We start from the raw sequence: 55185 nt of genomic DNA on the forward strand, positions 1-55185 counted from the left end.
GGGCGACGACCGCCGGGTCGGTGCTGCCGGTGAGGGCGCAGGCCTGGAGCGCGGTGAGGTGCGGCAGGTCGAGGTGGTCGACGGCGCGGGCGGTGCTGGCACGGGTGCTCGCCCGGGCGGCCAGTGCCGTCAGGTCGGCCGGCTGCGGCCGGGCCAGGTCCGGGCGCAGCTCCAGCAGGGCCACGAGCTCCTCGTCGGAGCGGTGGCGGATGTCCTCGGCGAGGGAGCGCACCGACACAACGGTAGTTCAGCCGACGGACGACCCGGTCGGCGAGGCCGTCCGGGCCACGCCGTTGACCTCGGGGCTGATGAGCCGTTCGAGCCGCAGCATGACCCAGCCGGTGAGCACGAGGCCGGCGACGATGGTCCCGATGAAGGCGCCGCCGAGGTCGCGGTCGAGCAGGAAGCCCGCGGCGAGCGGGCCGAGCACGCCACCGGTCATGAAGGCCGTCGACTGCGCCGCGTTGACCCGACCGCGCAGGTGGTCGGGTGCCATGTCGTTGGTGATCGCCGGCAGGGTCGGCTGGAGGAGGGTCTCGCCGAGGCCGAAGAGGGCGCCGAAGAGGACGACGAGGACGGCGGCCGCGAGCGTGGACGGCAGCAGCCCGCTCAGGCCCATCGCGCCCCAGGCGCCGAGCCAGATGACGAGCATGACGAGGCCGACGCGGGTGCGGCGGTGGCCCTCGATGCGGTGCAGCACCCAGAACTGCAGGAGCACGATGACGGCCGTGTTGGCGGCGAAGAGGACGCCGATCGTCTCTGTGCCGACCTGCGAGACGGTGCGCGCGAAGGCCGGGACGCCCGCCTCGAACTGCCCGTAGCCGACGAAGCTCGAGACGACCGCGAGCAGGAGCACCCAGCGCATGCCCGGCAGCCGCAGGACCGTGGCGTAGCTGGGCCGCGGGCCGTCGTCGTCGGGCGCCTCGGCCCGCGCGTGCACGTGGCGCAGGGGACCGAGCAGCCAGGCTCCCGGGATGAGGACGAGCACCGCGTCGACCAGGAAGATCGCCTCGAAGGTCACCGGCCGCGTGACGTCGACGAAGGCCCCGGCGACGAGACCGCCGACGCCGATGCCGAGGTTGAGCAGCGCGAAGTTGACGCCGAAGTACCGCTGCCGCAGCGGTCCCCGCACGAGCGCGGAGATGAAGGTGTTGGCGGCGGACCAGCCGATGCTCGCCGACAGCCCCATGAGGGCCGCGCCCAGGACGGCGACGGGGACGGTGACGGCGAAGGCCATCGCGATCGCCCCGAGGCTCTGGCAGACGCCCGCGACGATGAGCATCCACCTCGCGCCGAGGCGGTCGGTGAGGCTGCCCATGGGCGCGGCCGCCAGCGCCGCGACGAGGGCGAGCAGCGCCATGATCGAACCCGCCGTGTCGAGGGCGACATGGCGCACCTCGTGCAGGTAGATGACCGTGAAGGGCAGCGTCATGCCCCGCCCGAGGTGCTGGAGGGCGACCGTGGAGAGGAGGAACCTCCCTTCGCGCGGCAGCGCCCGCCAGAAGCCGGGAAGGCCGCTGCCGATCTCGGAGGTGGGGACGTCCTTGGGCAGCGCGGTCACGAGGGGCCATCCTGCCCCCGGCCACCGACAGCCGACCACCGGATTTCGGCTCCCACGCGTTAGCCTTGCGGTTGGCGCACATCCGTGCGCCCATCCAGACGCAGGACGAGCAAGAGGTGCACGGTGCCCACTGGCAAGGTCAAGTGGTACGACGCGGAGAAGGGCTTCGGCTTCATCTCCGGGGACGACGGCGAGGACATCTTCCTGCACGCCAACGCCCTGCCCGAGGGTCTGACGACCCTCAAGGGCGGCACCCGTGTCGACTACGGCATCGTCGAAGGCCGCCGCGGCGCCCAGGCGCTGTCCGTCAAGGTCCTCGACGCCCCGCCGAGCGTCAGCTCCAACATCCGCCAGCGCGACCGCAAGCCGGCCGAGGACATGGCCGCGATCGTCGAGGACGTCATCAAGCTCCTCGACGACGTGGGCAACGCCCTGCGCCGCGGCCGATACCCCGACAGGGGCCACGGCGCCAAGGTCGCCCAGGTCCTGCGTCGCATCGCCGACGACCTGGAGGGCTGACATGACCGAGAGCGCCACGCAGCCCCGTACCCGGGCCAAGGCCCGGGCCAAGGCCGACGCCGTCCTGGCTGCAGCCGTCGAGCCCGCGCGCCGCGAGCTGCTCGAGGCGACGAAGGGGGAGGGCGTCGGCGAGCACGTCGGCTTCACCCTCGACGCCGAGCGCCTCGGCACCCACTGGTTCGCCGCGACCCTGCCGGGCTACGGCGGCTGGGCCTGGGCCGTCACCGTCACCCGCGCGCCGCGCTCCAAGAGCGCGACGGTCTGCGAGTCCCAGCTGCTCCCGGGCGACGACGCCGTCCTCTCGCCCGAGTGGCTGCCCTGGGCCGAGCGCCTCGCGCCCGGTGACGTCGGCCCCGGTGACGTCACCCCCAGGATCGACGACGACCCCAACCTCGTGGCCGGCTTCGAGGCGACCGGCGAGGAGGACGTCGACGCCGTCGCGCTGTGGGAGCTCGGGCTCGGTCGTCCCCGCGTGCTCTCCGCCGAGGGCCGGGACACCGCCGCCCAGCGCTGGTACGACGGCGCGCACGGCCCGACGGCCGAGGTGGCGGTCAAGGCCCCCGCGGCGTGCGAGAGCTGCGGCTACTTCCTCCCGATGGCCGGCGAGCTGCGCCGCGTCTTCGGCGTCTGCGCCAACGAGTGGAGCCCGAGCGACGGCGGCGTCGTGAGCCGCGACCACGGCTGCGGTGCGCACTCCGAGATCGACATGGGCGCCCCCGAGCCGGAAAAGGTCGGGACCCCGATCCTCGACGACGAGGTGCTCGAGACCCTCTGATCGCAGGGTCGCGCGATGGTGGACAGGCCCGGCGCAGCGTGTGACACTTTGACCGACAAGTGTCACATCCGATGAGTGCTGAGGTGCCCGTGCCTGCTATTGTCCCACTCCCGCTCGGCGACCTGCCAGACCCCCTTCGCCGTGAGATCGATGGACGACTCGCGGCGGGTACGTTGAGCACCTCCTTGCCAGTCCAGATCTGGGGCCGGCGTCCCGAGGCAGCCACCGCATGGGTCCAGCTCCTCGGAGCCCTCCAGGAGCAGCAGGCCCTGCTCGAGCCGCGGCTTCGCGAGTTGGTGCGTCTGCGCATCGCGTCCTTCACCCAGTGTCGGACGTGTCAGGCGGCCCGCAAGAGTGATGCCGTCACCGAGGAGGACATCGCCTGCCTCGCCCCGGACGACGACCGCTTCTCTGCCCGGGAGCAGGCCGCCCTCGCGTATGCCGACGACTTCGTCAACGACTGGTTCGCCATCGACGACGACACGTACGCGGCGCTGGGCAGGCACTTCACGACCGACGAGGTCGTCGAGCTGCAGATGTTCTGCGCGATGATGCTCGCTGGTGGTCGTCTCGCCCTCGTGCAGCGCGCCTGGGCCGAGGACTCCGACCCTGCTGGCGAGCGGGTCAGCCGGGAGTGAGATCGAGGGGCCCGTCCGAGACGGTCGCCCCGACGACGCCCAGGTCGACGCCGAGCTCGTCGGCGACGGCCCGGGCCATCCGCACATCCTTGGTCAGGTAGGGCGTGACGGTCGCAAACATGGTCTCGGCGTCCGGGTAGCCGCCCAGCTTGGTGATGAAGGCGCTGGACCCGCTGCTCGCCGCGACGGCCTCGAGCAGCGTGGCCCGGTCGAGGTCCAAGGCGTCGCCGATCCGGAGGACGTGAGCGGTGAGCTGTGCGTGGGCGGCGAAGAGCAGGTTGTTGACCAGCTTGACGGACAGAGCTGATCCAAGGGGCCCGGTGCGGACGACCGTGCTGGCGTAGGCGCGGAGGAAGGGGGTGATCCGCTCCTGCGTGGTGTCGTCACCGCCGAGCATGATCGTCAGGCATCCGGCGAGCACGTCCTTGCATGTGCCGCTGAAGGGGGCATCGATGACGTCCACGCCTCTTGCACTCGCTGCTTCCGCCAGCTCGGCCAAGGTCGAGGGGAGCCCGGTCGTATGACTCACCAGCAGCCCGCCGCGGGGCATGGCGGCGAACGCGCCGTCCGGTCCCAGGCAGACCTCGCGGAGCTGGGAGTCGTCGTAGAGGCACACGAGGACGACCGAGCGCCCGGTGACGGCCCGGGTGACCGAGTCGTGGATCACGGCGCCTGCGGCGGCCAGGTCGTCGCGCACATCGCGGCGCCGGGCGTGGACATGGACTTCGACCCCGTCGGCGAGCAGTCTGCGGACCATGGGGCCGCCGATCTGGCCGGGGCCGATGAAGGCGACGGGTGGACGCTCGTCGGCGACCGAGGTGTGGTCAACCGAGCGCATCGACGAGCCCCCAGCGCAGGGCGGTGCGGGCGTCGATGGGCTCGCCGGACAGGGCAAGCCACGCGGTGCGATGACGACCGATCCGGCGCTGGAGGCTGACTGTGCCGCCGGCTCCGGGGACCAGCCCCATGCTCAGCTCGGGGAGTCTCATGGTGGTTCCGGGGTCGGCGATGACGTGCCCGGCAAAGGCCGCGAGCTCGATGCCGGCCCCGATGCACGCCCCGTGGATGCGGACGGTCAGTCGCGGGGCGATGCGGTGCGCGCTGGCGCCCGGGTGCCGGGTGGCCCGGACAGCGACCGAGGTTGCCGGGTCGCCGACCTGCCCGAACTCGCTGAGGTCGCCGCCTGCGCAGAAGCTCGCTCCGCGTCCGCTCAGTTCGACGCCAAGTGCCGGGTCCGACTCGGCCAGGCCCAGAGCCTCGACGAGGGCATCACGCAGTGCCGTGTCCACCGCGTTGTGCACGCCCGGCCGGTTGAGCTCGACGCACAGCACATCGCCGGAGCGGCTCAGGAGCACGGGTTCGTCGGCCACGTGGTGCTCGGCATCGGTGGCAGCGCGCCACGTCGCGAAGGCTGCGCTGCCCAGCAGCGCGGCATAGGTGGCTGCCTCGGCGGCGATCGCCACGGAGACCTCGAGGGCGGGGGTGGCCCGGAGGAGGCGTACGAGCGCCAGGGCGGCCAGCGGCTGGGCCTTGACGGCATCGGCGCAGGCGCTCGGGTCGGAGCTCACCCACGGCGACGGGGGGTCGGGGTGGGTGGTGACGCAGGCGTCGGCCACGTCGACGAGCCAGGGTGGGGCGACGAAGGGATCGCCGACCGCGAGCACCGGAGCGGCCACCTCGCGCAGCACGGATCCGGGCGACCCGGCGGCGGGTGCCGCCACGGCTGCTGCGTCCGCTGCATCGATGATGACGGGGGAGCCCGTGAGCAGCACGCTCAGGGACTCACGTACTGCCGCGGCAGCGCCGGGTGCCACGAGCGATGAGACGTCGAAGCGATCCACGTGGCTCACACTACGGTGAGATCATGCACGCCACACCCCACGCGATGACACCGTCGGAGGATGATCGCGCGTGGGCCAGATCCGGTGCGATGAGCCTCACCGGCCATGCCGGTGGTGCCCCCCTCTGCCCGCCGACACGCGCGGCAACCCTCGTCGACGAGCTCGCGGCCCCCTTCGGCCTCGACTCCGGGCTCCTCGCGGAGAGGGCCGCACTCACCGGCTGGGAGCGTGACGGTCGCGTGACGCTCGGGGGTGCCGGGCGTCTGCTGCGGGCACGGGACGGATGGGTCGCGCTGTCGCTGCCCCGCCCGGAGGACGTCGAGCTCATCCCCGCCCTGCTCGGCCTCGAGTCGCCCGCCGCCGACGAGCCGTGGCCTGTCGTGGAGTCCGCGATCGCCTCCCGTCCGGGCGCAGCGGTCGTCGAGCGTGCTCGGCTGCTCGGGCTGGCCGCGGCCGTCGTCGGAGGCGCGCGGGCCCACCCCTCGCCGTGGTGGTGGCCCCACGCGAAGGGGGCCGAGCGAGATCTCGACGGGGCGGTCGTCGTCGACCTGTCGGCGCTCTGGGCCGGCCCGCTGTGCGGGGCACTCCTGCTGCGTGCCGGAGCGCGGGTGATCAAGGTCGAGTCGTCGCCCCGACCGGATGGCGCGCGGCGGGGCAACTCCGACTTCTACGACCTGCTCAACGTCGGAAAGGAGTCGGTCGCGCTGGACCTCACCACGACGGCAGGGCGCGCCGACCTCGGGCTCTTGGTCGCTCGGGCCGATGTCGTCATCACCGCCGCACGGTCGCGAGCCATCGCCGGCCTCGGGCTGGACCCGGGAGCCATGACGGGCCGCACCCAGGCCTGGGTGGCGATCACCGCGCGAGGGCGGGACGATGACTCGGTGGGGTTCGGCGACGACGTCGCAGCAGGGGCCGGGTTGGTCGCCTGGGACGAGGCGGGAGAGCCCTGCTTTGCCGGTGATGCCATCGCCGACCCGCTGTGCGGGGTGGTTGCCGCCGCAGCGGTCCTGCAGGGCGCCGCAGGCGTCGTCGACATCTCGATGGAGCAGGTCGCCTCCCTCGTGGTGGCCGAGCCGGGTGCGAGGGCCGCCGTTGCCCGGCGCTGCCCGCAGGGGGGAGCGTCGGTGGAGCAGTGGTGCCTAGGCGACGAGCCGGTGGCCCGGCCGCGCCTTCGAAGGGCGGCCGGCAGCGCTGCCACGCTCGGTGCGGACACCTCGCACGTGCTGGCCCGGGTCGCGCGATGAGCGTCGACCGCACGCTGCGCAACGCGTCGATCTCCGGTCGTCTCCGTGACCTCCACATCGTGGGGGGACTCCTGGCGGACCGCGGTGCGGCGGGTGCAGCCGAGGTGGATCTCGAGGGCGCGCGGCTGATCCCCGGCTTGCACGACCACCACATCCACCTGGCGGCCGCCGCCGCGGCCGTCGACTCGGTGTCCTTGACTCCCGATGAGCTGGTCGCCGGGGGTGGGCTGGGCGCGCTGCTCCGGGCGGCGCGACAGCGTCAGCCCGAGGGATGGCTGAGGGGTATCGGTTATGACCTCACCCAGTCGGGATGGCTCGACCGCCGTGACCTGGACGAGGTCGCGGTCGGACCGGTGCGGATCCAGGACCGCACCGGCAGCAGGTGGGTGCTCGACTCGACCGGGCTCGCGGAGGTGCTGGGGGACAGAGCTGATGGATCACCGCAGCCTGACGGGGTGGAGCGCGACGCAGCAGGACGACCCACGGGTCATCTCGTCCGCCTGGACGCGTGGATGCGAGAGCGTCTCCCCCCGCACCAGCCGGACTGGCTGCGGCTCGGACAGCGGCTGGCGGCCCATGGTGTCACGTCGGTCACTGACGCTGGGCACCTCAACGACCTCGCCGCGTTGGCGATGCTCGCGAGCGCTAATCTGCCCCAGCGGATCTGGGCGATGACGAAGGGGTCGGTCACGTCCTTCGCCATGCCGGAGCCAACCGGTCGGGTCGTCGTGGACGCCGTCAAGATCGTGCTCGACGACGACGCCCTGCCGCGCCTCGACGTGCTCGCTCAGCAGGTCGAGGCGGCACATGCCGTCGATCGCGGCGTCGCCGTGCACTGCGTCACCGACGTCCAGCTGGCGCTGGCTCTCAGCGCGGGGCTGGGCCCGGGCGATCGGGTCGAGCACGCCAACGTCGTTCCCGAGGGTTATGCCGAGCTGATCGCCCGGGCCGGGGTCGCGGTGTGCGTCCAGCCCGGGTTGATCGCCACGCGCGGTGATCGCTATCTCGACGAGGTGGAACCCGATCGTCACCACGAGCTCTTCCGGCTTCGCTCTCTCGCCGCCGCGGGCGTCCCCCTCCTCGGTGGGAGCGATGCGCCCCTGGGCCCGATCAGCCCGTGGCGCGGCATCGAGGCGGCGACGACCCGGCGGACCGGGAGCGGGGCAGTGCTCGGCGCCGACGAGGGCCTGGGCCCGGTGACCGCCGCGAAGATGTACCAGCGCAGCGCCGGTCGTGGTTGGCCGGTCAGGGTCCTGGCCCCGGGAGACCCGGCGGACCTGCTCGTCCTGGGTGACGACGCCCCCTCCGGCCCGGAGGTCGTGGCGACCCTCGTCGAAGGGGTCGTCGTCCACGGCTCGCTGTGAGCACCCGAGGGAGTGGTCCCCGGGCGAGTCGGGCTACTCGCCGAAGAACTCGCGCTCGTTGACGTGGTCACGCTGGGCCTGCCCGTGTCGCTCCACGCCATCCCGCAGCTGCTGGATGCGCTCTCGCAGCGCGGTGGCCTGCTCGGAGTCCTCGCCGTGGTTGGCGATCACCGCGGTCAGCTCCTGCCCGTCCATGACGATCTGGTCCCGCAAGCGGTCCGTGGCGATCGAGTAGGTGAGCAGGTCGTGGTCGTCCTCGTCGGGTGCCGAGGGAGCGCCGGCCGCCTGGGCCGTCCCGTCGAGGTCGTCAGGGGCTTCGAAGTTTTCGAGGTTGTCGGTCATCGGCCAGTCCTTTGTCGGTCGGGTTGGTCTCCGCAATGAACATGATATACGATAAGTGTACTATTAATCTATCGAGGAGGATGGACGTGCCGCTCCAGGACAACATGCAGATCGTCTCCGTCGACGACCACGTGATCGAGCACCCGCGGGTGTGGGCTGATCGCCTCCCGGAGCGGTACCAGGCTTCCGGTCCGCAGATCATCACCACGGCGGAGGGCAACCACACCTGGAAGTACGAGGGTCAGCTCTTCCCCTACATCGGCATCAACGCGGTCGCGGGCCGTGAGCCCAAGGACTTCGGCGCAGAGCCGGTCCGCTACGAGGACATGATCCCCGGTTGCTACGAGCCCAAGGCCCGCATCGAGGACATGGACATCGACGGCGTCCAGGCCGCGCTCAGCTTCCCGTCCTTCCCGGGCTTCGGCGGCGGCGTCTTCCACCGCGCCAAGGACAAGGAGCTCGCCGAGCTCTGCATCAAGGCGTGGAACGACTGGCAGGTCGACGAGTGGTGCGCATACGCGCCCGACCGGCTCATCCCCATGGCGCTGCTCCCGGTGTGGGACGTCGACGCTGCGGTCAAGGAGGTCGAGCGCATGGCCGCCAAGGGCGCCAGGACGATCTCGTTCCCCGACAACCCGATCCCGCTCGGCCTGCCGGGCTTCACCAACGACTACTGGACGCCGTTGTGGGACGTCTGCGAGGAGACCGAGATGCCGGTCAGCCTCCACTTCGGATCCGGCGGCTTCGTCCCGGGGTTCCCCTTCAGCGTGGCGACCGGCACCATGGGCCGCTCTGCGGAGGCCATGGCCGAGTCGCCCGTGCCCTACGCGATCCCGACGGCGCTCTTCGCGAGCAACCTCATGTGGTCCTCGGTCGAGCTGCTCTTCTCCGGCCAGCTGCAGAAGCACCCCAAGCTACAGTTCATCCTCGCCGAGGGTGGTATCGGCTGGTTCCCCTACATCCTCGAGCGCGCCGACTACACGTGGGAGCGGCACCGCTGGTACCAGAACATCGACAAGGCGGCCAAGCCGTCCGAGCTCTTCCAGAAGCACTTCTGGGGATGCTTCATCGACGACGTGCACGGTCTGGCCAACCTCGGTGACGGCTACATCAGTGCCGACCGGGTGATGCTCGAGGTCGACTATCCTCACTCCGACTCCAACTGGCCCAACAGCCGCAAGCGCGCCGCCGAGATCCTCGCCGACGTCTCCGACGAGGACTGCCACAAGATCACCGAGCTCAACGCGCGCAAGATCCTGCGCTTCGATCGCTGAGCACTCGCGTCCGACCGGGATGAAGGGCGGGTAGCGTGCGAGCTGCGCCGGGGCGCCGCGCGCTCTTCATCACCTTGGTCATGCTGTCGGCGTCGACGGCGCTCATCAGCAGTCTCGGCGCACCGCTCGTCACGGCCGTCGCGCTCCAGGAGCAGGTGCCCCTGGTCTGGGCCCAGTGGGTGCAGACCGCGCCTCTGCTCGTCGGCGCCGTCATCTCACCGATCGTCGGTCGACTGGGCGGTGGGACACGCCGGCGCCCGGTGCTGCTGGCCTGCTTGGGCCTGGTTGCGCTCGGCTGCCTGCTGTCCGCGCTGCCGCTCGGGTTCGCCGGGCTGGTCGTGGGACGGGTCCTCCAGGGATTTGGCATCGGCGTCCTCCCTCTGGCGATGGCTGCCGCTCGGGATGCGGCCCCGCCGGAGCGCCTGCCCCAGCTCCTGGGGGTGCTGTCCGTCAGCAACCTGACGTTCGCCGGGCTCGGGTATCCGACGACCTCCCTCCTCGCGACCCTCTGGGGGGTGCGGGGTGCCTTCTGGTTCGGTCTCGCGCTCACCGCGGTCGCCCTGGTCCTCGCGGTACGCACCCTGCCGGCGAGCTCCCACCCGGACCAGCAGGTCGACTGGTTGGACGGCGTCGTCCTGGCGGCCGGCACGCTCGCGCTCATGCTGGCCATCAGCCAGGCCTCTCGCTGGGGCTGGACCTCCACCCCCTTCGTCGTCCTGGCACTGGCGGGCCTTGTGCTGCTCGGGCTGTGGGCCGTCAGGGCCTGGGGTCTGCCGGACCCGATGGTCGATCTGCAGCAGGCGGTGCGCAGGGGTGCCCTCGGGGCCAACCTCGTGGCACTGCTCGTCGGTGCCGGCGTCTACGTCCTCATCACGCTCATGGTCCAGTTGGTCCAGGCGCCGCGGGAGTCCGGCGGGTTGGCGAGCTCGCCGCTCTTCGCCGGCCTCATGCTGGTGCCCTACGCCATCTGTGGTTTCGGGGGCAACCGGGTTGCCCGTCGGATCGCCGACAGGTGGGGGCCGGAGCGGGTGCTGCCGCTGGGGTCGCTCGCCTACCTGGGTGCGATCCTCGTCTTCGCCGTCGACCGGGACGGTTGGCTGCAGATCGCGGTGGCGATGGGGATCGCGGGCCTCGGGGCAGGGGGGACCTTCGCGATGATCCCCGTGGTCGTCGTCCGGCACGTCCCCGCACACGACACCAGCAGCGCATTGAGCGCCAACCAGGTGGTCCGGTTCTTCGGGTTCGCTGCCGGCAGCGCGCTGGCGGCCACGGTCCTCGATGCCCTCTCGCCGGGCGAGACCCTCGCTCCGCGCGCGTTCACCATGGCGGCGCTGGTCGGTGCGGGGCTGGCGCTCGCCTCGGCCGTGTGCGCCGTGATCACCCTGCCGCGCCGCAGCCCCGACCCCGGTGTGGGTGTCAGCGCGCAGCCAGGGCCATCACTTGACACTGCGTGAGCATCGGTGCCAAGGCTCGGGCGCACTCGTCGAGCAGGTCGGTGAGTGACTCGGACCCGTCCAGGGCGGCCCAGTAGGACATCGTCGTCGAGCGGGCGGTGATCGTCACGGCCCCCGCCAGCTGGATCGGTTGCACCGCTGGGTCGACGCCGATCATCCGGCCGAAGAGGTCGCACAGGGTCTGCACGTCCTCCTCGCGGCCGCGGGCCATCGCCGTCCGCAGGCCTGCGTCGAGGTGGATCGTCTTGAGGCGGGTGTGCAGGCTGACGTCGTAGCTCTCGACCGCGGCGGCGTACCTCGAGAAGAGGCTGGCCACCGCCCGTGGCATGTCGTAGGTGACATCGATCCGGTCCACGAGGGAGCCGTAACGCTCGGGTGAGAGCCAGCGCCTGGTGATCACGTCGTCCTTGCCGGAGAAGTGGCGATAGAAGGTGGCGACCGAGATGCCCGCTCCCGCAGCGATGTCCTCGACCGTCACCTCGTCATATCCGCGCTCGTTGACGAGCTGCCAGGCCGTGGCGTGGACGTTGTGGCGCAGCCGGGTCCGGTTCTGCTCGCGGCGGCCGGAGCCCGCGCCCGCCGGCGTTCCCGCACTCTCGACCGCAGGCGCAGCGGTCTGGGCAGCTGTTCCTGACTGCACCATCAGACCGAGTGCAGCCAGCGACGGCTGCGGTGGTCGGAGGCCGACGGACGATGAGTGGCACGGACGTCGCCCCCACCGACGACAGCGGCGACCGGCACGGCCTGGACGCTGTGTCGGCGGCACCGACCCTCGCACGAGAGCGCCGGGTGGCTCTCGAACCACTCCATGACCTCTCCCTCGTCCCACGTGATGGCGCGGCGCGACGCGACCGGGGCAGGTGCGAACAGGTGCCCCCCCGGGGCCACGGTCGCCCGGCAGCCCGCCGCCGCGTCCTGGATGGTCCGCCAGTCACCGAGCGACATCCCGACGATGGTGGCGCAGTGCCGGGCGGCGACGAGGTGGCCGGTGTTGCCCCGGGAGGGCGCGCCGTAGCGCAGCCAGGTCGACATGGTGCGTCGGTCACTGCCCACCAGGCGCGTGAGCTGTGCCGGCGTCATGCCCCGGTTGATGGCGAGGCAGTGGCTGGTGACCCGCTGCAGCAAACGGACCTCGCTCACCGAGGGCTGGTCCGCGGCCGGCATCAACGCGACCTGGGCGACGAGCTCGAGCAGCGAGACGCCGCACACCGAGGTCCACGCCGCTGCGAGGCGCTCGGCCCCGAGGTTCGACGCCAGTACCTCCTCGGCTGCGACGGCGCCCTCTGCGTAGACCTCGCCGGACGAGGTGGTGGACGAGGTCGCCCGCAGCCAGCCGGCCATCGTCGTCGAGTCGAAGACCTGGTCGGCGGGTGAGCTGGAGAGCCGGGAACCGTGGGGCTGGGCGTCGGGGCCGTGCAGATCGGCCCGTGCCACGACGGCCATCAGGACCGCGAGGAGCGTCCGGGCATCATGGCGACCCCCGAAGATCTGGTCCGCCCGGGCCATCGCCATCGCCGAGCGGGTCTCGGCGGCCTGCCAATAGCTGGCATCGGCGCGCAGGGCTGCGCGGTCCGCCGCCGCGGCGCGAGCGTGGTGCAGGAGTTCGGCCAGGGCCGAGTCGCCCTGACGGGTCAGGTGAGGGCGCAGGGGGAGTGGGCGAACGGTCATCTGCTGTTCCTAGCCAGGCGCAATTTTGAGAGGCGCCTCTCACTTCGATGGGAGATGGCCATTGTGTGGCGCGCAGCACGTCGCGTCAAGGGCTGCGCGACGGGCGGTCGGATTCTCGCGGGCCCATTGACTTGGATTGAGCAGTCTGTGCAGAATATGTCTTACGTGTACGGGGTGGGCGACGCGACGACGGGGTCGCGACCGACGCCACCCGGCAAAGGAGCCAGCGTGGGACTGCTTGATGGGAAGGTTGCGCTCGTCACGGGCGCCGCAGGGGTGATCGGTGCAGATAGCGCCCGAGCCCTGGCCGAGGAGGGCGCCCGCGTGGTGCTGACCGATGTCAACAGCGAGGGCCTCGAGGCTGCGACTGCCGCACTCGCCACCGCGGGTCACGAGGTCCGGGGGCACGTCTGCGACCTGACGGACGAGGCGAGTATCAAAGAACTGGTCGCGGCGGCCGCATCGGCCTTCGGCGGCGTCGACATCCTCGACAACAACGCCGGCGCCACCCACCTCTCGGGTCAGGACTCCGACCTGCTGAGCATCTCGCCCGAGCTCTGGGCCCAGTCGACGGCGATCAACCTGACCGGCCCCATGCTCATGTGCCGCAACGTCATCCCGCTGATGATCGAGCGGGGCGGTGGCGCCATCGTCAACATCTCCTCGGGTCAGTCCCTCGGTGGCGACGACCGCAACACCGCCTACGCCGCGGGCAAGGGGGGGCTCAACTCGCTGACCCGCCACCTCGCCGTCCAGTACGGCCCCAAGGGCGTGCGCGTCAACGCCATCGCGCCCGGACTGATCGTCAGCGAGGAGAACCAGGCGAAGTTCCCCGGCGCCTACCGCGACATGTTCGTCGGCAACCTCTCGGTGCAGCGCCTCGGCAAGCCCGAGGACATCTCCAACGCCGTCGTCTTCCTCGCCTCCGACCGTTCGTCCTACATCAACGGCCAGATCCTCTCGATCGACGGCGGGTTCTCGACCCAGCTCGGTTATGTCGGGTCGAGCCGCCAGCTGAACCTCGCCGCCATCAACACCAAAGGATGATTGCTGATGACCACTGACACCGCGACAGCCACCCACGAGGAGCGTCAGCCGACGGCGGCCGATCTCATGGTGGAGATCAGCGAGGCCTTCGGAGCCAACTCCGTCGAGACCCCCTACCCGACCTTTGCCAAGTACCGCGAGACCCAGCCCGTGATGAAGGGGGACGTACTCGCCGAGTTCGGCACCCCTTCCATGGCAGCGGGATTCAACGGCGAGCGCGAGGTGTACTCGATCTTCAAGTTCGAGGACTGCCTCACCGCGCTCAAGGACTTCGAGTCGTTCGGCAGCGAGGCGGTGGCCGCAGCCTTCCGCCCGCTCATGGGCAACGTGATGACGGGCCTCGACGGTGAGGAGCACTCTCGCCTGCGCAAGCTCTTCATGCCGGGGCTCGGTCGCGAGAACTTCGAGCTGTGGGGCGACACGATCGTGACGCCCGTCATCAACAAGATGGTTGGCGAGCTCAAGGCGAAGGGGGACCGCCTCAATCTCACCGAGTTCGCAGTCGACTTCCCCGTCCGCATCGTCTACGAGATCATCGGCTTCCACGGTGAGGACGACGCGTCCTTCGACGACTTCCAGACGAAGGCGTTGACCATCCTCCTCGGCTTCGGCAGCACCGACCCCAACAAGCGCGAGCAGGCCAAGATCAACCAGGGCCGGGCCATCGCGGCGGTCAAGGCGCTCTACGACGACATCCTTCCGGTGGTCCAACGCCGTCGCGCGGAGGGTGCCACCGGCAACAACCTCATCTCACACCTGCTGCGCACCGAGGTCGACGGGGAGCGGCTCACCGACGACGAGGTCGTGGTCTTCACTCGCTCGCTGCTCCCGGCTGCCGCCGAGACCACGACGCGAAGTTTCGGCAACGCACTCGTGCTGCTCCTGACCAGGCCCGATCTACTCGCCGAGGTCAAGGCCGACCGCAGCCTCGTGCCAAAGGCGATCACGGAGGCGACCCGATTCGAGCCCGTCTCGATCACGGCGGCCCGGACCGCTTCGAAAGACGTCGAGATCCGTGGCGTCAAGATCCCCGAGGGGGCGGGGGTCACGATCGTCAAGGGTGCCGGCCTGCGCGACCCCGACGCCTGGCCCGACCCGGACACCTACGACATCCACCGCCGGATGAACAAGCCCAACATCGCCTTCGGATTCGGGCCGCACACCTGTCTGGGTATGAACCTCGCCAAGCTTGAGATGTCGACTGCACTCAACGTCCTCCTCGACGAGCTCCCGAATCTGCGAGCCGACGAGGATGCCGAGCCGATGATGATCCGTGGCGCCCACATGCGTCAGCCCACCTCTGTCCCCGTCCGCTGGGGCTGACCCACTTCCTCCCCCGATCTGATCCGCAGTACGAGACCAAGGAGTAGCCATGACCATCGATGACCGGCCCAGGACTGACGTCGGGCCGATCTTGTCCGACGGGACACCATTCGCAGACCTCTTCGACCTCGACAAGCACGAGGTGTCGATGCGGTTGCTCAAGGACCCAGAGGTGTACCGCCTCGAGCTGAGTCGACTCTTCGGCAAGGCATGGACCGTCCTCGCCCACGAGACCGAGATCCCCAACGCCTTCGACTACGTGGCTCGCCACATCGGTGCCGACCCCGTCATCGTCACCCGCTCGCGGAGTGGCGATGTCAACGTCGTCCTCAACATCTGCAGCCACCGCGGCATGCAGGTCTGTCGCGGCGAGGCCGGCAACGAGAAGCAGTTCAAATGCCCGTACCACGGCTGGAGCTTCAGCGAGCAGGGCAAGTTCATGGGTTCCCCCGTCGCTCGGGAGAACATGCACGGGGCCTTCCGTTCCAAGGAGGAGCTCGCACTGCCCAAGGCACGGGTCGAACTGTACGCCGGCTTCGTGTTCGCCACCTGGGACGAGGACGCGCCGTCCCTCGACGACTATCTCGGCGAGATCAAGTTCTACCAGGACCTCATGTTCGACCGCACCGAGTCGGGTCTGGAGGTGCTCGGCCCGCCGCAGCGCTTCGTCATCCCGGCGAACTGGAAGTGCCCGGGCGAGCAGCACGCCGGTGACGGCTACCACGCGATGACCCTGCACCGTTCGATCAACGAGCTGGCGGCCTCCGAGGCCGACGACTCCTCGATGTACGGCATCGACGTCAGCGCCAACGGTCACGGCCTGCGACTGATCGACCGGCGCAAGGGCAAGTGGAAGGACAACCGTGAGGCCGTGCTCGCGGCCCAGACGCTGCCTCCCTTCGAGAAGCTCAAGTCGATCATGCTCCCTCCGGGAATGACGCCGGAGATGGCTGAGAAGCTCGACAAGAAGCTGTCCGAGGCGCAGATGAAGGTCTTGGCGGACTACCCGCCGAGCGTCGGTGGCCTCTTCCCCAACATGGGGACCTTCTGCTTCGAGTTCCCTACCCCGATGGGCATGGCTGCGATCATCTCGTGGCACGCCTTCGTGCCGCGCGGCCCGGGCAAGTTCGAGTTCATCAACTGGTTCCTCGTCGAGAAGGACGCGCCCGAGGACTTCAAGGACCTCATGCGTCGCGCCTCCACGCTCGGTCTCGGCACCACCGGTTTCGTCGAGACCGACGACGCCGACACGTGGCCGCTGATGACCGAGTCTGCTGAGGGCTTCATGGGTGAGCAACAGAAGATCAGGTACGGCGCGCTCTGCGGCGAGGACCAGCCCCTCGACGGCTACTGGGACGAGGGCGAGTTCCCCGGTGGCGGTCACCTCTACCCGGGCTTCACCAAGGATGACGCGCAGTGGAACTGGTGGCTGCGGTACCGCGACTTCATGCTCGGTGACCCGTGGGGTCCCGAGGCCCACCACTGAGACGAAGGAGAACCGACATGACTGACACTTCTGTGGCGGTGGCCAAAGGCGGAGCCGAGTCCAAGATCCACGAGCACCTCCCTCACGGTGGGCGCATCGGCTCGGCTCACGAGCGTTACCACCACGTAGTCGACTTCCTCTACGACGAGGCCAACCTGCTTGACGAGTACCGTAGCGTCGAGTGGCTCAAGCTCCTCGCGGAGGACATCACCTACCGCGTGCCTGTCCGGGTCTCGCGGATGCGCGACGATCCGTTGCCGCAGTTCGCGACGAACATGTTCCACTACGACGAGAACCACGTGACGCTCACGATGAAGGTTCTGCGACTGGCCACCACGGCCAGCCCGTGGTGCGAGAACCCGCCGTCGCGCTCACGGCGGCTCATCACCAATGTGCGTGTCTTCGAGGGTGCGGAGCCCGACGAGTACTACGTGGTCAGCTCCATGCTGATGACCCGCAACCGGCACTCCGAGTCGGTCCCGCTGATCATCTCGGGGGAGCGTCGGGACCTGCTGCGACGCGAGGGCGACGGTTATCTCATCGCCCACCGGGAGTTCCTCATGGACCAGACGACGCTCGGGTACCCCAACCTGACCGTCATCTTCTGAGGGGAAGGACACACATGCACGTGCACGGGACTGCCTTTGGTCTCGCGAGCGACGCCGAGGGGGGCATCGTCGACACCGTCGCTGCCCTCCTCGGGCACGTCGGGAGCGAGACCGATGGCGTACGCCACGTCCAGGTCGGCCCGAATCCGAGCAAGCTGGCGGATGGCCGCGACCACGGCGTCGTGGTGCTCATGGACGACGAGAGCGTGCTCGAGCCCTATCGCGCTCATCCTCGTCACCCCGAAGCAGGCGCCCTTCTGCGCGCCAATGTGGAGCGTGGCGTGGGCATCGACACCGGGCCGATGTACACCTCGGTGTCCACCGCCACCGACAGACCGCGGGTTCACATCACGCTCTTCGAGCCCGACCAGACGGTCGGCCCCGAGGTGCTCGAGGAGGTCGACACGCACCTGAGGGCTGCGGTCGACGACTGCCCGGGCGTCCTCGGTGTCTACGTCGGCCGGAACCGCACCAGGCACTCCCCGCCGGTCAGCGAGTGCGTCGTCATCGTCACCGACGGCGACCAGGGCTTCGAGGAGTTCCAGCAGCACCCGCAACGCGCACGGATCGCCGAGCTCATGACCGCGGTGGTCCGCCAGCCGATCGGTCTGGACCTCGGCCAGGCGCAGACTTCAGCGGGCTGACGAGGAGGGAGCGCAAATCATGACGCACGATGACGGCAGTGACCGAGGCACCGACCTCGCGGTGGTCTTCATCCATGGCGCCAATCACAGTGGTGCTTGCTGGAGGCCGACGATCGCCGAGCTCGCCAAGGCCGCCCCCGGCCTTCGGACGCTGGGCGTGGACCTTCCCGGGCGTCGGACTCAGCCCGGCAACCTTCGCTCGCTCACTGTGGCCGCCTGTGTCGACTCCGTCGTACGGCAGATCGATGAGGCAGGGATCAACCGGGTCTTCCTGGTCGCACACTCGCTCGGCGGCATCACCCAGCTAGGGGTGATCGCCCAGCTAGGGCCTGAGCGCGTCTTGGGTGCGCTCTATCTCGCGGCGTGCATCCCGCCCGACGGTGCGTCAGCCAACTCAACTTTGAAGCAGCCGGTACGCGGCATCATCGGTCTGGTCACTCGCCTCTCGCGCGGCCAGGCCAAGCCGGTGCCGCGACCCGTTGCGAGCTGGATGTTCACCAACGGCATGGACCGTGCCACCCGCGAGCGAGCCTTGAGCGAGCTCGTCCCGGACAGCACCGGGTTGAGTGCTGAAGCTGTCTATCGCCGTCGCCTGCCACGGGTCCCGACGACCTACGTCGTGACGTTGCAGGACCACTCGCTCCGGCCAAGCGCTCAGCGGCAGTTTATCGACAACCTCGGCCACGTGGACGAGGTTGTCGAGCTCGATGCCTGTCATAACGCCATGCAGAGTCACCCCATCGAGGTGGCTCGCCTCATAATCGAGCGGATGACTTTGGCTTTCGGGTGATTGTGGGGCCTCCGCCCAACGGGGGTTTGTCGGCTAATTGGAGTGCTCGCATCCGGAGCTCGGCCGGGTACCAGTCAATATGGTGAGGCCGATACGCTTCTTGACGGCCTGCAGCAGGTTGAGGACTTGGGCCGGCACCGAGACGTCCAGCGCGGCGAATCCCTCGTCGCGGACGAGCAGCGCGGGCTCAAGCGCCAGTGTGCGCGCAATGGCGATGGCGATGCGCTGGCACGCCCCGCCGGAGAAGACTCCCTCGGATAGCGGTCCTTTGACCTTGTCGGGCTCGAGCCCGACCTGCGACAAGAGGACGTCCAGCCATTCCTCACTCGTAATGTCGCTCCAAGGTCATGCGGATCGCGGCAGGGCCTCGCGAGGGCAAGAAGAAGGGTAACGGAGGTACGTAGCGTGCGTCCCCTGCCAGCAGCCCCTCGGTGAGCACGGCGAAGTCGGGGTCGGACACGTGCAGCGCGTCGAGGAAGCCTCGCACCATCTGCTCGTGGTGATCAGTCATGGGTTCCCTTCCGGGGCGAAGGGCACCACACGGCGGTCGCTCATCCGCCCAGCGCGCCGAGGTCAGCGGGACGCGAGTCGTAGCCGGGCATGTGCAACCCGCCGTCGGCGTGGATCAGCTCGCCGGTCACGAAGCGCGACATCTCGGAGGCAAGGAAGACGACGACCGGGGCGATGTCGAGCTCGGGGTCACCGTTGCGGCCCAGGGGCTTGCGTGCTGCGGAGGCCTCGGCGAAGCCGGGGTGCTCGGCGGCCAAGGCATGGAAGTGGGTACCCATGGCGGTCGGGGCGATCGAGTTGACCCGGATCCCGAAGCGGCCCCACTCGTGGGCCGAGCTGCGGGTCAGCCCGAGGAGGGCCGACTTGGTCACGACGTAGTCGGAGTTGAGCCAGGCGGCGGTCTCCACGTCGATCGAGTAGAAGTTGACGACCGCGCCGCCACCGCGCTCGGCCATGATCGGCCGAGCTGCCTGCATGCCCCACCATGCAGCCCACAGGCCGGCGTGCAGGGTGCCGTCGAGCATGTCATCGGTCTTGTGCTCGAGGAGCACCCGTGGCGAGAGGGTGAAGGCGTTGTTGACCAGGATGTCCAGACCGCCGAAGGTGTCGACGGCAGCCTGGACGGCGGCCAGGACCTGCTCCTTCTCCCGCACGTCGGTGCGGACGACGTGGAGGGAGTCGTTGCCCGCGTAGTCGTCGCGGAGCGTGCTGCAGCGCTCCTCGTCGTACTCCGCCACGACGACCTTCGCGCCCTCGGCGAGGAAGCGCGTGACGATGCCACGACCGATGCCTGCGCCGCCCCCGGTGATGAGGGCGATCTTGTCTGCGAGCAGCCCGGTGCCGGTCATTTCGCCGTCAGCCCGGCGTCGATCTTGAGGACATCGCCCGTGTAGTACCTGCCGGTGGCGTCGTCGGCGAGGAAGAGCACCGTCTCGCTGACGTCGGCTGCGGTGATCATCTGGACGGGGAGCAGGTTGGTCATGTCGCCGAGGACCTCGGCGTTGGCCTCCATGAAGGGGAAGGCCTCGGCGTTCTCCATCATCATCGGCGTCGTGACGCCGGTCGGGGCGATCGCGTTGACCCGGATGTTGTAGCGGCCGAGGAAGTTGGCGTAGCTGCGAGCCAGCCCGATGACGCCGAGCTTGGCGATGCCGTAGGCGTCGTCGCCTCCGTTGCCCGTGGTCTTGCCCAGCAGGCCGGCGGCGCTGCTGGTGAGGATGAAGCAGCCGCCCTGACCGCGCTCGACCATGTGCGGGTACGCGACCTGGATGGCGTTGCGGACGCCGCTCAGCATCACGCCGATGCCCACCTCCCACGCGTCGTCGTTGTCCTGCTCGTTCGTGTTGAACATGACGATGCCGGCGTTGGCCAGGACGGTGTCGATGTGGCCGAACTCCGCGACGCCTGCGTCGAACGCGGCCTGCATGCCGGGTCGGTCGCGCACATCGCAGACGAAGGTGAGCATCTTGCGGCCGGTCTCCTCGACGACGCGCTTGGTCTCGTCGAGGTCCTCCTTGGTGCCCAGGCGGTAGGGAACTTCGGCGATGTCGGCGCAGATGTCGATGCCGACGATGTCGGCACCCTCCTGCGCGAGCCGCACCGCGTGCGAGCGGCCCTGACCGCGACCGGCGCCGGTGATGAAGACGACGCGACCATCCATTTTGCCCATGAAACATCCTTTTCAAAGAGGCTCGTACCCGCGACGTTGCGGACCCCCTGCAATGTACATACAAGACAATTCATGTTCAATAGGTGTAGTCCGTTGTGCGGTGCCACCACCGGGCCGCTGGACCCTGAGGCCCTGCCGTGCACAAAGGAGTGTCAATGGACATCGAGCCGCAGAAGATGCTGATCGACGGCGATCTGGTCGCCGCCGCGAGCGGACGCGAGTACGACAACATCAATCCCGCCACCGAAGAGGTCCTGGGTCAGGCGCCGGACGCAGGCGCCGACGACGTCGAGCGCGCGATCGCCGCGGCCCGCCGTGCCTTCGACGAAGGGAGGTGGGCGGGCGACCCCGAGTTCCGCGCCCGCTGCCTGACGCAGCTGCAGGAAAAGCTGCGGGAGAAGGCCGACGTCATCCGAGAGGCGCACACGGCAGAGGTCGGCATGCCGGTCGGGCTCGCCCGTGCCGTCGGCGTGGACCCGCCCATCGAGTGGCTCGGCTACTGGCCCGAACTGGTGAAGTCCTATGAGTGGGAGTACGACCGACCCCCGGTGGAGTTCATGGGCGCGCTGTCCAAGCGCGTCGTCCGGCGGGAGCCGGGCGGCGTCGTCGCGGGGATCACCCCGTGGAACTACCCCTTCCAGCTCAACCTCGCCAAGCTCGGCGCGCCGCTTGCGGCAGGCTGCACCGTGGTTCTCAAGGGTGCGCCCGACACGCCGTGGAGCGCGACCCTGCTCGCGCAGGCCGTCGCCGAGACCGACATCCCGGCCGGGGTCGTCAACATCATCACGACCCAGGACAACTCGGTGGCCGAGATCTTGACGACGCACCGCGAGGTCGACCACGTCACCTTCACCGGCTCGACCCAGACGGGCCGGCTCATCATGCGCAACGGGGCCGAGACGATCAAGAAGGTCTCCCTCGAGCTCGGTGGCAAGAGCGCGGCGATCGTCCTCGACGACGCCGACCTCGCCAGCGTCATCCCCGCGGCGGCCGGCATCGCGTGCATGCACGCGGGCCAGGGCTGCGCCTTGATGACCCGGCTCCTGGTGCCCAGGTCGCTGATGGGGGCGGCGTCCGAGATCGTCAAGGCCGTGTACGCGCAGTTCCGGTACGGCGACCCCAACGACCCGACCAACATGATGGGCCCGCTCATCAATCAGCGTCAGCTCGACCGGGTGCTCGCGTACATGGCGAAGGGGAAGGCCGAGGCCGACCTGCTCATCGGTGGTGGGCGCGCGGAGCAGTTCGACAAGGGCTACTACGTCCAGCCGACCGCCTTCGCCGATGTCAGCAATGACAGCACGATCGCGCGCGAGGAGATCTTCGGCCCGGTCCTCTCGCTCATCGGGTACGACGACGACGAGGATGCGGTCCGGATTGCCAACGCCTCGCCCTACGGCCTATCCGGCTCGGTCTTCAGCGCCGACCTCGAGCGTGGCATCGCTGTCGCGAAGCGCATCCGGACCGGCTCGATCGGGGTCAACGGTGGCAATTTCACCGCCCCCGACACGCCCTACGGCGGCTACAAGCAGAGCGGCATCGGCCGCGAGTACGGAGTCGAGGGCCTGGAGGACTTCCTCGAGACCAAGGCGATGGGTCTCCCCGTCTGACAGTGGGGGAGGCGTCCGAGGGGGTCAGCCGGCGGCTGACCCCTTGGTCGTGCCGTCTTGGGTGGCCGTCGGGTCGACCGCTGACCAGAGCCGCATGAAGATCGCCTCGACCTCGGACGCCGTCGATGTCGGGATGAGGAAGGAGGAGGTGACGAGCCGGTAGAGCAGCTCGGCGACGTCCTCTGCCGACAGGGCCCCGCGGCGTCGGCTCTTGGGGAGGGCCGGGCGGAGGTAGCCGGCGATGCTGGCGATGACTCCGTCGGCCTCCCTGTGGAGGAAGTCGAGGGAGGCCTTGGGCTCGTACTCGAAGAGCACCTTCATGTGGGGGAAGAAGCTCGGGAAGTCGAGCATGGTGTGCAGCATCACCTCGACCCGGTCAGCGGGATCGGGCCGCGCGGCGATCGCGGCGTCGAACAGGGTGCGGTTGACCTCGAGGATCTTGGCGTTGACGGCCTGCAGCACGTCTTCGCGGTTGGCGAAGTAGCGGTAGAGGGTCCCGCGCGAGACGCCGGACTCACGACAGATGTCCGTCATCGACAGCCCACTGCCATGACGCGCGAGTGCGCGCATGGCACCGTCCAGGATGGTCTCGATAGTGTCGGACGAGGAGTGGCTGCTCATGAGTGGCAGCCTAGAGAGTCAGCTGGCCAGAGTGCGACGGACCGCAGGCGCGTCGCTGATGATGCCGGCCATCGTGTCCTGGAGGAGGGCCGATCGGCTCGTGTCGGAGGCCGGGGCGAGCAGGCAGACGGAGACGGCGCTGTGGACCATCAGCTCGACGAGACCACGCTCGGTGACGCTCCCGTCGACCACCGCCGACGCCTGCTCGAGGGCAGGGTGCAGGCAATCGAGGAAGAAGTCCACGGTGCTGTCGAGGTGGTGACCGAGCCGCTCCAGCACCATGCCGGGCTCGGTCTGGACCAGCAGCTCGAGCGCCGGGAAGTCCGACCAGTGGGCCGACATCGCAGTGAAGACGACCTCGACGCGGTGCTCGAGTGCCGCGTCGGCCGCGATCGCCTCCGTCACGTGCTCGCGCATGCTCGAGTCGAGGCGCGTCTCGATGGCGTCGAGCACCTCTTCGCGGCTGGCGAAGTAGCGGTAGAGCGTGCCTCGGGAGACTCCCGACTCGGCGCAGACGTCGGTCATCGAGAACTTGTGCTGGCCGCGACGTGCGAGCGAGGTCAGCGCACCGTCGACGATGCGTGCCCAGGTCTGGGTGCCGGTGTTAACTGTCACGGATAGGACAATATCACCAATATGTGTCATATACGTGACCACAGGAAGGTCGTCTACCGCTCCCCGGGGGAGTCGCCCCAGGTGTTGGCCAGGCTACCGAGCCCCTCGATCCGCAGCTCGACCCGCGAGCCGCGAGGGGGGTACTTGCCGAGCTCCAGCCCGCACCCGCCGCCGACGGTGCCGGTGCCGACGATGTCGCCCACGCGCAGGGTCTCGCGTTGACTGATGTGGGCGACGATCTCCTCGACGGGGAAGTGGATGGTCGTCGTCGACCCGCTGCTCCACTCCTCGTCATCGACGAAGGCCTGCATCGTGTGGTGCACGTGCGGGTCCCACTCGTCGGGCGTGACGAGTGCCGGGCCGAAGAGGTTGGATCCGTCGAAGTCCTTCGACTTGGCCGGCCCGAGCCCCACCGACATCTCACGGAACTGCACGTCCCGGACGGAGACGTCGTTGAAGATCAGGTAGCCCGCGATGTGGTCGAGCGCCTGCTCGGGGCTGAGGTCGCGGCCCGACCGGCCGATGACCGCGGCGTACTCGAGCTCGTAGTCACACTTCTCCGAGTCGTCGGGGACCGGCACGACCGTGTCCGGTCCGAGGACGGCGAAGGGGTTGCCCTTGTAGTAGGTGGGGAAGTCGTACCAGCGCTTGGGGACGCTGCCGCGGGAGGCTGCGGCAACGTGCTGCTCGTAGGCGGAGCAGTCGCGGATGCTGGCGGGTCTGGGGACGGGGGCGAGCAGCCGGACGGAGTCCAGCGCGTGGACGAGGGTGCCGCCCTGCTCGTCGGTCCTGCCGACCTCGATCGGCAGGTCGTCGAGCACTCGGTGGAGCGCGTCCTGCCCCACCTCGAGGTTGGCCAGGAGTGCGATCAGGTCAGCGGGGACGAGCGCGTCCGCGATGGCTGTACCGCGTCGTCTCCCCACGCGATCGGCGTAGTACTGCCGAGCTGCCAGGTTGATGTCGATGACGCTGCCCGACGCGCCGAGGACGCCGACCCGCTCGATGGGGCCGACCGGGCTGGGGACCTCGAAGGTCACGTATCGCATGGGTTGTCCTCTCGTCACGACCGTTCGCGCCCCACCATAGTCAGACAGGACAGTCTTGACGAGAAGTGTCTCGTGTGCATAAATGGGATCAGCCCATCCCGGCCCCTAGGAGGACCCGAACATGCTCATCGATCTGCACGCGCACCAGCTCACCAAGGACCTGTTCAACCAGCACGACCATTGGGGCCCGTTCTGGGACAACGGCTTGCGGATCGGTGACTGGAAGCTTGGCACCAAGCGTCAGACTGCCGCGACCCTCGACGAGATGCTCGAGCGCTGGCAGCCGGAGTCCCGCCTGGCCGCGATCGACGCCGCCGGCATCGACAAGATGATCCTCTCGATGCCCCTGCACATGGTCGGCTACCACTACGAGACCGACTTCGCCGTCCGCTACGCCGAGACCGCCAACAACTCGATGGCCGAGTTCTGCTCGCACAACCCCGATCGCTTCTACTTCTGGGCGCACGCGGCGCTCCAGGACCCGGTGGCGGCAGCGAAGGAGCTCGAGCGCTCGGTGACCGAGCTCGGTGCCCAGGGCCTGATGATGGGCGGTCGCAACTTCGGTGGCCGCGAGGTCAACGACCCGGCGTTCCGCCCGCTGTGGGAGAAGGTGTCCGAGCTCGACTGCATGATCTTCGTGCACGGCTACAACCAGTCGGTGACGTGGGGCAAGAACGCCTGCGACGACCCCTTCGACACCACCTCGATCGTCGGCATGAACAGCGACGAGACGCTCTTCTACTGGAACCTGACCAACGGCGGGGTGCTCGACGACTTCCCCGACCTCAAGATCCTCATCACCCACGGTGGTGGCTTCGTGCCGTTCCAGCTGGGCCGTTTCAACCTCACCAACAAGACGATGGCCCCGGACAGCAAGAACAAGAAGGACCTCATCGAGTACAACTCGAACTTCTTCTACGACCTGGACATCCACAGCCCGCACATGCGCCGCGCGATCATCGAGGAGGTCGGCGTCGAGCAGGTTCTCTACGGCGACAACTTCTCCGGAGCCGACGTGCACGAGGGTGACCTCACGGACGGCCTCGGTCTCTCCGAGGCAGACCGCGAGAAGATCCGCTACCGCACGGCGCTGCCCATGCTCAAGCTGCCCGAGTCGGGTATGAACCCGGACGACCTCAGGAAGCCGATCGAGCTCAGCACGACGGTCGACCCCGTCGTCGCCGCCGGCTGAGCGTCTCCCCGACTGCGCTACCACGAAGGACTCGTCCATGGACATCATCGCTCTCGCATACATCGGCCTGGAGTCGACCAACCTCGACGAGTGGTCCCGCTACGCCCCCGAGGTGCTGGGGATGCAGGTGCGGCCCCACGATGGCGACGCGCTCCTCCTGCGGATGGACGAGCGGCACCACCGCATCGCCATCCGGCCGGGTGAGGCCGAGCGTCTCAGCTATGTCGGCTGGGAGCTGCGCGACCGTCCGGCCTTCGAGGACGCCCTGCGCATCCTCGATGCCGAGGGCCTGTCGTACACGGTCGGGGACGAGGAGCTGTGCGCCGAGCGGGGTGTGCACGCCGTGGCCCACCTCGACGGACCGGACCGGATCCGGCACGAGCTCTTCTACGGGCAGGCCTTCGCCTCGCACTCCTTCGTCCCGGGGCGGGCCCACTCGGGTTTCGTCGCGGGCGAAGGGGGCTTCGGCCACGTGGTCCTCACCGTTCCCGAGTGGAGCGACGAGTTGAATCACTTCGTCGAGGACGTCCTCGGCTTCCGCTGGTTCGGGTCGGGTGGTGACGTCGGCAAGCGCCGGTTCTACCGGCCCAAGCGCAACTTCCGCACCCACGCGATCGGGTACTCGATCGTGCCCGGCGTCGCCGGCCTGCAGCACGTCGGCATCGAGGTCGAGAACCTCGACGACGTCGGAGTCGCCTACGACCTCGTGCAGGAGCGCGGGTACCCGCTCATGGCGACCCTCGGTCGGCACACCCAGGACCCCGTGATCTCCTTCTACTCCTTCACCCCCTCCGGGTTCCCGCTGGAGTACATCCAGGGCGGCATCGAGGACAGCGAGGCCCACCCCTTCGTCGAGGGCAAGCCCGAGCGTCTCTCGGTGTGGGGCCACAAGTTCAACCCCGACGCGCCCAAGCCCGCGACCATGTACGCCCTCGAGTCGCAGGATGCTCCTGCCTGAGGTGGACCCATGACAGCTGCAGCGCTCGATGCCCTGGTCATCGCCGTGCGGGCAGATGTGCCGGTGCTCGTCTGGGGCAGCCCGGGTACGGGCAAGACGTCGGCCGTGGTCGACCTCGCCAGGGCTGCGGGCTGGGCCCACGAGGTCGTGGTCGGGGCGATCCGTGAACCCACGGACTTCTCCGGGCTGCCCGTCATCGTGGGCGGGCACGTGCAGTTCGCCCCGCCACGCTGGGCCCGCCGGCTCGTCGATGCCGGTGAGGGGCTCCTCTTCCTCGACGAGCTGACCACCGCACCCCCCGCCGTCCAGGCGGCGATGCTCCGCGTCGTCCTCGAGCGCGAGGTCGGCGACCTGGCGCTTCCGCCGGGCGTGCGGATCGTCGCCGCTGCCAACCCTCCCGAAGAGGCAGCGGACGGGTGGGATCTGTCCGCCCCGATGGCCAACCGCTTCGTCCACCTCGACTGGCCGGTCAGCGCCGAGTCGGTCGCAGCAGGCCTGACCGAAGGCTTCCCCTCGCCCGCGAACTTGCTGTCGCGCGCCCGACCCGACCAGGCGCACCTGCTGCGAGCCCGCGCCGTGGTCGCGGCCTTCCTCCGGGTGCGCCCTGCCCTCGTGCTCCGGCTGCCCGAGAGCGCCGAGGAGGTGGGCCGCTCCTGGCCGAGCCCGCGGACCTGGGAGATGATGGCGCGCCTGCTCGCGGAGTGCGACTCCGCGGCTGCCTCCGACGAGGTCCGATCCCTCCTCGTGCGTGGGACGGTCGGCGAGGGCCCCGGCTCCGAGTTCTTGTCCTGGCTGCGCCACCTCGATCTGCCCGACCCGGCGCAGGTGCTCGCCGACCCCGACTCCTTCGAGATCCCCACGCGGGGCGACCGCACCTACGCGGCACTGGCCGCGGTCGCGAGCTACGCCGCGGCTGCCGACGACGCCGACCTGTGGGCCCGGGCCTGGCAGGTCGTCGCGAGGGCGGCGGAGGTCGCTCCCGACACCGCCGTGCTCGTCGCCCGGCTCCTCGCGGGTAGACGCCCGAAGGGGGCTAGGCTCCCTGCTCGCGTGGACGCGCTCAGCGGGCTGCTGGCCCGCGCCGACCTCGACGCGGAGTGAGTGGCCGTGCAGGAGCGGCTGCGCCTCGAGGGTGAGCTCCTCGAGCGGTGGGCCGCCGGCCGGCTGCTGGCGGTGCAGGAGGCGCCCTACCTCGCGAGCGCGCTGCTCGCCCTTCGTCCCGTGCTCGTCGAGGTGCCGGGCTCGCAGGCCGACCCGGACGGACCGCTGACCGGCTATCCCGTCGACGCCGGATGGCGTGTTCACATCGACCCGGTGCGCCTGGCCGTCACTGCACCGCGTGAGCTCGCCTACTGGCTGCTCCATCAGGTGACCCATCTCATCCGCGACCACCCGGCCAGGGGGGTCAGGGCGGCGGGTGCGCAGGGGGGCCCGCCCACAGGGGCGGCGGCCGCACGCAGCGAGCCGGCACGGCGGTGGGCTGTTGCCGCGGACCTCGAGGTCAACGACGACCTGCCCGACGCCCTTCGCCCTGAGCGTGACCTGCGGGCCGGGCGGCTCGGCCTGCGCGAGGGGTTGCTCGCCGAGGACTACTGGGACCGGCTCGAAGGGGTGGCGCTGACCGGGGTGCGGGACTGCGGCGGTGGTGCGACCGGCGAGCCGATGGGGGGCGCAGGTGCGCAGGCAGCGATCGGGACCCAGGAGTCGCGGCTGCTGCGAGAGGAGACGGCCCGCAGGGTGTCCCGGTGGGCCAGGGCGCACGACGACGTGCCCGGAGGCTGGACCCGATGGGCCCGGGAGAGTCTGGAGCCGGTCGTGGACTGGCGGAGGGAGCTGCGGGTTCAGGTGCGCAAGGGCGTCGGGTCAGCGGCCGGCCGGGTCGACCACACCTATCGACGACGGTCACGCAGGGACGGCGTCGTGCCTGGCGTGATCCTGCCCGGCAGTCACCGGCCCGAGGCTGTCGTGGCCGTCGTCATCGACACCTCGCAGAGCATGTCGCAGGCCCACCTCGACCGGGCGGTGGCTGAGATCGACGGGGTGATCCGCGCGGCAGGGGTCGCCCGCCGCGGGGTGAGCGTGCTCTGCTGCGACTCGGCGGCCTTCGCTGCCGGCCGGGTGATGCTCGCGAAGGAGGTCCGGCTGCTTGGCGGTGGCGGGACCGATATGCGCGAGGGACTGGGCGCAGCCGCACGGTTGCGGCCGCGACCGGATGTGGTCGTGGTGCTCACGGACGGGTGGACGGACTGGCCCGAAAGAGCGCCCAGAGGCTGCCTGGTCGTCGTCGCACTGGTCGATGGCGAGGTGCGACCGCCACACTGGGCACAGGTGGTCGACATCGACCTCTCTGACCTCGCGGAAGGGTGAGTGTCTCGTGTGGGTGACTGGGCCTGACCAGATCATGGGCTTCCTCGGCGGAACTGCCGGGCCGGAGTGGGTGCGTGTCGGTGTCGATGCCGTGTCGGCGCAGCTGTGGGCGATCCTGGGCGTCCCACCGGACCTGGCCAGCCGGCTGCAGCGCGATGGCATCAAGCCCGGTGAGGTCATCGACGAGTGGTGGCGCGCCGGAGTGCCACTCCCGGAGGTGGCCGCATGGTTGGCTGCTGGCCTCACCTGTGACGAGGCGCTCGAGCAACGCGCCGACGGCGTGGACCCCGAGCAGGCGCGGGCCTTCGGTGCGCTGCGCGACCTGCCGGTTATCGACGGCATCTAGCGGGACCGGCCGCGGGGCGTCTTCGACGGGTGGGGTCTGAGCGGAGCCAGGTATACAGAAATAACACATAGTGTTACGGTTGACCGAAACACATCGTCGTTCAGAAAGGTGGTGGAACAGGTCATGTCCAGTGTCGTCATCAAGCCCGGTGCTCGTCTGCGCAGTTCCGTCTCAGAGGTCGAGGTCGTCATCGTGAGGGCCGGCTCCGGCGCCGAGTCGGCGGCGCTCACCTGCGGCGGGCAGCCGTTGCTCGACATCGACTCCGCGCCGGGCAGTGGTGGCTCGGGCGAGGAGGTCCTCCTCGGCAAGCGCTACGTGGACGAGGACTCCGGCATCGAGCTGCTCTGCACCAAGGGTGGCGCTGGCCCGTTGGCGCTGGCCGGCCGCGACCTGACCGTCAAGGGCGCCAAGACCCTGCCCTCCTCGGACTGAGCCATGAACCTCGACCTCCTGCTCGACATGGCGGTGTCCGGCGACCCCGACCGGGTCCTCGTCGGCCGACACGGCGACGGACTGACCGCTGCCGACCTGCAGCGGCGCGCGGCCAACGGCGCCGCAGTTCTGCGGACCACGGGTGCGGCACACGTGGTCTACATCGCGGTGATCGACGCGGCCTTCCCCACGGCGCTCTTTGCCGCGAGCCGGGCGAGGGTCCCGCTCGTCCCGCTCAACTACCGACTCGCTCGCGAGCAGCTGAGCGAACTCATCAGCCAGAATGCCCCGGCCTACGTCATCGCAGACCAGCACCTGCTCGACCAGCTCGCGGTCGACCCCAAGATGTCGACGACTCCGGCGGGATGGCTCGCGCTCACCGACGAAGAGCAGGCGGGCGCCGACGACTCCTTCCCAGGGGATCCCGACGACATCGCCCTGCTCCTCTACACGAGCGGCACCACGGCGGCGCCCAAGGCTGCCGTACTCCGCCACAAGCACCTCACCTCGTACGTCCTGACGACCATCGAGTTCGGCGCCGCCGACCCCGGTGACTGCAGCCTGGTGAGTGTCCCGCCCTACCACATCGCGGGTGTGGCCAACACGATCACCAACATCTACGCAGGTCGCCGGGTGGTCCACCTCAGCCGCTTCACGCCCGAGGGCTGGATCGACACGGTGAGGGACGAGGGTGTGACCCAGGCACTCGTCGTGCCGACGATGCTCGCGCGGGTCGTGGAGAAGCTCGACGACACCGGCGCCACGCACGGTCCGGCCCTGCGCTCGATCGCCTACGGCGGCGCCCCGATGCCCAGGCGCATCATCGAGCGCGCTCTCGACCTCTTCCCTGACACCGACTTCGTCAACGCCTACGGCCTGACCGAGACCTCGTCGACGATCGCCGTCCTGGGTCCAGAGGACCACCGCGAGGCGGTCGCCAGCGGTGACCCGGCGGTGCGGGCCCGACTCGACTCGGTGGGCCGCCCGGTCCCCGGCATCGAGGTGGAGGTCCGCGACGACCACGGCACGGTCCTGCCCGCGGGCCGGGCCGGAAACCTCTTCGTCCGTGGTGACCAGGTCTCGGGCGAGTACCGCGGGCGCACCACCGAGCAGACCGACGGCTGGTTCGCCACCCGCGACCTGGCCTACGTCGACGACGCCGGTTTCCTCTTCGTCAAGGGTCGGGCCGACGACACGATCATCAGGGGTGGTGAGAACATCGCGCCGGCCGAGATCGAGGCCGCGCTCGAGCAGCACCCCGCGGTCTCCGAGGTGGCCGTCGTCGGCCTTCCCGACGAGGAGTGGGGCCAGCGCATCGCCGCGGTCGTCGTCCTGCGCCCGGGCCGCGAGGCGAGCGCCGACGAGCTGCGAGACTTCGCCCGTGGCCGGCTGCGTGGCTCGAAGACCCCGGAGGTCATCGAGTTCGTGTCCGAGCTGCCCCGCACCGACACCGGCAAGCTCCTGCGGCGCTCGCTCGTCACGGACCTCACCCGATCCAGCACCACCACGGAATCAGCAAAGATGGAGGCAACACCATGACGACAAAGGTCACCCTCGACATGGAGAAGTGCTGCGGCTACGGCATCTGTGCCGAGATCTGCCCGTCGGTCTTCAAGCTCGACGACCAGGGATTTGTCTACGTCGACTCCGACGTCGTGCCGGAGGGCGAGGTGGATGCCGCCCAGGAGGCGGCCGACGCCTGCCCCGAGCTCGTGATCGACCTGCACACGTCGTGAGTCCCTCCAGTGCGGTCATCGTCGACGCGGTCCGCTCCCCGATGGGCCGCGGACGCCGAGCGAAGGGCGATCGACCCGGTGGGGCATTGTCCTCGCTGCACGCGGTCGACCTGCTCGCCCAGGTCCTGCGCGGTCTCGTCGAGCGCACCGGGATCGACGCCGGGCTCGTCGACGACGTCCTGATCGGCTGCGTCAGCCAGGCGGGGGAGCAGGCCTTCACCCCTGGCCGGTTGGCGTGGCTCGGTGCAGGTCTCCCGGAGCACGTCCCGTCCGTGACACTCGATCGCCGGTGCGGATCGGGTCAGCAAGCCGTCGAGTTCGCGGTCCACGGGATCATGGCCGGGGCCTACGACATCACCGTCGCTGGTGGTGTCGAGTCGATGAGCCGCGTGCCGATGGGCTCGGCCCGCATGGGTGTTGACGTCTTCGGGCAGGGCATCGCCGAGCGCTACGCCCCGGGCCTGGTCGGCCAAGGAGTCTCGGCCGAGCTGGTCGCGGCCCGGTTCGGGCTCACGCGCGAGCTCATGGACGAGTACGCGGCTCGATCCCACGAGCGCGCGGCCGCCGCCCACGGCGCCATGGCCTCCGAGATCCTGCCCATCACCGTTCCGGGTGAGGGCGCGGTCGGTGCGACCGTCACCGAGGACGAGACCATCAGGCACGGCACGACCGCCGACTCCCTCGCCGGTCTCAAGCCCGCCTTCGAGGACGCGGAGGTCCTCGCCCGCTACCCGGAGATCAGCTGGTCGGTCACCGCCGGCAACTCGTCGCAGATCACCGACGGAGCGGCAGCGCTACTCGTCATGAGCGAGACCAAGGCTGCCGAGCTCGGACTGCGTCCGCGGGCGCGGGTCCTGTCGACGGCCGTCGTCGGCTCCGACCCGATCTCGATGCTCACCGGGCCCATCCCCGCGACCAAGAAGGCGCTGGAGCGGGCGAGTCTGACGATCGACGACATCGACCACTTCGAGGTCAACGAGGCCTTCGCCAGCGTCCCCCTGGCTTGGCAGCGGTACTTCCAGGTCGACGACGCGCGGCTCAACCCCTTCGGTGGGGCCATCGCGCTCGGCCACCCGCTCGGCGCCTCCGGCGCCCGGCTGCTGACGACCATGCTCACGTCCCTCGAGACCTCCGGCGGCCGCTACGGGCTGCAGACGATGTGCGAGAACGGCGGCATGGCAAACGCGCTCGTCGTCGAGCGTCTCTGAGTCGGCGTCCCCCGACCATTCCCCCCTTCGACCCTGGAGGTCCCGGTGCACCGCACCCTGTTCGACAGTGCCCACGAGGACTTCCGCAGCATGGTCCGGCGCTTCTTCGCCGACCGGGCGGTCCCCCGCTACGAAAAATGGATGGAGGAGGGGCATCCCGACCGTGAGTTCTGGCTCGAGGCCGGGGAGCTTGGCCTGCTCGGCGTCCAGATTCCCGAGGAGCACGGGGGCGGTGGCGAGTCGTCCTTCCTCTACAACGTCATCCTCACCGAGGAGGCCCAGCACGCCGGCCTGGCGCTCGGTGGGGTGCGGGTGCACACCGACATCTGCATGCCCTACTTCCTGGAGCTGGCGACGCCCGAGCAGCAGGCACGCTGGCTGCCGAAGCTGGCCACGGGCGAGGCGATCAGCGCCCTCGCGATGAGCGAGCCGGGAGCAGGGTCGGACGTCAAGGCGATGTCGACCCGCGCCGTTCGCGACGGCGACCACTACGTCGTCAACGGCTCCAAGACCTTCATCACCAACGGGTTGATGGCCGATCTGGTCATCCTCGCCGTCAAGACCGACCCGGAGGCCGGGCGCAAGGGCATCTCCCTGCTCGTCGTCGAGACCGACACCCCCGGCTTCGAACGGGGTCGTCGCCTCGACAAGATCGGGTTGAAGTCCCAGGACCTCGCCGAGCTCAGCTTCACCGACATGCGCGTCCCGGTGGCCAACCTCCTGGGTGAGGAGAACGCCGGCTTCGGCCATCTGACCCGCAACCTCGCCCAGGAGCGGTTGTCCATCGCGGTCAACAGCCAGGCGGCCGCGGCGCGGGCGGTGGAGACCACGGTCGAGTACGTCACGCAGCGACATGCCTTCGGCACCACCGTCGGCTCCTTCCAGAACACCAAGTTCGAGCTGGCCGCGTGCGCCACGGATGTCGAGGCCGGGCAGTCCCTCCTCGACCGGGCGCTGCTGGCGCACGAGAAGGGGGAGCTGACGCCCGCCGACGCGGCCAAGGTCAAGCTCTTCTGCACCGAGCTCCAAGGTCGCGTGGTCGACCGCTGCCTGCAGCTCTACGGCGGCTACGGCTACATCCTCGAGTACCCGATCGCCAGGGCCTATGCCGATGCGCGGGTCACCCGGATCTACGCGGGTTCCAGCGAGATCATGAAGACGATCATCGCCAAGGACATCGGTCTCTGAGGGTTCTCGACCTGCACGCCCCTTGATCAGATGAGACACTTTCCATACTATTAGTTCCTTCAAGCAGTCGACGTCGGGAGTCACGTGTACACGCTCATGCAGGGAGTCAAGGTCGTGGAGGTGGCCTCGTGGACCTTTGTGCCCGCGGCAGGCGCCGTCCTCGCGGACTGGGGCGCCGATGTCATCAAGGTCGAGCACCCCGACCGAGGTGACCCCCAGCGTGGCTTGATCAGCTCCGGCATCGTTCCCGGCCTGACCGCCAGCGCCGACCACCTCGTCGAGCTGCCCAACCGTGGCAAGCGGAGCGTGGGCATCGACATCAAGACGCCCGAGGGTCGCGCGGTCCTCGACGACCTCATCCGCGAGGCGGACGTCTTCCTCACCAACTTCCTCCCGGCCACCGTCGCCAAGCTCCGGCTCGACGTCGACGACATCCGCGCCATCAACCCGTCGATCATCTACGCGCGCGGCACCGGCCAGGGAGTGCGCGGTCCGGAGGCCTCGCGTGGCGGCTACGACGGGGCGTCCTACTTCTCCCGCGGCGGGGTCTACGACTCGCTCATGCAGCCGGGCGCCGAGATGCTGCCCGAGCAACCGTCGGCCTTCGGCGACATCATGGGTGGCCTGACGATCGCCGGAGGGGTCGCGGCTGCGCTCTACCAGCGCGCGGCGACGGGCAGGCCCGAGACCGTCGACGTCTCCCTGCTCAACATCGCGATGTGGAATGTCGCGCCCAATGTCGTGGCCTCCAAGCTCCTCGAGGGCGTCGACGTCCCCGTCTACGGGCCCGACGACCGACCGAATCCCATCGCCCGCAACGCGTACCAGACCAAGGACGGTCGCTGGATCGCCCTGGTGATGCTCGAGTCGGACCGCTTCTGGCCCGACTTCTGCACGCACATCGGCCGCCCCGACCTCATCGACGACCCGCGCTTCGTCGACGCGACGGCCCGCAAGACCAACAACCGCGAGTGCATCAGGATCCTGCGCGAGCAGTTCGCGACGGCCGACATGGCGCAGTGGCGCGAGCGGCTGGCAACGATGAAGGGGGTCTGGGCGCCGGTGCAGACCCCGCTCGAGACCCACGACGACGTCCAGGTCGCGGCCAACGGCTACCTGCGCACGGTGACGACCAACACCGGCCACGAGTTCGCGACGGTCGCGAGCCCGGTCCAGTTCGGCGGCGAGCCGACCGACCTGGGTCCGGCTCCCGACCTCGGGCAGCACACCGAGGAGGTCCTGCTCGAGCTCGGCAAGACGTGGGAGGACCTGATCACCCTCAAGGAGGGTGGCCACATCTCCTAGAGCGTGTCTGATCGGACAGCACAGTGGCCCCGACGCTCAGGCGTCCGGGGCCACTTCTGTGCGGTGCCGCAGCGTCAGGGACGCGTCGGGGTGTGGGTGACGATCTCGACGAGCGCGCCGTCCAGATCCTCCGGGTCGATGCGCAGCAGGTCACCGTCGACTGAGTCGAGCCCGCTGATGCGCACGTAGCGGGTGCCGCGGGCATCGAGGTCAGCGGCCTTGGCGTCGAGGTCGATCGTCGAGATCCGGATGTAGTAGGGGCCCGGCCCCCAGTTGTGCAGGAAGAGGCCCTCCTCGGTGTCCCACCGGGTCGGCTCGATGAGGTCGAGGCTCGCGCTGTGGCCCAGGGCGAAGGTCATCCGGGCGCGTCGCAGGCCCTCGTCCTCGAAGGTCTCGATGGTCTCGGGGGACCAGTCGAGGTTGGTGCGCAGCCGCTCCAGGACGTCATCGAGGTCGCGGACCAGGAACCCGCGCGCGACGACCCGGACGAGGTCGCTGGGTGCGGGGTCGCGAGGCTCCGGCGCCGGCGTCTGGAAGACGGCGTCGGGCATCTGCAAGGGCTCCAGGCCCATGATCTCGATGCACAGCCCGCCGTCAACCTCGGGTGTGTAGCGCGGGTCCTCGGGGAGGCAGCCGACCCACAGCCGGTCGAAGGGCATTTCCGGGGTGCGTCGAGCCAGGCGGAAGGGGACCCGACGCTCGTGCAGGCGCTGGGTCACCCCCTTCAAGTCGTCGGTGATGAGCACCGTGGCGTGCGTCTTGATCGGTCGGTTGGTGCCCTGCAGTTCCTCGATGGAGTGCAGGTAGATCGGGAACATCGGGTCGCCCGGGTTGTCCGCATCGAGGTGCCCCTGTGGCTCGACGCGAGTGGGTGCCACGGCGAGCGACTTGTGGGTCCGCAGGAAATGGGCGACGTAAGGGTGGCCGGGGAAGGCCTGGCGCCAGTTGGGGTGTCCGGTGATGCCCACCTTGTCCACCAGCAGCTGGGCCATCCGATCGGCGTCGGCGACCATGAGGTCGCCGGAGAGCAGCATGGTGAACATCAGGCAGTGCCTCCGGTGCTCGACGTGCGTTGGCCGATGGTGTTGCGTTGCGTACCGAGCCTCTCGATGGTTGCCTCGACGACATCGCCGGGCTGGAGGTAGCGGCCGTCCTCGTGACCGACACCCTCAGGGGTCCCGGTGAAGACGACGTCGCCGGCACGAAGGGGGGTGCGTGCGTCGGCCCAGGCGATGAGCATGTCCACGCCGAAGGACATCTCGCTCGTGCGAGCCGACTGGCGCGTCTCGCCATTGACCGAGAGGGTCAGCTCGAGGTCCGGTGTGCCGTCGCCGAGCTCGTCACGAGTGACGATCCATGGTCCGAGCGGCGCGGACCGGTAGGCGCTCTTGGCGGTGAACATGTCCATGCCCGTCACCGACCCGCCGAACTGGTGGTCGCGGAGGGAGGTGTCGTTGCCGACCGTGTATCCGAGGATGCTGCGCTCGGGGTCACCCGGATCGAGCGTGTCACCAACGATCATGACGAGCTCGACCTCGAAGTCGAAACCCTCCGAGATCTCGGGGTAGACGATCTCATCCTCGGGTCCGACGAGGGCATCGAAGTGCTTCCAGAAGCCGGCCGGTTTGTCATGGGACTGCACTCCGAGGCCGGTGACGTGCTTGGCGTAGGTCGCGCCGAGGCAGATGACCTTGGCGGTCTCCTCGACCGGCGCCAGGATCGCCAGCGCGTCGAGTGGTCGCTGCGCCCCCGAGCGGGTGAGGGTGCCAGGCCCGTCGGCGCACACGAGCGGGCCCCAGGACCTGATCGAGCCTTCGACCGGATCGACGATGCGGGCCTCTAGGTCGACGACCGCCCAGAAGGGGTCACCGCCGTCGCTGAATCGTCCGATCTTCATGCGTTCTCCTTCTGTGCGGCGGCCTCGTCGGCCAGCTCGGTGAGATCGAGTTCGGGGTCGGTGAGGTGCTCGAGCGAGACGGCCAGACCGTCGTGCATGATGCGCCGCACCGCGCGGACATCGTCGGTGCGGTTGTAGGCGACGCAACCCCGCAGGATGCCGTTGCGCACGAGCACGGCCGAGAAGTTCCACTCGTCGACGTCGCCGCGCAGATAGACCTTGTCCAGCGGCTCCGGCACGCCGGTGATCTGGATGGTGACCTCGTACTGGTCGGACCAGACCCAGGGCACCTCGAGGAACTCCTCGTTGCCTCCGCACATGTTCTTGGCGGCGACCTTGGCCTGGTGCTGCGCGTTCTGCCAGTGCTCGACCCTGCGCCGCTCACCGATGAGCGGGTGGGGGAGGTTGGCGACGTCGCCGATCGCGAAGATGTCAGGGTCGATGGTCCGGCACTGACCGTCCACGACGATCCCGTTGCTGACCTCGAGCCCGGCCTGCAGCCCGATGTCGTCGTTGGGCACCATGCCGACGCCGATGACGATCACGTCGGCGGGGTAGCGGCTGCCGTCGGCGGCATGCGCGACGAGGCCGTCGGGGCCGTGCTCGAAGTCGGTGATCGCGACGCTGGTGCGGAAGTCGACCCCCTTGTCCCGGTGCATCCTCATGTACAGCTGCCCGAGCATCTGCGGCATCATCCGCTGCAGCGGCAGCTCGAGGCCCTCGAGCACCGTCACGGTGCAACCCATCTGCACCGCGCTGGCCGCGACCTCGGCGCCGATGAACCCGCCGCCGACCACGACGACGCGCGCCCCGGGCTTGAGCCGCTCGCTGATCGCGAGGGAGTCCTCGACGGTGCGCAGGGTGAAGATGCCGGGGACGCCGTCGGTGCCGGGCATCCGACGAGCGTCACCGCCAGTGGCGATGAGCAACTTGTCGTAGACGAGCTCCTGGCCGTCGGCGAGGTGGACCGTCCTGGTGTCGCGATCGATGTGCTCGGCGGCAACCCCCGTGATGAGCTCGATGTCCTTCTTGTCGTACCAGTCCTTGGGGCGCAGGGCAGTCCGCTCCGGGCTCTCCTGGCCGCGCAGCACACCCTTGCTCAGGGGTGGCTTCGAGTAGGGCGGTCGGTTCTCCTCGCAGACCACCACGATGCGCCCCGTGAAACCTTCGGTGCGCAGGGCCAGAGCGGCGGTGCCGCCTCCGACGCCTCCGCCGATCACCACGAATGTCTCGGTCACGGGTCCTCCAAGGGGCGGGCTTTCAATGGTACGGCTAGGTCAGATAGTGTCATATCCGTACGGTGTTGGGAATAGCAGCCAGACTATGCGTCGGTCCGTCGTGACCGGGATGGAGGGCCCATGCGGGTCGCAGTGATCGGGGCCGGGACCATGGGTAGCGGGATTGCCCAGCTGACGGCGATGGCAGGGCACGAGACGGCGCTCGTCGATCTCGACGAGCGCCAGCTCGAGCGGGCACTCTCGGGCATCGCCCAGAGTCTGGAACGCTTCGTGCGCAAGGAGAAGATCGACGCGGATGAGTCGGCGGCCGTCCGGGCGCGGCTGAGGACCACCACCGAGCTCGCCGAAGGGGTCGCCGGCGCCGATGTCGTCATCGAGTCGGTCATCGAGGTCCTCGACGTCAAGCAGGCGGTGTTCAGGCAGGTCGTCGAGCACGCTCCGGTCGACGCGCTGCTCGGGACCAACACGAGCCAGCTGTCGATCACGAGCATCGGTGCGGCCATCCCGAAGGATGCCCACCGGCTCGTCGGCATGCACTTCTTCAACCCACCCGTCATGATGCGACTCGTCGAGCTGGTGGCCGGCCTGGAGTCGAGCGAGGAGGCCATCCAGCGGGCGGTCGACTTCGGCGAGGCGCTCGGCAAGGAGACGGTGGTCTGCCGCAAGGACTCCCCGGGGTTCCTCACCTCGCGCATCTCGGCGCTGGTCCGGTTGGAGTGCCTGCGCATGCTGGAGGAGGGGGTGGCCAGCCCGGGTGACATCGACAAGGCACTGCGGGTCGGCTTCAACTGGCCGATGGGCCCGCTCGAGCTCGGTGATTTCAACGGGCTCGACACCTACCTGCACATTCTCGGCTCCCTCGAGGACACCCTCGGGGACCGCTTCAAGCCGACGGTGACCCTGCGCAACCTCGTCGCCGCCGGCCGGCTGGGCCGCAAGACCGGGCACGGGATCTACGCCTATGACGAGTCCGGCAAGAAGGTCGAGGACTCGGGCAGCTCCGATCACTCGGGGAGCATCCGGTGACCCAGCTCGACGAGCGCTCCGCTCCCTCCGTGCCTGACTCCGCGGCCGGTGGATACCAGTTGTCCGACCGGTACGAGGCCGGGGCCCGACCGGTGCTCCTGACGGGCGTCCAGGCGGTGGCTCGATTCCTCGTCGAGCAGCACGCCCGTGACGCCGCCGCCGGTGCCCGGACGGCCAGCCTCGTCTCCGGCTACCAGGGCAGCCCCCTCGCCGGTCTCGACAAGACGCTGGCCGGCGTCAAGGCGCTGCGTGACAAGCACGGCATGCATCTCGAGCCGGGCCTGAACGAAGAGCTGGGCGCCACCGCGGTCTGGGGCAGCCAGCTCGAGCTGCCCGGTGAGACGCGCAAGGTCGACGGGGTGGTCGGGGTCTGGTACGGCAAAGGGCCAGGGGTCGACCGCAGCGGTGACGTCCTGCGTCACGCCAACATGTACGGCGCCCACCCGCGTGGCGGTGCTGTGGTCCTCGCCGGCGACGACCCGGGGTCGAAGTCGTCGACCGTCCCGTGCGTCTCCGAGCGGTCACTGGCTGCCATGGGTATCCCCGTCCTGTACCCGCGCAATGCCGCAGAGGTCATCTCGATGGGCCTGCACGCCGTGGCGCTCTCGCGCGTGTCGGGGTGCTGGGTCGCTCTCAAGATCGTGTCCGACGTCGCCGACGGACTCTTCACCGTCGACGCCGACTTCGCTGCCCAGCGGATCGTCCTCCCCGAGATCGAGTGGGAGGGCAAGCCCTGGCGCTACGAGCAGCTCGCCATGCTCTCGCCGACCGACAGCCTCAAGGCCGAGGCGGCGCTCGTGGGCCCGCGTACCGCGATGGTTGAGGCGTATGCGGCCGCCAACGAGCTCGACGTCGTCGAGGTCGAGGCACCCGGTGCCACGCTCGGCATCGCGGCCACCGGCGCGCAGTTCGACACCGTCCGGCAGGCACTGCTCGACCTCGGTCTGGACGACGCCGCGCTGAGCGACGCCGGCATCCGGCTCTACCGGATCGGCATGCCGTACCCGCTCGGCCGGTCGCGGCTCACCGCCTTCGCCGAGGGTCTCGACGAGATCCTCGTGGTCGAGGAGAAGACTCCCTTCGTCGAGTCGCAGGTCCGCGACTTCCTCTACGGCAGCGCGCAGCAGCCTCGGGTCCTCGGCAAGACCGATGGGGCCGGGGCTCCCCTGGTCCCGGCGACCGGCAGCCTGACGGCCGACCGGCTCGTCCCGGCGTTGCGACAGTGGCTCGACGGGCGCGTCGGCCTGCGTGAGCCGGCCGCGCCTGCCCGTCGCTCCCGGATCGACCTGTCGATCACCCCCGTGAGCGCCCAGCGGATCCCCTACTTCTGCAGCGGCTGTCCGCACAACCGGTCGACGGTGCTGCCCGAGGGGTCCATCGGCGGCGGTGGCATCGGCTGCCACACGATGGTGACGATGGCACCCCGCGAGAGTGCGCAGGTCACCGGCATCACCCAGATGGGCGGCGAGGGCGTGCAGTGGCTCGGCCAGGCGCCCTTCTCCGACATCGACCACATCTTCCAGAACGTCGGCGACGGGACGTATTTCCACTCCGGTCAGCTGGCGCTGCAGGCCTGCGTCGCCGCCGGGGTCAACATCACCTACAAGATCCTCTACAACCAGGTCGTCGCGATGACCGGGGCACAGGACGCGCCGGGTGGCCTCGGCGTCCCCGAGCTGACCAGGAAGCTCGCCGCCGAAGGCGTGGGGCGCATCATCGTGTGTGCGGACGAGCCCGAGAAGTACGGTCGCAACGCCGGTTTCGCGCCCGGGGTCACGGTCTGGCACCGCGACCGCATCGACGACGCGCAGCGCGAGTTGCGCGAGGTGCAGGGCGTCAGCGTCCTCATCTACGACCAGCAGTGCGCGGCCGAGGCCCGCCGCCTGCGCAAGCGCGGCAAGGTCGAGACGCGCCCCATGCGGGTCGTCATCAACGAAGCCGTGTGCGAGGGCTGCGGCGACTGCGGCGTCAAGAGCAACTGCCTCTCGGTGCAGCCGGTCGACACCGAGCTGGGGCGCAAGACCCGCATCGACCAGACCAGCTGCAACACCGACTACAGCTGCCTCGACGGTGACTGCCCGTCGTTCATGACGGTCATGACTGACCCGGGGACGAGGCTGCCCACGCCCGTGCCGGCCACACCGCCGAACATCGCGAGCCCGCAGCGGCCGACGATCGACGGGACCTTCGACGTCTTCCTCGCCGGGATCGGCGGCACCGGCATCGTCACGGTCAACGCCCTCCTCGCGACGGCAGCCCTCGTCGACGGGCTGCACTGCTCGGGTCTCGACCAGACCGGTCTGTCACAGAAGGCCGGCCCGGTGACGAGTCATCTGCGGCTCGCGCCTGCCGGTGCTGCGCCGGCGAACAACCGGCTCAGCGAGGGCCGGGCCGACGCGATGCTCGCCTTCGACCTCATGGTCGCCGGTGAGGCGAAGAACACCGCCCTGCTGGGCCGGGACCGCTCCACCGTGATCGCCTCGACGAGCCCGACCCCCACGGGCGAGATGGTCTACGACCCGTCGGTCACCTACCCCGACGAGCAGGGCCTCCTCGCCCCCCTTCGCTCTGCGGCGCGCTCCGTGCACACCGTCGACATGCTGGGGGCGACGACGGCGCTGCTCGGCTCGGTCGAGGCGGCCAACCTGCTCCTCGTCGGCGCCGCTGTCCAGGCGGGCGCACTGCCGCTCTCGGTGGCGGCGCTCGAGGAGGCCATCGCGCTCAACGGCGTAGCGGTCGAGGCCAACCTCGCCGCCTTCAGGTGGGGACGGGTCAGTGTCGCCGACCCGGTGGCCTTCGGCGCCGCGACCCGGGCCCAGGTGGTCGAGGCGCCGGTGCCGGACGGCTCGCGCTTCCTCGCCGGGCTGTCCATGGCCGGGGAGACGCGGCGGCTGGCCAGCGTCCGTGCGGCCGGCATGGATGCCCACTCCGGGGCCGGTGCCGCCCTCGGCTACGCCCGATTGGTCGAGCGTGCCTGGGTGGCCGAGCAGTCACTGGCCCCGGGCAGCGACGACGCGGCCCACGGCTTCAGCGAGTCGGTGGCTCGCGGCGCGCACCGGCTCGGCGCCTACAAGGACGAGTACGAGGTCGCTCGCCTGCTGACCGACCCCGACCTCGAGGCGCAGACGCTGGGACAGGTCCCGGGCGCGGCCCGGCCGACCTATCGGCTGCACCCACCGATGCTGCGATCCGCCGGGATGAGCAAGAAGATCTCGATCCCGCTGGCAGGCCGGCCGGCGCTGGTCGCGCTCGCCAGGGCCAAACGACTGCGTGGCACCGCGCTCGACCCCTTCGGTCGGGCCCACGTGCGCCGCCTCGAGCGGGCCCTGCTCGCCGACTACGTCGCGACCGTGGCACGCCTGGCAGACGGGCTCGATGCCTCGGGCTACGACACCGCGGTCGCCGTCGCCGAGACGGCCGAGATCGTGCGTGGCTACGAGGGCGTCAAGCTCGGCAACGTGGCGCAATACGTGCAGGCTCGCGCCGAGCTCGGACACCCGGTCTCGGCCGAGGTCGCAGGCCTGCTCTGACGGTCAACCGGCCGACCGACTGATCGGGCCCACCCAGCGTGCAGGACGTGCACGCCGGGTGGGCCCGATCAGTCGGTCGGGCGGCAGGGCCGGCCCGTGTCTCAGCGACCCTGGTAGACGCCCTCGCGCCGCTCGCCGAAGGCAGCAACCGCCTCGGTGTAGTCCTCCAGCGCCGTGACGACGCCGAAGTGCGAGGAGACCATGTCGTAGTGCGTGCGCAGGTCGACGCTCTCGGCCGAGCGGACGAGACGCTTGATCATCGCGACCTGGACCGGGGGAGCGGCGGCGATGCGCCTGGCGAGGTCGTAGGTCCGCTCGAGGACGACCTCGTCGTCATGGACCTGGTTGACCAGCCCGAGCCGTAAGGCCTCGTCTGCCCCGACCGCGTCGCCGGTGAGCAACAGCTCCATCGCCTTGGCAGTGCCGACGAGTCGGGGGAGCAGCCACGCACCGCCGTCACCGGGTACGAGGCCGACCTTGATGTAGCCCTCGATGAGCTTGATCGAGCGGCCGGCGACGCGCATGTCGCACAGCAGCCCCATGTCCATGCCGGCACCGACCGCAGCGCCGCGCATGCAGGCGATGACCGGCTTGTCGAGGTCGGCGAGTGCTGTGGCCACTCGGTGGACGCGCCCGGTCAACATCTCCTTGCGGCCCAACGGGGTGGCCTCGACCTCGGCCAGCGCAGAGAGGTCGACCCCAGAGCAGAAGGAGTCACCCGCGCCGGTGACGACGACGGCCCGGACGCGGTCGTCGGCGCCGGACTCGCGCAGCGCGTCGGTCCACTCGTCGACCATCGTCAAGGTGAAGGCGTTCTTGCGCTCGGGGCGGTTGAGCGTGATCGTCGCGATGTGCTCGCTGACGTCGTACACGAGGTCGTCGCTCATGGTGTGTCTACTCCTGTCAGCAGTGGCCAGAGGCCAGCGCCGGTCGCGGTGACGGCTCGGTCGGCGATGAGCCCGGCCCAGCGGGACTGGCTGCCCCACTCCGAGCGCCAGGACCACAGTCGGGTCGTCGCATGCCGAAGGGGGTGCTCCTGGGTGACCCCCATCGCCCCGTGGACCTGGTGGGCGATGGTGGCAGCGGTCGTGCTGGCCTCGGCCGTGCGCACTGCCGCGAGCGCGACGGCGAGCTCGCTCGCCGGTGTGCCGAACCCCTCTGTCGCGACCAGTCGCACGGCAGCCTCGACGACTGCGGACGCAGCAGCGGTCTCGGCGACGAGGGTGGCGAGCTGCTGCTGCACCGCCTGGAAGGCGCCGATCGGTCGACCGAACTGCACTCGCTCGCCCGCGTATCGCAGGCTCAGCTCCTGGGCGCGGTGCAGGGCGCCTGCAGCCAGTGCGGCACGAGAGAGCGCGCCGCGCAGCTCGAGCTCGGTGCGTGCGGTGTCGGGCACGGTGGAGAGGTGCGTCAGCCGGAGGTCGATCGTGATCTGGTCGCGCCGCTCACCCGCCAGGTTGTGCCCGGGAACGACGCTCACGCCCTCGACCTGCGTGCCGACGCCGAGCTGGGGAAGCTGGACGACCCCGAGACCGTCGGGCGTCTGGGCCAGCGCCACGACGGTGGTCGCGACGCCGTCGTCGGGGAGCACGGGGACGCGGTCCACGGTGCCGGTGACATGCCAGGCCTCGCCCTCGCGCTCGGCCCGCACGTCACTCGGCCCGGTGCTCACCGGGCCGTCCGGCTGGTCGAGGCCGGCGAGCTCGAGGAGCCATCCACCGAGCAGCGAGGTCTCGGCCAGCGGGCCCGGGGCGGTGTGCTCCCCGATGGCGCGCAGGACGTCGGTGGCAGCCACCAGGTCGGCACCCGAACCACCGCGCTCCTCGTCGAGGCCGAGCCTGGTGACGCCGACCGCGTCGAGCGCAGCCCACACGCGGGCGGCCGTCGACGCATCGTCGACGGACTCGGCCGGAGAGGCGTCGGCGAGCACCTCGTGCACCATCGCCGTCAGGTCGCGCAGGTCGGCTGCGGTCAGTGCCTCGGTGCTCATCGGACTCCCATCCCTCGGGCCACGACCCCGCGCAGGATCTCGTTGGTCCCACCACGGATCGTGAAGCCGGGTGTGTGCAGCACGGCCTGAGCGAGCAGGCGGCGGGTGGGGTCGTCGGAGTCGAGGTCGGGCTCGACGTCGAGGAGCGAGTCGGCCAGGGCCACGACCTCGCCCTCGAAACGTGTCCCCAGGTCCTTGACCAGGGCGGCCGGGACATCTTGGGCGACACCCGACGAGAGCGAGGCGGCGACATCGAGCGACATGGCGCGCAGCGTCGCGAGACGGGCGAGCAGGAGCCCGAGCTCACGCCGTCCGGCGCGGTCGGCGCGCTGGGCCAGTGCGTCGACGAGGACGGCGATGAGGGGATACGTGGAGAGGAAACGCTCCGGGCCGCTGCGTTCGAAGGCGAGCTCCGACGTCACCTGGTGCCACCCCTGGCCGACCTCGCCGAGCACCATCGAGTCGGGCACGAAGACCTCGTCCAGGACGACCTCGTTGAAGTGGTGCTCACCGGTGAGCAGGTGGATCGGGCGGATCGTCACGCCGGTGGAGTCGAGCGGGACGATGAGCTGGGAGAGTCCGGCATGCCGGTGGGAGGTGTCGAGGGGAGCCGTGCGAACCAGGGCGAAGAAGGCGTGCGCGTGGTGCGCACCGCTGGTCCAGACCTTCGTGCCCGTGACCAGCCAGCCCCCGTCGGTGCGGACCCCCTTCGTCCGGACGGAGGCGAGGTCGGAGCCGGAGTCGGGCTCGCTCATCCCGATGCCGAAGTAGACCTCCCCGCGCGCGATGCCCGGGAGGTACATCCGGCGCTGCTCCTCGGTGCCGAAGCGCAGCAGCGAGGGACCGATCTGGCGGTCCGCGATCCAGTGCGCCGCGACCGGCGCCGCGGCGGCGAGCAGCTCCTCGGTGACGGCGAAGCGCTCGAGGGCGCTCCTGCCGTGGCCGCCGTACTCGGCCGGCAGGGTCATGCCGAGCCAGCCGCGCTCGCCGAGCCGACGGCTGAAGTCCTCGTCCCAGCCGGCGAGCCAGGCGTCGGCGATGGGCGCGAAGCGTCCCGCAGCGCGCTCCTCGTCGACGAAGGCGCGGACCTCGAGGCGAAGGGGGTCGGTGGCCGCGAGCGCTTCGCTCACGGCCGGTTCGCGCAGCGCGGTCATCGTCCCTCCCACACAGGGAGGCGCTTCTCGGCGAAGGCCCGAGCGCCCTCCTGGGCGTCGCGCGAGGCGCGGACAGGGCCGGTGATCGTCTCCTGGTGCGCGAGGGCGGCAGCGTTGTCGAGGGTGCGGGTCTCGGTGACGATCTGCTTGGTCGCGGCGACAGCGAGCGGGGCGTTGGCCGCGATCGCCCGAGCCAGCTCGAGTGCCGTGTCCCGGACCTGCTCGGCCGGGACGAGAGCGTTGACCATCCCGAGCTCGTGGGCACGCGCTGCGGGGAGCGGCTCGCCGGTGAGCAGCATCTGCAGGGCGAGGTGGTGAGGGAGCCGCTGGGCGAGCCGGACCGCTCCGCCACCAGCGGCGACCAGGCCGCGCTTGACCTCGGGCACGCCGAAGGTGGTCCCCTCGGCGGCGACGATCAGGTCGCAGGCGAGAGCGATCTCGAAGCCTCCGCCGAGGACGTGACCCATGACGCCGGCGACCACAGGTTTGGTCGGCGGGCGGCCGACGATGCCGAGGCCGCCGCGCGAGGCGGAGATCGGGCGCTCGCCCGTCTCGGCGAAGGCCTTGAGGTCCATGCCGGCGCAGAAGGTGCTGCCGGAGCCTGTCAGCACGGCAGCGCGCAGCTCGGGGTCGCCGTCGAGCTCGTCGAGCGCCGCAGCGAGGGCATCGGCGGTCGGGAGGTCGATCGCGTTGCGCCGGCGCGGCCGGTTGAGGGTGATGACGAGGACGGGGCCCTCGCGCTCTGTCAGCAGGTACTCATCCACCGAACTTACTATACAGAAAGAGTTACTTCTGTTCAATCGGTCGCGAATAGCCCGGTGACGGTTATGACCCGCTCGGGGCAGCGGCTGCGCCCCGACGGGCGGCCTCGACGTGCTCGGGCGCGAGATCGTGGCTGGTCGTGGCGACGTACCCGTCGTCGTCCAGCTCGAAGACGCCGGGGGTCAGCGCCGCGCACCGGGCATGCCCTTGGCAGATCGCGGTCGAGCTCCACCCGCATGAGATCCTCCAGTCCGCTCTGAGGTTCTTGTAACACCGCGACTAAGTGTGTCCGCTGTATCAGATGCGATCGCGTCGAACAAGACATGACCGCAAAGGAGTGGCGATGACTGAAGACACCTGTCCCGGGGGGTCCGTCAACCTCATGGAGCTGCCCATGCAGGCACCTGAGGGACGCGCCGAGGGGTGGCGCACGATCGTTGAGGCCGGGCCCCTCGCCGATGTCCACGGCTCGTACGTGGCGACGACCGATGCTTCGGTCGAGCACGTCCTGAAGAACCATGAGGTCTTCTCGTCGGTGCACGCGTACGACGTGATCCAGAGCTCGGTCCCGTGGCCGCCGCTGATGTAGCAGCTGCGACACCGCAGCATCCTCGCCCCCTTCTTCAGCCCTGGCGTCATCAAGACCATGCACGACGGGTTGCGCGAGCAGGTCCGCGCGCTCATCGAGCCGATCGCGGCGAAGGGGGGCGAAGGGGGGGCCTCTTCAGCTAGCTCGCCGTGCCTTTTCCCACCGAGGTCTTCCTCATGCTCTTCGGTCTGCCGCTCGATGACCGCGACGAGCTCATCGAGTGGAAGGACCGGATCATCAAATCCCCCGACACCCAGGGCCTGGAGGGAGGAGATGCCGAGGCCGGGATCGCGTTGATGACCTACCTGCAGACCAAGGTCATGGAGCGCAAGGGCGCGACCGACGGCGACGACCTGCTCACCAGGCACTCACGGACGAGGAACTGCTGGGCCTGTCGCTCCTCATGATCAACGCACGCCTCGACACGGTGACGCAGAGCTTGATGTTCGCCTTCGAGACATTGCTCGAGAACCCCCACGTGCGCGCGGAGCTGGTGACCGACCCCTCGAAGATCCCGGCCTTCGTCGAGGAGACGCTGCGGCTCAACCCGGTCGCGCTCTTCCCGCCGCGGGTGGTCGCGCAGGACACCCAGATCGATGCGGTGAGCGTCCCGGCGGGCACCCGCGTCTCGGCCTGCCTGGGCGCCGCGAACCGCGACCCGAGCACGCACGAGAACCCGGACGAGATGGTCCTCGGTCGCGAGGGGCGGCACTGGGCCTTTGGTGGCGGTGTGCACCGGTGTCTCGGGCGCACCTCGCTCGGGCCGAGATGACGGTGGCCCTCGAGGTCCCGGAGTTCGAGTGCGCAGGGCAAAGGCTGCGGATGACCTGGCCGGCCGGGCTGCTCGACCTGGGTGAGCTGCGCGTCGCCTTCCCGGCCGGCACCCGCTGACGCTCTGAGAGGTGGGGCCCGCGCCCACGGGGCCGCGGGTCCGTGGGCGCCAGGTGCGCGGGGTGGTCGCCGACGTCAGGCGTACATCAGCCCGCCGTCGGTGAGCACCATCGCGCCGGTCATCATCGCGGACGCGTCGGAGAGCAGGAACGAGACGACCTCGGCAACCTGTGCGGGCGTGCCGAGCTTGCCGGTCGGGACCATCTCGCTCCAGTGGGCCTGCATGTCGGCACCGTAGGCCGCCAGCCCCTCGGTCAGGACCGTGCCCGGGCAGACGGCGTTGACCCGGATGTCGCGACGGGCGTACTGCAGGGCGACGTTCTTGGTCAGACCCACGACGCCGTGCTTGGCCGCGGTGTACCCGGCCATGCCGGGGGCGTTCTTGGTGCCGGCGTTGGAGGCCATGTTGACGATAGGCCCGCCGCCGGTCGTGAGCATCGCTGCGATCTCGGCGCGCAGGCAGAGGAAGGTGCCACGCAGGTCGACGGCGATGACGCGGTCGAAGTCCTCGACCGCCAGCTCGTGGAGGTCGGAGGGAGCGTGGGCGATGCCGGCGTTGTTGACGGCCATGTCGAGGCTGCCGTAGGTGCTGACGGCGAGGTCGACCATCGCCTGCACGTCGGTCGGGTCCGAGACGTCGCAGCGGATCGCGACGGCCTCACCGCCCCCGGCCGTGATGGTGTCGACGGTGGTCCGGGCGGCTGCCGCGTCGACGTCCGCGACGACGACACGGGCGCCGCGCCGGGCGAGCAGGACCGAGGTGGCCCGACCGATGCCCGAGCCGCCGCCGGTGATGACGACGCTGCGATCGGTGAAGAGGGTGCTGCCCTCGAGGGCTGCTGGCTGGTTCATGAGAGGTCTCCGTCCGGGTCAAAGATCACGCTGACGTCGCAATCTTGGAAATAGGGCTTGTCGTAGTCGACGTGGTGCGGTACACATGAGGCACTAGCAACACTAGATGTATCATTTGTAATCAGCAACAGCCGGGCAACGAGGCCCGACGACCGGGCGGAGCACCGTGACGCAGCACCTGACCTTCCTCATGCTGGGACTGGGCAACGGCTCGGTATTCGCCGCGCTGGCGCTGGCTCTCGTCCTGACCTATCGCAGCTCGGGCGTCGTCAACTTCGCGACGGGCAGCATCGCGCTCGTCACGGCCTACGTCTACGCACTGCTCCGACAGGGTGAGCTGCTCAACCTCATCCCGGGCATGGACAACACGATCCCGATCGGCGATCCCTGGGGCCTGGTGCCCGCGGCCCTCGCGGCGGTCGTTGTGGCCGGTCTCGTCGGCCTGGGTCTGCACCTGGTCGTCTTCCGCCCCCTTCGGCACGCCCCCCCGGTGGCCAAGGCGGTGGCCTCGCTCGGTGTCTCGCTCCTGATCACCTCGCTCATCGCTGCCCGGATGGGCACGCAGGCGGTCAACGTCACGGCGATCTTCCCCACGGGTGCGTGGGGCTTCGGCGAGGCCAACATCCCCAAGGACCGCGTCTATCTCGCCGGGACGGTCCTGGTCGTCGGGCTGCTCATCGCAGCCGGCTATCGGTACACCCGCCTGGGTCGCGCGACGAGCGCCGTCGCCGAGAGCGAGAAGGGCGCCTACGTCAGCGGCATCTCGCCGACGAACATCTCCGCCTACAACTGGGTGATCAGCTCGGCCGTCGCCGGACTCGGTGGCATCCTCATCTCGCCGATCGTGCCGCTGATCCCGGTGTCCTACACCCTCTTCATCGTCCCCGCGCTCGCGGCGGCCATCATGGGCGGCTTCGCGAGCATCCTCGTGGCCCTCTTCGCCGGCTTCCTCATCGGCATGCTGCAGTCCGAGGTGCAGTTCCTCGCGGGGTCTCACGACTGGCTGCCCAGTAGCGGGATGCCCGAGCTCGTGCCGCTCGTGCTGATCCTGGTCGTCCTCGTCCTGCGAGCCAAGCCCCTGCCGGGCCGCGGCTCCATCATCACCGCGACGCTCGGGCGGGCCCCTCGACCGCGGAGCCTGCTCATCCCCACCATCATCCCGACCGTCGCCGTCCTCGTCGGCCTGGTCGCCCTCTCCGGGGACTGGCGCAGCGGACTCATCTCGACCCTGATCTACGGCATCATCGCGCTGTCGAGCGTCGTCGTCACCGGCTACGCAGGGCAGGTCTCCCTCGCCCAGCTCCCCCTCGCGGGGGTGGCCGCCTTCCTCCTCGCGCCCCTGACCGCTGACTGGGGGGTCCCCTTCCCGATCGCGCCGGTCGTGGCCGCGATCGGCGCGATGGTCGTCGGCGTGGTCATAGGCCTGCCGGCCCTGCGCATCCGCGGTCTGACCGTCGCCGTCGTCACCTTCGCCCTGGCCGGCGCGCTCGAGGCCCTGTGGTTCCGCAACGTCGACATCGTCGGCGAGGGCCTCAGGGTCGAGAACCCCACACTCTTCGGGATCGACTTCGGGGTCGGCGCCGGTGACGCCTTCCCCCGGGCCACCTTCGGTCTGCTCTGCCTCGTGGTGCTCATCGCGGTGGCGATCAGTGTCGCCAAGCTGCGCACCAGCCGGCTGGGCTCGCAGATGCTCGCCGTCCGAGCCAACGAGCGCTCGGCAGCCGCGGCCGGGGTCAACGTGGTGTGGACCAAGATCATCGCCTTCGCGATCGGTTCATTCATCGCCGGACTCGGCGGGGCCCTGCTCTCCTACAAGCTCGGTTCGGTGACGTACGACCCCTTCTCGGCGATCGTCGGCCTGGCCTTCTTCGGCACCGTCTACCTGGCCGGGATCACCTCGGTCAGCGGTGGCCTTTTCGCGGGCGTCATCGCGACCTTCGGGCTCATGTACGTCCTCCTGACCAATGTCTTCACCACCGGCCACTGGTACGAGGTCGTTGCTGCGGTCCTGCTCATCTTCACCGTCATCACCAATCCCGAGGGCATCATCAGCCATCCGCAGGGCGTCATCGAGCGCTGGCGTGAGCGGCGAGCAGGCACCGACCCGCTGGCCGACACCGGCGCTGCCGGGATCGCGCGCACGGCCGACCTCGAGGTCGACACCGAGCTGGCCAGCGCTGATGCCGTGGCGCGGGAGGTCGGTCCCGATCTGCTCACCGTGCGTGGACTCACCATCCGGTACGGCGGCGTCACCGCCGTCAGCGGGGTCGACCTCGAGGTCCGCGAGGGCGAGATCGTCGGACTCATCGGGCCCAACGGCGCGGGCAAGACGACGGCCATCGACGCGATCAGCGGTTTCGCGACCGCAGAGGGCGCCGTCCGCCTGGGCGACACCGATCTGTCCGGCCTCAAGCCCCACCGGCGGGTGGCCCAGGGCCTGGGCCGTACCTTCCAGGCGATCGAGCTCTACGAGGACCTCAGCGTCCGCGAGAACGTCATCGTCGGGCTCACCGCGCGCGCCGCCCACGAGGCCGACCAGGACCCCGTCGAGGAGACGCTTGCGCTGCTCGGTCTGGGCGCCGTGGCGGACCGCCCGGCCGGCTCGCTCTCGCAGGGACAGCGCCAGCTGGTCTCCATCGCTCGGGCGATCATCGGACGACCCAAGGTGCTCCTCCTCGACGAACCCGCTGCCGGGCTCGACAGCACGGAGAGCCTCTGGCTCGGGGAGCGGCTGCGCGGCATCCGCGACAGCGGCATCACGATCCTCATGGTCGAGCACGACATGGGCCTGGTGCTCAGCCTGTGCGATCGGATCCACGTCCTCAACTTCGGCGAGCTCATCGCCTCTGGTACCCCCCGTGAGATCCGGGCCAACCAGCAGGTCTCGCAGGCCTATCTCGGTACCTCCCACGCGATGGTGGTGGCCTGATGCCCGCCGCACTCAGCACACGTCCCGTCCTCGAGACCCGGGGTCTCGGTGCCGGTTACGGCGCCATCTCGGTGATCCGCAGCCTCGATCTCAGCATCGAGCCCGGCACCGTGCTCGGCATCCTCGGACCCAACGGGTCGGGGAAGACGACCCTGATGCTCACCCTCGCGGGTCTGCTGCGCCACCAGGGTGGCGAGGTCCTCCTCGACGGCGAGGCCCTGCCGTCGGGTCGGGCGTCGGTCACCAACCGCGCCGGGGTGGTCCTCGTGCCGGACGACCGGGCCCTCTTCACCGGCTTGACCGTCCGGCAGAACATCGACATCGCTCGCCGCAAGGGCGGCATGTCGTGGGACGAGGTCGGTGACATGTTCCCCGCGCTCGCCGACCGGGCCAACCAGCGCGCCGGGTCCCTCTCCGGTGGCGAGCAGCAGATGCTCGCCGTGGCCCGTGGCCTGGTCCAGCAGCCCAAGGTCCTGCTCATCGACGAGATGAGCATGGGGCTGGCCCCCGTCATCGTCGAGGGCCTGCTGCCCGTCGTCCGCCGGATCGCCGACGAGGCCGGCGTGGTCGTCGTCCTCGTCGAGCAGCACGTCCAGCTCGCCCTCGAGGTCGCCGACCAGGCGCTCGTCCTCGTCCACGGCGATGCCGTCCTGCGGGGTCCGGCGGCAGACCTGGCCGCCGACCCCTCAGCACTGGAGGCCGCCTACCTCGGCGACACCCCGAAGAGTCCCCCCGCTGCCGGGCCGCCGGCCGATGCAGCACCATCAGAAAGTAGGACATCCCCATGAAGTCAAAGGCACTGCGGCGCACACGCGTCGTCGTCCCCCTGACGGTCGCGGCCATCACCCTCATCACCGCCTGCGGTGATGGCGGTTCGTCGACCTCGTCGTCGTCGGTCGACAGCCAGGCTGCGTCCGAGGCACTCGGCGCGGAGAACAAGGCCAGTGGCGATCCGATCAAGATCGGCTACGTCGAGACCGGTCAGACGGCCGCCATCGACACGACCAACGAGGACAAGACGGCGGCAGCCGTCCTCAAGTACGCCAATGACCACCTCGGTGGTGTCGGTGGACGTCCTGCCGAGCTCGTCGTCTGCGAGACCAAGGGCACGCCTGCCGGCGCCCAGGAGTGCGGCAGCAAGTTCGTCCGCGAGGACGTGGTCGCCGTCGTGTCCAGCTCGGTCGGTGAGCCGGGGCCCCTCATCAAGCAGCTGAACTCCGCCAAGATCCCCTTCACCGCCAACCTCGCGGCCAACGAGGCGGCGCTCAAGGGGGACGACGTCTTCATCTTCGGCAACCCCCTCTCGGTCTTCGCCACCCCGGCGCAGTTCGGCAAGGAGAAGGGGGCCACCAACGCAGCCCTCGTCGTCATCGACGTGCCCGGCAGCGCTGGTCCGGCCAAGACACTGGCTCCGCTGCTCTTCGGCAACGCAGGGGCCAAGACCGACCCGGTGCTGATCGCCCCGGGCACGGCTGACATGACGCCGCAGATCCAGGCGGCTCTCAACAAGAAGCCGGACATCTGGTACGTGCTGGGTGACCCGAACTTCTGCTCGAGCGCGGCCAAGGCCTTCCAGACGCTTAACGTCACAGAGAACGTCCTCATGGACGGTCGCTGCATCGGTGAGGACGCGGCGTCGGCGCTGCCCGGCATCGACAAGATGAAGTTCGTCACCGGCTTCACCACGGACCCGACGGACAAGGACCACATCCTGCTCCGGGCCATCCTCGACAAGTACGCCGACGGTCTCGAGAGTGACGTCTACGCCGCGACCGCGTTCCAGGGCACGCTCAGCCTGATCTCCGGGATCAACGCCGGGAAGCCGGCCGAGGTCACCGCGGAGAGCGTCACCAAGGCACTGCGCGAGGCTCCGGCCACGAACTACCCGCTCAGCGCAGGCACGACCTTCCAGTGCGACGGCAAGCAGGTGCCCAAGGCCATCTCTCCCAACATCTGCTCGACCGGTGGCCTGATCGCCTCGGCTGACGCCGACGGGACCTTGAAGGACTTCAAGGCCGTCGACGCCAAGGACCTCTACGTCATGCCGAAGAAGTAAGGCCTGCACGATCGAGGAGCGCACCATGGGCAGCCCCCCGCACGAGTCGAACTTGTGCGGGGGCTGTCGCGCGGCCGGACGCTGCCGCCTCGGACTGAGGATCTGGGAGATCTCGAACGAAGGGGTCGTGGCCCGGGGGGTCTGCCCCGCCACCTGGACCGGTGGTCCGTCCATCGCCCATGGCGGGTGGACAGCTGCGGCCTTCGACGACGTCGTCGGGCGCACCGTCCGGGCCACAGGGACGCGGTCGGTGACGGCCCACCTGGCGGTCGACTTCGTCCTCCCCGTCCCGGTCGAGAACGAGCTCCTCATCCGGGCCCGGGTCACCGGAGCCGAGGGCCGCCGCCGCTTCGTCGAGGCAGTCCTCGAGCTCGCCGACACGGGTGAGGTGCTGGCCCGGGCCGACGCCACCATGGTCGTCGTCGACGACCGTCACTACGACCGACACCGCGCCCGCATGGACGAGCGGGCTGCAGGCGAACGAGGAGAAGCACCAGATGCACGTTGACCTCACCGGATCACGGATCATCGTCACGGGCGGCGCTCGTGGCATCGGGGAGTCCCTGGTGCGGGTCCTGTGCGCCGAGGGCGCGCTCGTCGCGGTGCTCGACGTGCTCGACGACGCCGGGCAGGCAGTCGCAGGGTCGGCCACCGCTGCAGGCCCTGGTCGAGCCGTCTACCACTCCTGCGATGTCACCTCCCGGAGCGCCGTGACAGAGGTCTTCGCCGCGGTGGCCGCAGACTTCGGTGGCCTCGACTCGCTGGTCCACGGTGCGGGGGTCGAGACGCGAGCCCCGGCCGAAGAGATCACGGACGCCGAGTGGGGCCACGTGATCGACGTGAGTCTGCGTGGCGCCCTCCTCACCAACCAGGCGGCCTTCCCCCTT

General features: G+C 69.7%; 58 protein-coding genes (2 of these 58 cut by a window edge). 35 read left to right on the plus strand and 23 right to left on the minus strand.

Annotation, left to right across the window (positions count from 1 at the left end):
• Positions 1 to 232: the beginning of a helicase-associated domain-containing protein gene (locus V3C34_RS04475; protein WP_346008201.1), read on the minus strand. 1970 nt of this gene lie to the left of the window's left edge; the window shows 232 of its 2202 coding nt (coding positions 1-232); the start codon lies at positions 230 to 232; the stop codon falls past the left edge of the window.
• A 15-nt stretch (positions 233 to 247) separates the two neighbouring features.
• A complete protein-coding gene (locus V3C34_RS04480) occupies positions 248 to 1561 on the minus strand; it encodes an MFS transporter (protein ID WP_338538855.1) in 1314 nt (437 codons plus the stop codon).
• 123 nt (positions 1562 to 1684) lie between these two features.
• Here V3C34_RS04480 and V3C34_RS04485 point away from each other — a divergent pair, with 123 nt between their 5' ends.
• From V3C34_RS04485 to V3C34_RS04495, 3 genes are all read left to right on the plus strand, one after another.
• On the plus strand, positions 1685 to 2080 hold the full coding sequence (locus V3C34_RS04485; RefSeq protein ID WP_068424531.1) for a cold-shock protein: 396 nt from the start codon (positions 1685 to 1687) through the stop codon (positions 2078 to 2080).
• Position 2081: 1 nt separating this feature from the next.
• Entirely contained in the window at positions 2082 to 2855 is a 774-nt protein-coding gene (locus V3C34_RS04490; RefSeq protein ID WP_346008202.1) for a DUF3027 domain-containing protein, read from the plus strand.
• A gap of 185 nt (positions 2856 to 3040) precedes the next feature.
• Positions 3041 to 3493: a carboxymuconolactone decarboxylase family protein gene (locus V3C34_RS04495; protein WP_207233803.1), complete on the plus strand. Its 453-nt coding sequence runs from the start codon at positions 3041 to 3043 to the stop codon at positions 3491 to 3493.
• Here V3C34_RS04495 and V3C34_RS04500 read toward each other — a convergent pair.
• Both V3C34_RS04500 and V3C34_RS04505 read right to left on the minus strand, forming a co-directional pair.
• Positions 3480 to 4331: an NAD(P)-dependent oxidoreductase gene (locus V3C34_RS04500; RefSeq protein WP_068424542.1), complete on the minus strand. Its 852-nt coding sequence runs from the start codon at positions 4329 to 4331 to the stop codon at positions 3480 to 3482. The genes V3C34_RS04495 and V3C34_RS04500 overlap by 14 nt on opposite strands.
• Positions 4318 to 5334, minus strand: a complete 1017-nt coding sequence (locus V3C34_RS04505; protein WP_346008203.1) for an enoyl-CoA hydratase/isomerase family protein — start codon at positions 5332 to 5334, stop codon at positions 4318 to 4320. The genes V3C34_RS04500 and V3C34_RS04505 overlap by 14 nt, the downstream gene beginning before the upstream one ends.
• An 89-nt stretch (positions 5335 to 5423) precedes the next feature.
• On the opposite strand from V3C34_RS04505, the gene V3C34_RS04510 reads away from it, so the two are divergent.
• Complete coding sequence (locus tag V3C34_RS04510) at positions 5424 to 6581, plus strand: CoA transferase (RefSeq protein WP_346008204.1); 1158 nt, start codon at positions 5424 to 5426, stop codon at positions 6579 to 6581.
• Complete coding sequence (locus V3C34_RS04515) at positions 6578 to 7945, plus strand: amidohydrolase family protein (RefSeq protein WP_346008205.1); 1368 nt, start codon at positions 6578 to 6580, stop codon at positions 7943 to 7945. The genes V3C34_RS04510 and V3C34_RS04515 overlap by 4 nt, the downstream gene beginning before the upstream one ends.
• A 33-nt stretch (positions 7946 to 7978) precedes the next feature.
• Here the strand turns inward: V3C34_RS04515 and V3C34_RS04520 are convergent, their stop codons facing one another.
• Positions 7979 to 8287 carry a hypothetical protein gene (locus V3C34_RS04520; RefSeq protein ID WP_130630344.1) on the minus strand — a complete coding sequence of 103 codons (309 nt, stop codon included), beginning with the start codon at positions 8285 to 8287 and terminating at the stop codon, positions 7979 to 7981.
• Positions 8288 to 8367: 80 nt separating this feature from the next.
• Here V3C34_RS04520 and V3C34_RS04525 point away from each other — a divergent pair, with 80 nt between their 5' ends.
• On the plus strand, positions 8368 to 9561 hold the full coding sequence (locus tag V3C34_RS04525; protein ID WP_242612791.1) for an amidohydrolase family protein: 1194 nt from the start codon (positions 8368 to 8370) through the stop codon (positions 9559 to 9561).
• 35 nt (positions 9562 to 9596) lie between these two features.
• Positions 9597 to 11015: an MFS transporter gene (locus V3C34_RS04530; RefSeq protein ID WP_346008206.1), complete on the plus strand. Its 1419-nt coding sequence runs from the start codon at positions 9597 to 9599 to the stop codon at positions 11013 to 11015.
• Here the strand turns inward: V3C34_RS04530 and V3C34_RS04535 are convergent.
• Together V3C34_RS04535 and V3C34_RS04540 are read right to left on the minus strand one after the other, a co-directional pair.
• A complete protein-coding gene (locus V3C34_RS04535; RefSeq protein ID WP_346008207.1) occupies positions 10978 to 11658 on the minus strand; it encodes a helix-turn-helix domain-containing protein in 681 nt (226 codons plus the stop codon). The genes V3C34_RS04530 and V3C34_RS04535 overlap by 38 nt on opposite strands.
• Entirely contained in the window at positions 11658 to 12683 is a 1026-nt protein-coding gene (locus V3C34_RS04540; protein WP_346008208.1) for a hypothetical protein, read from the minus strand. Before V3C34_RS04540 ends, V3C34_RS04535 begins: the two co-directional genes overlap by 1 nt.
• A gap of 228 nt (positions 12684 to 12911) precedes the next feature.
• On the opposite strand from V3C34_RS04540, the gene V3C34_RS04545 reads away from it, so the two are divergent.
• Genes V3C34_RS04545 through V3C34_RS04570 form a run of 6 tightly spaced genes read left to right on the plus strand, consistent with a single transcriptional unit; the run spans position 12912 to position 18581 of the window.
• Positions 12912 to 13730, plus strand: a complete 819-nt coding sequence (locus tag V3C34_RS04545; protein WP_068424572.1) for an SDR family NAD(P)-dependent oxidoreductase — start codon at positions 12912 to 12914, stop codon at positions 13728 to 13730.
• 6 nt (positions 13731 to 13736) lie between these two features.
• A complete protein-coding gene (locus tag V3C34_RS04550; protein ID WP_068424580.1) occupies positions 13737 to 15053 on the plus strand; it encodes a cytochrome P450 in 1317 nt (438 codons plus the stop codon).
• Positions 15054 to 15102: 49 nt separating this feature from the next.
• Positions 15103 to 16539, plus strand: a complete 1437-nt coding sequence (locus tag V3C34_RS04555) for an aromatic ring-hydroxylating oxygenase subunit alpha (protein WP_068424583.1) — start codon at positions 15103 to 15105, stop codon at positions 16537 to 16539.
• Positions 16540 to 16556: 17 nt separating this feature from the next.
• Complete coding sequence (locus V3C34_RS04560) at positions 16557 to 17147, plus strand: 3-phenylpropionate/cinnamic acid dioxygenase subunit beta (RefSeq protein ID WP_346008209.1); 591 nt, start codon at positions 16557 to 16559, stop codon at positions 17145 to 17147.
• A gap of 14 nt (positions 17148 to 17161) precedes the next feature.
• Positions 17162 to 17791, plus strand: coding sequence for a Dabb family protein (locus V3C34_RS04565; RefSeq protein WP_068424588.1), 630 nt, complete (start codon positions 17162 to 17164; stop codon positions 17789 to 17791).
• Positions 17792 to 17810: 19 nt separating this feature from the next.
• Complete coding sequence (locus tag V3C34_RS04570) at positions 17811 to 18581, plus strand: alpha/beta fold hydrolase (protein WP_068424590.1); 771 nt, start codon at positions 17811 to 17813, stop codon at positions 18579 to 18581.
• A 33-nt stretch (positions 18582 to 18614) separates the two neighbouring features.
• On the opposite strand, the gene V3C34_RS04575 is transcribed toward V3C34_RS04570, so the two are convergent.
• The 4 genes from V3C34_RS04575 to V3C34_RS04590 are packed head-to-tail and all read right to left on the minus strand — an operon-like array spanning position 18615 to position 20760.
• A complete protein-coding gene (locus V3C34_RS04575; RefSeq protein WP_346008210.1) occupies positions 18615 to 18884 on the minus strand; it encodes a hypothetical protein in 270 nt (89 codons plus the stop codon).
• A gap of 19 nt (positions 18885 to 18903) precedes the next feature.
• Positions 18904 to 19092, minus strand: a complete 189-nt coding sequence (locus V3C34_RS04580) for a hypothetical protein (RefSeq protein ID WP_346008211.1) — start codon at positions 19090 to 19092, stop codon at positions 18904 to 18906.
• A gap of 40 nt (positions 19093 to 19132) precedes the next feature.
• Positions 19133 to 19939: an SDR family oxidoreductase gene (locus V3C34_RS04585; RefSeq protein WP_346008212.1), complete on the minus strand. Its 807-nt coding sequence runs from the start codon at positions 19937 to 19939 to the stop codon at positions 19133 to 19135.
• Positions 19936 to 20760: a mycofactocin-coupled SDR family oxidoreductase gene (locus V3C34_RS04590; RefSeq protein WP_346008213.1), complete on the minus strand. Its 825-nt coding sequence runs from the start codon at positions 20758 to 20760 to the stop codon at positions 19936 to 19938. Before V3C34_RS04590 ends, V3C34_RS04585 begins: the two co-directional genes overlap by 4 nt.
• A gap of 155 nt (positions 20761 to 20915) precedes the next feature.
• Between V3C34_RS04590 and V3C34_RS04595 the strand changes: the two genes are divergently transcribed.
• A complete protein-coding gene (locus V3C34_RS04595; RefSeq protein ID WP_346008214.1) occupies positions 20916 to 22370 on the plus strand; it encodes an aldehyde dehydrogenase family protein in 1455 nt (484 codons plus the stop codon).
• 24 nt (positions 22371 to 22394) lie between these two features.
• Here V3C34_RS04595 and V3C34_RS04600 read toward each other — a convergent pair whose 3' ends face one another.
• From V3C34_RS04600 to V3C34_RS04610, 3 genes are read right to left on the minus strand one after another with little or no spacing between them, the layout of a single operon-like run.
• Positions 22395 to 22991, minus strand: coding sequence for a TetR/AcrR family transcriptional regulator (locus V3C34_RS04600; protein WP_068424617.1), 597 nt, complete (start codon positions 22989 to 22991; stop codon positions 22395 to 22397).
• Between the two features lie 18 nt (positions 22992 to 23009).
• Entirely contained in the window at positions 23010 to 23606 is a 597-nt protein-coding gene (locus V3C34_RS04605; RefSeq protein ID WP_068424622.1) for a TetR/AcrR family transcriptional regulator, read from the minus strand.
• Positions 23607 to 23659: 53 nt separating this feature from the next.
• Positions 23660 to 24652 (minus strand): fumarylacetoacetate hydrolase family protein, encoded by a 993-nt coding sequence (locus tag V3C34_RS04610; protein ID WP_068424625.1) that lies wholly within the window; start codon positions 24650 to 24652, stop codon positions 23660 to 23662.
• Positions 24653 to 24773: 121 nt separating this feature from the next.
• Here V3C34_RS04610 and V3C34_RS04615 point away from each other — a divergent pair, with 121 nt between their 5' ends.
• The 11 genes from V3C34_RS04615 (at position 24774) to V3C34_RS04665 (ending at position 35384) form a co-directional block, all read left to right on the plus strand.
• Positions 24774 to 25844 carry an amidohydrolase family protein gene (locus V3C34_RS04615; RefSeq protein WP_082817200.1) on the plus strand — a complete coding sequence of 357 codons (1071 nt, stop codon included), beginning with the start codon at positions 24774 to 24776 and terminating at the stop codon, positions 25842 to 25844.
• 37 nt (positions 25845 to 25881) lie between these two features.
• Entirely contained in the window at positions 25882 to 26802 is a 921-nt protein-coding gene (locus V3C34_RS04620; RefSeq protein WP_068424628.1) for a VOC family protein, read from the plus strand.
• A 9-nt stretch (positions 26803 to 26811) separates the two neighbouring features.
• Positions 26812 to 27903: a sigma 54-interacting transcriptional regulator gene (locus tag V3C34_RS04625; protein ID WP_068424630.1), complete on the plus strand. Its 1092-nt coding sequence runs from the start codon at positions 26812 to 26814 to the stop codon at positions 27901 to 27903.
• Positions 27904 to 29169 (plus strand): vWA domain-containing protein, encoded by a 1266-nt coding sequence (locus V3C34_RS04630; RefSeq protein WP_068424633.1) that lies wholly within the window; start codon positions 27904 to 27906, stop codon positions 29167 to 29169.
• A 13-nt stretch (positions 29170 to 29182) separates the two neighbouring features.
• On the plus strand, positions 29183 to 29515 hold the full coding sequence (locus tag V3C34_RS04635) for a hypothetical protein (RefSeq protein ID WP_170307585.1): 333 nt from the start codon (positions 29183 to 29185) through the stop codon (positions 29513 to 29515).
• A 123-nt stretch (positions 29516 to 29638) separates the two neighbouring features.
• Positions 29639 to 29947: a hypothetical protein gene (locus tag V3C34_RS04640; RefSeq protein ID WP_068424639.1), complete on the plus strand. Its 309-nt coding sequence runs from the start codon at positions 29639 to 29641 to the stop codon at positions 29945 to 29947.
• Positions 29948 to 29950: 3 nt separating this feature from the next.
• A complete protein-coding gene (locus V3C34_RS04645) occupies positions 29951 to 31486 on the plus strand; it encodes a class I adenylate-forming enzyme family protein (RefSeq protein WP_068424641.1) in 1536 nt (511 codons plus the stop codon).
• Positions 31483 to 31683 carry a ferredoxin gene (locus V3C34_RS04650; protein ID WP_068424643.1) on the plus strand — a complete coding sequence of 67 codons (201 nt, stop codon included), beginning with the start codon at positions 31483 to 31485 and terminating at the stop codon, positions 31681 to 31683. Before V3C34_RS04645 ends, V3C34_RS04650 begins: the two co-directional genes overlap by 4 nt.
• Positions 31680 to 32891, plus strand: a complete 1212-nt coding sequence (locus V3C34_RS04655; protein ID WP_211596819.1) for a thiolase family protein — start codon at positions 31680 to 31682, stop codon at positions 32889 to 32891. The genes V3C34_RS04650 and V3C34_RS04655 overlap by 4 nt, the downstream gene beginning before the upstream one ends.
• A gap of 45 nt (positions 32892 to 32936) precedes the next feature.
• Positions 32937 to 34079 (plus strand): acyl-CoA dehydrogenase family protein, encoded by a 1143-nt coding sequence (locus tag V3C34_RS04660; protein WP_068424645.1) that lies wholly within the window; start codon positions 32937 to 32939, stop codon positions 34077 to 34079.
• An 84-nt stretch (positions 34080 to 34163) separates the two neighbouring features.
• Positions 34164 to 35384 (plus strand): CaiB/BaiF CoA transferase family protein, encoded by a 1221-nt coding sequence (locus tag V3C34_RS04665; RefSeq protein WP_170307586.1) that lies wholly within the window; start codon positions 34164 to 34166, stop codon positions 35382 to 35384.
• 74 nt (positions 35385 to 35458) lie between these two features.
• Here V3C34_RS04665 and V3C34_RS04670 read toward each other — a convergent pair whose 3' ends face one another.
• From V3C34_RS04670 to V3C34_RS04680, 3 genes are read right to left on the minus strand one after another with little or no spacing between them, the layout of a single operon-like run.
• A complete protein-coding gene (locus V3C34_RS04670) occupies positions 35459 to 36427 on the minus strand; it encodes a VOC family protein (protein WP_068424648.1) in 969 nt (322 codons plus the stop codon).
• Entirely contained in the window at positions 36427 to 37281 is an 855-nt protein-coding gene (locus tag V3C34_RS04675) for a fumarylacetoacetate hydrolase family protein (RefSeq protein WP_068424650.1), read from the minus strand. Before V3C34_RS04675 ends, V3C34_RS04670 begins: the two co-directional genes overlap by 1 nt.
• The gene (locus V3C34_RS04680; RefSeq protein ID WP_068424654.1) at positions 37278 to 38519 is read right to left on the minus strand and encodes an NAD(P)/FAD-dependent oxidoreductase; all 1242 of its coding nucleotides are present in this window, start codon (positions 38517 to 38519) and stop codon (positions 37278 to 37280) included. The genes V3C34_RS04675 and V3C34_RS04680 overlap by 4 nt, the downstream gene beginning before the upstream one ends.
• 120 nt (positions 38520 to 38639) lie before the next feature.
• On the opposite strand from V3C34_RS04680, the gene V3C34_RS04685 reads away from it, so the two are divergent.
• Together V3C34_RS04685 and V3C34_RS04690 are read left to right on the plus strand one after the other, a co-directional pair.
• Positions 38640 to 39545 carry a 3-hydroxyacyl-CoA dehydrogenase family protein gene (locus V3C34_RS04685; RefSeq protein ID WP_068424655.1) on the plus strand — a complete coding sequence of 302 codons (906 nt, stop codon included), beginning with the start codon at positions 38640 to 38642 and terminating at the stop codon, positions 39543 to 39545.
• Complete coding sequence (locus tag V3C34_RS04690; protein ID WP_346008215.1) at positions 39542 to 43075, plus strand: indolepyruvate ferredoxin oxidoreductase family protein; 3534 nt, start codon at positions 39542 to 39544, stop codon at positions 43073 to 43075. Before V3C34_RS04685 ends, V3C34_RS04690 begins: the two co-directional genes overlap by 4 nt.
• A gap of 101 nt (positions 43076 to 43176) precedes the next feature.
• On the opposite strand, the gene V3C34_RS04695 is transcribed toward V3C34_RS04690, so the two are convergent.
• The 5 genes from V3C34_RS04695 to V3C34_RS17710 form a co-directional block, all read right to left on the minus strand.
• Positions 43177 to 43962, minus strand: coding sequence for an enoyl-CoA hydratase/isomerase family protein (locus V3C34_RS04695; protein ID WP_068424659.1), 786 nt, complete (start codon positions 43960 to 43962; stop codon positions 43177 to 43179).
• On the minus strand, positions 43959 to 45065 hold the full coding sequence (locus V3C34_RS04700; RefSeq protein ID WP_068424664.1) for an acyl-CoA dehydrogenase family protein: 1107 nt from the start codon (positions 45063 to 45065) through the stop codon (positions 43959 to 43961). Before V3C34_RS04700 ends, V3C34_RS04695 begins: the two co-directional genes overlap by 4 nt.
• A complete protein-coding gene (locus V3C34_RS04705; protein WP_068424665.1) occupies positions 45062 to 46219 on the minus strand; it encodes an acyl-CoA dehydrogenase family protein in 1158 nt (385 codons plus the stop codon). The genes V3C34_RS04700 and V3C34_RS04705 overlap by 4 nt, the downstream gene beginning before the upstream one ends.
• Entirely contained in the window at positions 46216 to 46983 is a 768-nt protein-coding gene (locus V3C34_RS04710; RefSeq protein WP_068424666.1) for a crotonase/enoyl-CoA hydratase family protein, read from the minus strand. Before V3C34_RS04710 ends, V3C34_RS04705 begins: the two co-directional genes overlap by 4 nt.
• Positions 46984 to 47044: 61 nt before the next feature.
• On the minus strand, positions 47045 to 47224 hold the full coding sequence (locus V3C34_RS17710) for a ferredoxin (protein ID WP_082817214.1): 180 nt from the start codon (positions 47222 to 47224) through the stop codon (positions 47045 to 47047).
• A 100-nt stretch (positions 47225 to 47324) separates the two neighbouring features.
• On the opposite strand from V3C34_RS17710, the gene V3C34_RS04715 reads away from it, so the two are divergent.
• From V3C34_RS04715 to V3C34_RS04725, 3 genes are all read left to right on the plus strand, one after another.
• Entirely contained in the window at positions 47325 to 47570 is a 246-nt protein-coding gene (locus V3C34_RS04715; protein ID WP_068424669.1) for a hypothetical protein, read from the plus strand.
• A gap of 149 nt (positions 47571 to 47719) precedes the next feature.
• Positions 47720 to 47977: a cytochrome P450 gene (locus V3C34_RS04720; protein WP_245634801.1), complete on the plus strand. Its 258-nt coding sequence runs from the start codon at positions 47720 to 47722 to the stop codon at positions 47975 to 47977.
• On the plus strand, positions 47974 to 48342 hold the full coding sequence (locus tag V3C34_RS04725) for a cytochrome P450 (RefSeq protein ID WP_346008216.1): 369 nt from the start codon (positions 47974 to 47976) through the stop codon (positions 48340 to 48342). The genes V3C34_RS04720 and V3C34_RS04725 overlap by 4 nt, the downstream gene beginning before the upstream one ends.
• Positions 48343 to 48536: 194 nt before the next feature.
• Here V3C34_RS04725 and V3C34_RS04730 read toward each other — a convergent pair whose 3' ends face one another.
• A complete protein-coding gene (locus tag V3C34_RS04730; RefSeq protein ID WP_346008217.1) occupies positions 48537 to 49313 on the minus strand; it encodes a glucose 1-dehydrogenase in 777 nt (258 codons plus the stop codon).
• A 166-nt stretch (positions 49314 to 49479) separates the two neighbouring features.
• On the opposite strand from V3C34_RS04730, the gene V3C34_RS04735 reads away from it, so the two are divergent.
• The 5 genes in view from V3C34_RS04735 to V3C34_RS04755 are tightly spaced (at most 25 nt apart) and all read left to right on the plus strand, a layout consistent with a single transcriptional unit that may run on beyond the window.
• A complete protein-coding gene (locus V3C34_RS04735; RefSeq protein ID WP_346008218.1) occupies positions 49480 to 52242 on the plus strand; it encodes a branched-chain amino acid ABC transporter permease/ATP-binding protein in 2763 nt (920 codons plus the stop codon).
• The gene (locus V3C34_RS04740) at positions 52242 to 53030 is read left to right on the plus strand and encodes an ABC transporter ATP-binding protein (protein ID WP_068424685.1); all 789 of its coding nucleotides are present in this window, start codon (positions 52242 to 52244) and stop codon (positions 53028 to 53030) included. Before V3C34_RS04735 ends, V3C34_RS04740 begins: the two co-directional genes overlap by 1 nt.
• The gene (locus V3C34_RS04745; RefSeq protein ID WP_068424688.1) at positions 53027 to 54298 is read left to right on the plus strand and encodes an ABC transporter substrate-binding protein; all 1272 of its coding nucleotides are present in this window, start codon (positions 53027 to 53029) and stop codon (positions 54296 to 54298) included. Before V3C34_RS04740 ends, V3C34_RS04745 begins: the two co-directional genes overlap by 4 nt.
• A gap of 25 nt (positions 54299 to 54323) precedes the next feature.
• Positions 54324 to 54806, plus strand: a complete 483-nt coding sequence (locus V3C34_RS04750; RefSeq protein ID WP_082817201.1) for a PaaI family thioesterase — start codon at positions 54324 to 54326, stop codon at positions 54804 to 54806.
• Positions 54796 to 55185: the beginning of an SDR family NAD(P)-dependent oxidoreductase gene (locus tag V3C34_RS04755; RefSeq protein WP_068424700.1), read on the plus strand. Its footprint extends 393 nt past the window's final position; the window shows 390 of its 783 coding nt (coding positions 1-390); the start codon lies at positions 54796 to 54798; its stop codon lies off the right edge, out of view. The genes V3C34_RS04750 and V3C34_RS04755 overlap by 11 nt, the downstream gene beginning before the upstream one ends.

This window comes from Janibacter terrae (assembly GCF_039636765.1).
In the GTDB taxonomy this organism is placed as follows: Bacteria; Actinomycetota; Actinomycetes; order Actinomycetales; family Dermatophilaceae; genus Janibacter; species Janibacter terrae.

What these genes read in the sequence shown, in the direction of transcription:
- V3C34_RS04520 (WP_130630344.1), bottom strand. Translation starts at nt 8,287, where the DNA reads ATGACCGACAACCTCGAAAACTTCGAAGCCCCTGACGACCTCGACGGG.
- V3C34_RS04620 (WP_068424628.1), top strand. Translation starts at nt 25,882, where the DNA reads ATGGACATCATCGCTCTCGCATACATCGGCCTGGAGTCGACCAACCTC.
- V3C34_RS04685 (WP_068424655.1), top strand. Translation starts at nt 38,640, where the DNA reads ATGCGGGTCGCAGTGATCGGGGCCGGGACCATGGGTAGCGGGATTGCC.
- V3C34_RS04670 (WP_068424648.1), bottom strand. Translation starts at nt 36,427, where the DNA reads ATGTTCACCATGCTGCTCTCCGGCGACCTCATGGTCGCCGACGCCGAT.
- V3C34_RS04705 (WP_068424665.1), bottom strand. Translation starts at nt 46,219, where the DNA reads ATGACCGCGCTGCGCGAACCGGCCGTGAGCGAAGCGCTCGCGGCCACC.
- V3C34_RS04610 (WP_068424625.1), bottom strand. Translation starts at nt 24,652, where the DNA reads ATGCGATACGTGACCTTCGAGGTCCCCAGCCCGGTCGGCCCCATCGAG.
- V3C34_RS04695 (WP_068424659.1), bottom strand. Translation starts at nt 43,962, where the DNA reads ATGAGCGACGACCTCGTGTACGACGTCAGCGAGCACATCGCGACGATC.
- V3C34_RS04725 (WP_346008216.1), top strand. Translation starts at nt 47,974, where the DNA reads ATGATCAACGCACGCCTCGACACGGTGACGCAGAGCTTGATGTTCGCC.
- V3C34_RS04535 (WP_346008207.1), bottom strand. Translation starts at nt 11,658, where the DNA reads ATGGTGCAGTCAGGAACAGCTGCCCAGACCGCTGCGCCTGCGGTCGAG.
- V3C34_RS04625 (WP_068424630.1), top strand. Translation starts at nt 26,812, where the DNA reads ATGACAGCTGCAGCGCTCGATGCCCTGGTCATCGCCGTGCGGGCAGAT.
- V3C34_RS04715 (WP_068424669.1), top strand. Translation starts at nt 47,325, where the DNA reads ATGACTGAAGACACCTGTCCCGGGGGGTCCGTCAACCTCATGGAGCTG.
- V3C34_RS04650 (WP_068424643.1), top strand. Translation starts at nt 31,483, where the DNA reads ATGACGACAAAGGTCACCCTCGACATGGAGAAGTGCTGCGGCTACGGC.
- V3C34_RS04550 (WP_068424580.1), top strand. Translation starts at nt 13,737, where the DNA reads ATGACCACTGACACCGCGACAGCCACCCACGAGGAGCGTCAGCCGACG.
- V3C34_RS04730 (WP_346008217.1), bottom strand. Translation starts at nt 49,313, where the DNA reads ATGAACCAGCCAGCAGCCCTCGAGGGCAGCACCCTCTTCACCGATCGC.
- V3C34_RS04555 (WP_068424583.1), top strand. Translation starts at nt 15,103, where the DNA reads ATGACCATCGATGACCGGCCCAGGACTGACGTCGGGCCGATCTTGTCC.
- V3C34_RS04490 (WP_346008202.1), top strand. Translation starts at nt 2,082, where the DNA reads ATGACCGAGAGCGCCACGCAGCCCCGTACCCGGGCCAAGGCCCGGGCC.
- V3C34_RS04570 (WP_068424590.1), top strand. Translation starts at nt 17,811, where the DNA reads ATGACGCACGATGACGGCAGTGACCGAGGCACCGACCTCGCGGTGGTC.
- V3C34_RS04600 (WP_068424617.1), bottom strand. Translation starts at nt 22,991, where the DNA reads ATGAGCAGCCACTCCTCGTCCGACACTATCGAGACCATCCTGGACGGT.
- V3C34_RS04645 (WP_068424641.1), top strand. Translation starts at nt 29,951, where the DNA reads ATGAACCTCGACCTCCTGCTCGACATGGCGGTGTCCGGCGACCCCGAC.
- V3C34_RS04740 (WP_068424685.1), top strand. Translation starts at nt 52,242, where the DNA reads ATGCCCGCCGCACTCAGCACACGTCCCGTCCTCGAGACCCGGGGTCTC.
- V3C34_RS04640 (WP_068424639.1), top strand. Translation starts at nt 29,639, where the DNA reads ATGTCCAGTGTCGTCATCAAGCCCGGTGCTCGTCTGCGCAGTTCCGTC.
- V3C34_RS04515 (WP_346008205.1), top strand. Translation starts at nt 6,578, where the DNA reads ATGAGCGTCGACCGCACGCTGCGCAACGCGTCGATCTCCGGTCGTCTC.
- V3C34_RS04525 (WP_242612791.1), top strand. Translation starts at nt 8,368, where the DNA reads ATGGACGTGCCGCTCCAGGACAACATGCAGATCGTCTCCGTCGACGAC.
- V3C34_RS04615 (WP_082817200.1), top strand. Translation starts at nt 24,774, where the DNA reads ATGCTCATCGATCTGCACGCGCACCAGCTCACCAAGGACCTGTTCAAC.
- V3C34_RS04510 (WP_346008204.1), top strand. Translation starts at nt 5,424, where the DNA reads ATGAGCCTCACCGGCCATGCCGGTGGTGCCCCCCTCTGCCCGCCGACA.
- V3C34_RS04675 (WP_068424650.1), bottom strand. Translation starts at nt 37,281, where the DNA reads ATGAAGATCGGACGATTCAGCGACGGCGGTGACCCCTTCTGGGCGGTC.
- V3C34_RS04580 (WP_346008211.1), bottom strand. Translation starts at nt 19,092, where the DNA reads ATGACTGATCACCACGAGCAGATGGTGCGAGGCTTCCTCGACGCGCTG.
- V3C34_RS04565 (WP_068424588.1), top strand. Translation starts at nt 17,162, where the DNA reads ATGCACGTGCACGGGACTGCCTTTGGTCTCGCGAGCGACGCCGAGGGG.
- V3C34_RS04590 (WP_346008213.1), bottom strand. Translation starts at nt 20,760, where the DNA reads ATGGGCAAAATGGATGGTCGCGTCGTCTTCATCACCGGCGCCGGTCGC.
- V3C34_RS04750 (WP_082817201.1), top strand. Translation starts at nt 54,324, where the DNA reads ATGGGCAGCCCCCCGCACGAGTCGAACTTGTGCGGGGGCTGTCGCGCG.
- V3C34_RS04745 (WP_068424688.1), top strand. Translation starts at nt 53,027, where the DNA reads ATGAAGTCAAAGGCACTGCGGCGCACACGCGTCGTCGTCCCCCTGACG.
- V3C34_RS04540 (WP_346008208.1), bottom strand. Translation starts at nt 12,683, where the DNA reads ATGACCGTTCGCCCACTCCCCCTGCGCCCTCACCTGACCCGTCAGGGC.
- V3C34_RS04585 (WP_346008212.1), bottom strand. Translation starts at nt 19,939, where the DNA reads ATGACCGGCACCGGGCTGCTCGCAGACAAGATCGCCCTCATCACCGGG.
- V3C34_RS04595 (WP_346008214.1), top strand. Translation starts at nt 20,916, where the DNA reads ATGGACATCGAGCCGCAGAAGATGCTGATCGACGGCGATCTGGTCGCC.
- V3C34_RS04560 (WP_346008209.1), top strand. Translation starts at nt 16,557, where the DNA reads ATGACTGACACTTCTGTGGCGGTGGCCAAAGGCGGAGCCGAGTCCAAG.
- V3C34_RS04500 (WP_068424542.1), bottom strand. Translation starts at nt 4,331, where the DNA reads ATGCGCTCGGTTGACCACACCTCGGTCGCCGACGAGCGTCCACCCGTC.
- V3C34_RS04700 (WP_068424664.1), bottom strand. Translation starts at nt 45,065, where the DNA reads ATGAGCACCGAGGCACTGACCGCAGCCGACCTGCGCGACCTGACGGCG.